Consider the following 57,047-nt stretch of genomic DNA (forward strand, 5'->3'; position numbering starts at 1 on the left):
GCACCGGGACGGGCTCCGACATATCGTGATTGGGCGGCGATGGGTGTCAGAAGGCTCTGGACGTCCTCCCACACGTCCTCGTCTCCGGAATAGTTGATCCCTGAACTTTCGGTTCCGATGTCCTCCGGGTATGCAGCTATGGCTCCGTCGAGGTACCGAGCGCCTCGCCCTGCGATCCACTCGGCGAACTGGTTCGCTTCCTCCGGCGTACCGGTTGCGGTGTTGACGATGATTTTTCCGGCAATCGAATCTGCTTCTGTAACGACATCTTTGGCGATCTCGTAGTTCAGGAGACTGATGACGATTAGCGGGCTGGCCGCAATCGCAGATTGTGGAGATTCGGCGACTGTGGCTCCAGCCGCAGCGAGGGGTAACGCTCTGTCGGCGGTTCGATTCCACACCGTCACCTTTGTCCCGCTGCGTATGAGCGCCTGAGCGAGAGCTGTTCCCATCAAGCCGGTGCCGAGTATTGATACGTCCATGTTGTTCATCCTTTGCCTGTCGTCAGTGCACGGAAGTCGGACTTGCGGAATAGCCTGGTGCGCAACCAGTATTCGATTGTGCTGGCCGGCCACAGGGTGTCGATTCGACCGTCAGCGGATTGATACCAGCTGTCGCAGCCACCCGATGCCCATACAGTTCGGCGCATGCGTTCTTGGGTGGCGGCGTAGCTGCCTGTCTGGACGGTGCGATCGAGTTCGAGGGCAGAGATACTTTTTCGGCGCATGTACTGCACTGCCGAAGCGATGTATCTGGCTTGTGCTTCGATCATGAAGATGATCGAGTTGTGACCGAGACCGGTATTCGGGCCGTTGAGGAACCACAGGTTCGGGAACGCGGCGGATGCAAGCCCGAGCTTTGTTGCGGCGCCCTCGCGCCAACTGTCGGAGAGTTCGACTCCTTCGCGGCCGAATACTTTCATCGGTGCCAGGAAGCTGGTTGCCTGGAATCCGGTCGCGAAGATCAGGGTGTCGACTTCGTGTTCCGCTCCCTCTGAGTCAATGATCGAATGCGGGCGGATCTCGGAAACCCCCGAGGTGTTCAAGTGCACATTTTCCCGTTGCAGCGCGGGGTACCAGTCGTCGGATATCAAGCGACGTTTACAGCCGGGATCGTAATCTGGGGTGACCTTCTGCCTCAAGTCCGAATCCGGCACTTGCTGTTGAAGATTGGCGAGCGCCTGGGATCGGTACTGTTCGACGAGTTTGCGATTTCCGAGGAAGGCGCTGGCGAGCTTTTCGAATGCCCAGTAGGTCCGCCATCGCAGCCACCGTTGACGATAAGGACGCCGTGAGAATCTTTCGCGGGTGGCGGGCGACAGCGCGGCATCACCACGTGGCATGACCCAGTTGGGTGATCGCTGAAACACATGCAGGGTCTCGGTGTGCGGGGCGATTTCGGGGACGAACTGGATCGCACTGGCGCCGGAACCTATCACCGCGACACGCCTTCCCGACATGTCGAGGTCATGTCGCCACTTGGCGGAGTGGAATGCGGCACCCTCGAATGATTCCAGTCCGGGTAGCTGCGGGATGTACGGATTACTCAAGCCCCCTGAGCCGTTGACGACAACGGCCGCCGTCACTGATTCGCCGGATGCGAACTGGATGTTCCACCGGAGCCGGTCCTCGTCGAACCGCATTTCGGAGACCTCGACACCGAAGCGAATGTGCGGCAGCAAATCATACTGCGCAGCAACAGATCTGAGATAGTCGAGCAGTTCCGACCATGGCGGGAAGATACGGGTCCAGTTCGGGTTCTGAGCGAAGGAGTAGGAATACAACACGCTGGGCACATCGCAGGCTGCCCCTGGGTATGTGTTGTCGCGCCAGGTTCCGCCGACATCGTCGGCGCGTTCGTACAGGACGAAGTCGTCGATGCCCTTCTTCTTCAGTTCGATCGCCATGCACAGCCCGGAAAACCCGGTTCCGATGATCGCGATGTGGCCGTCGTTGACCCGTGATGACATGTGCTGTGCCTTTGTTCAGAGATGGATCCACGTCGACTTCGTCGACGTGAATTTGTCGAGTGCATGGATGCTCTTGTCCACACTGTGGCCTGAGAGTTTGCGACCGCCGAAGGGGACGGAGAGATCCCCTTCCTCGTAGCAGTTCACCCAGACAAGACCTGCGTCGATTTCGCGCGTGAGCCGGTGGGCTCGTGTGAGATTCGACGTCCACACCCCCGCTCCGAGACCGAACGGTGTGGCGTTAGCCAACCTGACGGCGTCAGCGTCGTCAGTGAAACGGGTGACTGCGAGGATCGGTCCGAAAACTTCTTCGATGAACAGGCGGTGCTCGGCCTGAACATCGGTGAACACGATCGGATCCAGGTACGCCCCCGAACCTGCTCGTTCCTGCAGCGAACCGTGGGCGAGCGTTGCGCCTTCTGTGTGAGCAGTTCTCGCGTGTTCGAGGACGTCCGCGCGATGCGCCCGACTCGCGACGGGCCCGATGTGGGTATCGGGATCGAAAGGGTCACCGACAGTGCAGCGCTTGATTTCCGAAACCACCTCGGCGACGAATTGATCCGCGATCGTTTCCTCGACCAACAAGCGAGCACCTGCAGTGCACATCTGTCCGGCGTTGAAGGTAATTGCCCACGCCACGGTGCGCGCTGCAACGGCGAGGTCCGGAGCATCGGCGAATACCAACTGTGGGCTCTTGCCGCCGAGTTCGAGATGAACGGGTTTCGCATTCGACTCACCCGCGTAGATCAGCAGCTGTTTGCCGACATCCGGTGATCCGGTGAAGGTGAGACAGTCGACGCCGTTGTGGCGAGCAAGGGCAGCTCCGGCCTGTCCACCGCTACCTGTGACAACTTGCAGCACGCCGTCGGGAAGTCCTGCAGCCGAACCCAGCTGAGCCAAGCGAAGCAAGGACAACGGTGACTGTGTAGCGGGCTTGATGACCATGCTGTTGCCTGCAAGCAACGCAGGGGCGATCTTCCAACTACTGAGAGTGAGTGGGAAGTTCCATGGGGTGATCGCCGCGACCACCCCCACCGGCTCACGGCTCACCAACGCGACCGCATCGATCAGGCCGCGTGGCGACTCGTCGTAGAGTTTGTCAGCCAGTTCTCCATACCAGCGGAAGGTGTTCTCGACGGCGCGCAGCTCGATATCACGTGCCACCTGGATCGGCTTACCCATCTCGAGTGTGATGAGCGCAGCGAGTTCGTCGCGGTGCTCGTAGACGAGCTCTGCCCACCGCTGCAGTACCGCACCACGCTCGTGCGCACTGATCCTCGCCCACCGGCCATCGAGAAACGCCGCGCGAGCACCTTCGACGGCTCTGTCGACGTCGGCGTGAGTGGCCAGCGGGACGCTGGTTACGACGGTGTCGTTATGCGGGGACAAGACATAGTGGCGCTCACTCCCGTCACCGTTGAACCATTGACCGTTCAGCCACATAGCCGATGGTGCTTCGATTGACGTCGCGAATCGTGTCCATTCCTCGCGGGTGTTCATGTGCGTTCCGTTTCCGAGTAGAGGGTCGGCATTTTTTCCGTTTCTGGGAGGAGCGGCTTGCCGGCATGAATCGGTGGGACGCGGCCTGCCCATGGGACGGCTTCCTCGAGTTGCGCGGCCACGGCAAGCAACAGATCGTCACGGCCGGGAGCTGCGGCGAGCTGCACTCCGATCGGCAGTCCGTCACACATTCCTGTGGGGATGGAGATAGCCGGTTGGCCCGTGACGTTGTAGATGGCAGTAAAGGGCGAGTACTTCGCCAAGGTGTCCACCCACTCGCCGGCGGTGATACCCCGCCGGTTGGAGTCGAGTTCGCCGACGTGCCAGGCGGTCGTCGGTGTGGTGGGCGTGAGAGTGAGGTCGAAGAATTCGAAGAAGCTCGCCGTGCCACGGGTCAGGTGATTCTGGTAGCGGCGGGCGCGGGCGATGTCCGCCCATTCCACGGTGAATCCGTGACGAACCATGGCGGCAGTCGAGCTCTCCAGCGAGGAGTACATGTCCTCGATGGCGCGTACTCCGGTCAGTGCGCGCATGGACTCTGCGATCGACGCAGACCAGAAAGTGAGATTGAGATCCCGAAACAGTTCGGGGTCAACATCTGGTGCCGCATTCTCGACGTGGCCGCCGAACTGTTCGAGCAAGCGCGCGATGCGCATCACCTCGGCTGTCACGGCGGGGTCCGCAGCGTGACGACTGCCGGGTGATTCGGTCGACACAGCGATCCGGAGGCCTTTCGGTCGCCGGCCGACTGCTCGGCTGTAGTGGCCGGGGCTTCGACGCGGCTGAAAGTACCGGTCCCCCGGTGCGCTGCCGTGCACTACGTCCATCAACGCGGCGGCGTCGCGAACTGTCCGGGTGACCGCGAACTCAGTCGTGAGGCCGAAGAGCGGTTCATCCGAATCCGGGCCGGGTGGAACGAGCCCGCGGGTCGGTTTGAGTCCCACCACCCCGCACAGTGCGGCAGGGATTCTTATGGATCCGCCGGCGTCGTTGGCGTGCGCCCACGGCAAGGCCCCGGCGGCAACGAGCGCCGCGGAGCCACCGCTGGATCCACCGGCGACCCGCTGTGGGTTCCAGGGGTTGCGGGTAGGACCGTTCACTGCCGATTCCGTCGTTGCGCTGAATCCGAATTCTGGTGTGGCAGTGCGACAGGTCACGGACAGTCCGGCAGCGCGCCACCTAGCCATCAGATCGGAGTCACGTGTGGCGATATAGCCTGCGGTTGCTGCGCTACCGTTCTCGTTCGCTATCCCCGCCGCAGTGCACAGGAGATCTTTGAGCGCGAACGGAACTCCGCTGAAAGGACCGGATGTGGAATACGTCGGTGGTGGGTCGAGTGGAGGACCGACGGTGGCACCGAGGTGCGTGTCGACGTGGGAGATTGCAGCTAGTGCGGCTTCGCGCACTTCAGCAGGGGTTACTTCTTTCCGGTCGAGTCGACATTTCAGATCCGTGGCGTCCATGTCCGAGTATTCATGCAACTCCATCGAGCACTTCCTTTCGCGCGAGAGCGACCTGGACCAACCATGCGAAGACGGGGTCCTTCCGGCGCCATTCCGGATGCCATTGGACGCCGACGATCGGTCTCCCGCGCATCTCCACCGCTTCGACGACACCGTCCGGAGCCCACCCGCTGGGAGTGAGGCCCGGGCCGAGCCGGTCCACTGCTTGGTGGTGCAAGGAGTTGACCTCTACGTGTGCGCCGTATATCTCGAACACCGTCGAATCAGTGGCGATCCGTACGGGGTGGGTCTCCTCGGCTATGCCCAGTCCTGGTGACTTGTGGTTGATGTCTATGGTCGGAAGATCAGGCACGAGCGTGCCTCCCAATGCCACATTCAGCATCTGCATCCCGCGACAGACACCCAGCAGTGGAGTACCGAGTTCTACTGCACCCGATATTAATTCGATCTCATACGCATCTCGACGCGGGTCACTGTCCGGGTCGGTGGGCGCGGCGTCGATACCCAGTGTTTCGGGGTGAACATCCTGCCCACCAGAGATGACTATTCCGTCGAGCCGCTCAATCAGGTCGATTCCGCTTGCCTCATAGGGAATTTGGACGACCAGGGCGCCTTCGGACGACAGCCGGGTGGGAAAATCGGAGTAGTGCATGTCGAACTCGAGAGGGCGGTACCGAGGTTCGACGGCCAGGCGTTCCGCGCTCGAGCGCCGACCGGTCACTCCGATCAATGGGCGACGCGCACGCTCAGGCGAATTCGACGACGACACGATTCACCCCTCCTTCACGAAGCGCTGCGATTCCTGTGTTGATCTCGCCGAAGGGGACTCGCAACGAGATCATCTCGTCGAGTTCGAGTCGGCCCTGGACGTACAGCTCGGCCAATCGCGGAATATCGGTCGGGAATTGGTTCGACCCGAGGAGGGAGCCTTGCAATCGCTTCTCCTGGAAAAACAATTCCGACGCTGTGATCCGCAGCGGCTCGTCATCAGGAACCATGCCGAGGACCGTGGCCACTCCGCCGGGAGCGAGCATCGAGAATGCCTGCTCGACAGTGACTCTGCGGCCGATCGCCTCGAATGAGTAGTCCACCCCACCCGGACACAACGCGCGTACGGCGTCGACTGGTTCGATCTCAGCCGCGTTCACTGACGCAGTCGCCCCGACTCGAAGAGCCTGATCGATACTTCGCTGGTCCACATCGATCGCGATGATCCGGGCCGCGCCGGCTAGCCGGGCGCCCTGAATTACCGAAAGCCCCACGCCTCCACAACCGATGACGGCAACCGACGACCCTGGTTCGATGCGAGCACTGTGCCAGACCGCCCCGACGCCAGTGATGGTGGCGCACCCGAGCAAACTCGCGCGATCGAGAGGTACCGAATCGTCGACGCGGACGACGCTGTTCTCGTGCACGAGCATCTGTTCGGCGAATCCACCGATGCCACCCATTCGTCCCACTGCGCGCCCGGCCTTGGTCGTCAACGCCGGCTGGGGCCGCGAGCGGAGGCGGGAATGATTGGAGCAGAGGGTGAGTCGACCTGCAATGCAGTATCGGCATCGGCCACAAAAAGCTGTCATGCACGTCACGACGTGGTCGCCAGGCGCTACAGCCGTGACGTCTGACCCAACCGATTCGACGATGCCCGATGCCTCGTGACCGAGCACCTCCGGAAGTTCTGTTCGCCAGAGCGCGTCCACGTAGTGCAGATCGGTATGACACAGCCCGACGGCTGCTGTACGTATGCGAACTTCTCGAGGTCCGGCCACGTCGATGTCGAGTTCTTCGAACTCGAGCCGACCAGGGGCAGCGTTCAGTATTGCTGCTTTCATCTTCAGACCTGTCCTCGTTGTCAGACGTGCTCGAAGTAGCGTTCGAGCTCCCAGTCGGAGACTCCTGCGGCCGGGTCTCCCCCAGTGGTGAAGAACTGCAACCATTCCCACCGGCGCGTGCCGATCCAGTACTCCACCAGCTCTCGCCCCAAAACCTCCGTCAGGTTTACATCGCCACTCAATTCCGCGATCGCTCGAGAGAGGCTGGCTGGCAACTTCGGGGTTCCCGGCGGCAATCCCCAGGCCATGACGGTGCATTCGAGGCCAGGATCGCTGTGATCGCGCAGACCGATCAGACCGCCGGCAAGGAACGATGCCATCGACAGATAGATGTTCACGTCCGCCGACGGGACGCGATACTCGACACGAGAGAGCTTCTCGGTCGTGCAGACGGCTCGAACGGCCGCACTCTTGTTGTCAACACCCCACGTGACGGTGGTGGGAGGTCCGTCGAATTCTGCGATTCTGCGGTATGAGTTCACGGTCGGATACTGGAAAGAACTGGCCGCCGCCATTGTGTCGAGGACGCCACCGATGAAGTTCCGCATCGTCTCCGACGGGCGCGAGGGCTCAACTTCATCGAAGAAGGCGTTCCGTCCGTCCTGTTGAAGCGAAAGGTTGATGTGAGCGCCCTGCCCGAACTGGTCCGGCGACCACCGAGCCATGAAGGTGATGGTGCGACCGTGCTCGTAGGCGACTTCCCGCATGATCTGCTTCGTTCGTACGTACCAGTCCGCTGCGGTGAGAATGTCGGTCGGTGGGAGATTTACTTCGATTTGGCCATGCGCGGACTCGTCTGCCCAGCCTTCCCAAGGGATTCCGGCCCGTTCGATGCGGTCAGCTATTGCGTCCATGAGCGTCGTGTAGTCCCGTGATCTGCTCAACAGGTAGATCGCGCCCTGGGTACCGCCGAGTGGATGCAGGTTCGTGAAACGCTGTTCGCGGGCCTGCTCGATCGACTCTTCGAACACAGTGGCCTCGATCTCCACGGCCGCCTTACCTGTAAATCCAAGCTCGGCAAGCTCTTTGACCACACGTGCGAGCGTGGATCGCGAACACACCGGAAGCGGTGCCCCGTGTTGATCGACCAGATCACACATCACCGTGGCGAGACCTGGTAGTGATGCGTCGGTTGACAGAGTCGTAAGGTCGGGACGAAGGAAGACGTCGTGCATCTCACCGCGCCAATCACCGAAATCGAATCCGAGCTGAGCGGTGTTCCCGAGATCGACTGCGAGGGCGATATCAGCGAATCCCCAGCCCGATTGCGCTCCGGACTCAAACTTTTTGGGTGACAGATGTTTTCCGACCAAGGCACCATCCAACGTCACGGTTTGTGCGCGAATCGTGCGAACGGAATTGTTGCCGATCCATTCACCGAGGTTCGTCGTGTCAGACATGGAGGACCGCCTTCATTGATGCTCCCGCGACGACCGACAATTGTCGGTTCGTGCCTTTGATGTAGAACTTCCCTGCGCGCAGGGAATAGACGAACAACTCGAAACCCGCTAGCAGTCGACGTAGATCCATCTCGAGGCCGTGAATTTCATACGCATCCGTTGTCGGCCCCACGTGCACGGCTGCGCCCGTGTCGAGAGCAGCCAATGACAATCCGGGCATTCCAGGCAGGCCCGAAGCTTTCTCCCAGAATTCACACGCTGCGATGTCCAGCGTCGGTGGCTCTGGTTCGATAAGAGGGGTTAACGGGGCAACATTCGCAGTGCCCGCCAGGGGCTGGTCCTCGGATATCGCCAGTTCGTCGACGCTGATTCCGACAACCGGAACTGTCGACCCCTCGGGGCTACTGACGTGCACGCCGGTTGCTGTTCGAGTCAATCGCGCGCTTTGCGGATCACTGGTCGACTGCAGGTCGACCTCGGGGGGCATTGCCTCGAGAGCTTTCCTGCCTGAGTCGGAATCGAGAGCAACGCGCAGGCGGGTCACGACAGCTCGTACCAACGGGGGTGGGTCGAACTCCATCGTGACGGCGACGTCGGGCGCACACCGGGTATGGGATTCATCGGGTCGCGGTGGATCTGTATCCACCCGCTCTCGGATGTCGGTCATGGGGTGGTCCCTCCAGTTTCGGGGCATGGGGCAAGCGATTTGGTTGCGCGTCAGAGAGGCGCGGTTTTGTGCGATGTCGCAGCTCTCGCCCTGGTGTGATCTGCCAAGCGCTATAGTCGAGCAATGAAGTCAGTCACATGACTAACTCATGTGACTGAGATTATGGCGGATCGGAGCTAGCGTCAATAGGCAAACTGCAAGAGATCCCGAAGAGCGGCAACGACGCACCCGGAACGCACCGGGCAGATATAAGGAACGACCAGGGTGTCACGCACGCTGAGTGACATCGATACGCTCGACCCCTGGAGGCCCACGACAACGAGAAGGTGAACGGTAAAGCGAATGGCGTATCTGACAGCATCCGAGCGGCGGACTGCGATCGTCAAGGCCGCCGCCCGAGTCATCATTCGCGACGGACTGGCCGCGGCGACCACCCGCCGCATCGCCGACGAAGCCGGAGTCAACCTCGCTGCGTTGCACTACAGTTTCGACGGCAAAGGAGAGATCTATACCGCCGTGGACGACATGTTTCGTGCCACCACGGTGGGATCACGCCTGGTACCGACAACTGGCTGGACACGTCAAGAGATCATCCGTTCATTGCTCGAACGCTTCCAAGATCTTCTCCACACCGATCGAGACGTCCCGATCGCCCAATACGAGCTGCTGCTGTGGGCGCTGCGCAATCCGGACAAGGCCGAACTCGCCAGAGCCAGCTACACGACGTACATATCCGCCTTCGCCGATGAGCTTCGGCACGCAACCGACATCGCCGGCAGCGACGCCACACTGCTCGCCCGCTACACGATCGGCGCAATCGACGGAATCTACATGCAAAATCTCGCAACTGGCGCGACCGGAGTGAGCGCACCCGAACTCGACGCCATCTCGTCCGCAATCGTCGGCATCATCGATTCGATCCACCCGCCCCGCTAGAGTTTTCCCGTTTCCCACCCGGCGTTGCAATCGACAGCGCCGGGCCACAGTCGTGCCCGTAATCATCCGAATCCCGCAGCTGCATCCAAGGAATTTTCCGGAACTCATTGACGAACAGCAAGGGCGAAGCTAATCTCAGTCGATCGACTCAGTCATGTGACTGACATCACCATCTCCTGAGGGCTATCCCGATCCTCACACGCGCGATCGCGGCCGATCCCGGCATATAGCCCCTGCCCGCACTCGACAGTGCACAAATTCAAGGACGCACATATGAATCACTCGTCGAATAATGCTGTAGCACAGACTGATACGGATTCCATCAACCTTGAATCCGGCCATCTCAGCCGCCTTCAACTGACCTCGCTGGCCATCTCGTCAATGATCCCTGCCGTCGGCATGGCGTCGTTTCCAATGCTGCTGGTACTCAACGCAGGACTCGGTGGTTGGGTCGCTGCTCTGCTCGCAGCGCTGACAGTCATCTGCGTCGGCAGAGCAGTAACCGTCTTCGCTAGCCGGTATGTCGCCTCCGGATCGCTCTACTCCTACGCCGGCGAAGTATTCGGGCGATGGGCACAGTCACTGATCGCAGCCTCGTTGTTCCTCGGGTATCTGGCGATGGTCGCAAGCATTTTGCTGGTCATCGGCGCGTACAGCGGTAGCTTTCTGCAATCTATCGGCATCGACGGCGGCCTCGATCGCCCTGCACAAATCGCGATCTACCTCGCCTCCGCAGCAATTGTCGCGGCGATCACCTGTCGCGGCCTAGATGTTTCGATCGTAATCGCGGTCCTACTCACCGCGATTTGTCTTCCAATGTTGCTGGCCATTACCGGGGCGAGTGCGATTCACACTGGTCTACATCTGCAGGAACAACTGACTCTTCAGGGCGCGTCCGTCAGCGGGATCGTGGCCGGCATCGCATCCGGAACTGCGTTCCTGGTCGGTTTCGAGGGGAGCGCGGCCCTGGCCGCGGAGACCCGCGACCCGAAGAAGAATGTGCCGGCCGCCGTGATGCGTGTTCCCATCGTGCTTGGAACCTTGTACGTGATCGCAACCTTCCTACAGGCACCAGGAATCACGGAGACGTCCGACCAAATCCTTTCCGGCACATCATCCCCCGCCGCCCTGGCCGAGAATGCGGGCTTACCGACCGCAATGGGACAAATGACGGACCTCGTTGTCGCCGTAGCGACCTTCGCCGCACTGATCGGATTCGTCAACTACGGATCCCGCTTCGTCGCCACTCTGTCAGCCGAAAAGCTTCTACCACAAAGGTTCACACGCATACACTCCCGATTTCACAGCCCTGTTTCCGCAATCCTGCTGATCATTCTCGGTGGCCTCTTCGGCATTTGCACTTTGGTGATCGGCGCCACGGGCCCACTTCCTTCCATCTATAACGCAGTGTCAACTCTGGTCGTCTATTTCTGGGTGAGCCCATACGTCGTCATCAGCATCGGCGCCGTGATGCTCCTCTTCCGCGAGCGCGCAGCCACCGCCGTGACAATCGCAGCACTGATCGCCGGTGCCGTCGCAACCTCATGGATCTATCTCAACGGAATCTTCTTCCCCGCACCGTCTCCAGTCAGTGCGATGTCCTACGTTGCGCTCGCAACCATCACGCCGGCCACTATCGCCTTTTACCTGATGGGGCGTCGAAGCCACGCTGACGCCTCCCAGCCGCCACCTCACCTGAACTCGGAACGAGCGACGGCCCGAGAGCAGTAGACGAACCTCAAATTCAAGCACCAAACCGGCTTCCCCGTCGCGAGGCACGGGCCCACCGGTGCATGAAGACCACGCCGCCTAACCTGCACTGGAACTAAAAGCGGAAGCGCCGTCGGCGCCAATTTGCTCGAGTTGGATCAGTGGGCCAAAGACATGGTCCTTGAAGCCGTCGCTACGTCGCGTACGCGTCATCCTTCGGGCACAACCCTTCGGCTACAACGCGTGCGCGGCAGCCAACAACGCTGTGGCGCATGGAATGCCCTTCGACCATGCACTCACTGACGGAGACCTTCGGATTGATACTGAGCGTTCCGGATTCCTGATCAACACCGAATTCGGAGTCCTCGGTATCAGTCCGACATCAGGACCCACATACTCGAACACCGGCCGACCTGGGCGGAAATACACACTATGCCCAGGCCTGCTGCCAGCCCTGGAATCCTGGGTCATGACTGACGCCGACGGCCATGATCCAATGTCGAGGCGTTCGACGCGGCTGATTCCGTACGCGGCAAAAGAATCGCAGGCATGTTCTCAACCGCTCAATATCGGAACGCCCTTTCTGGGAACTCGTGTTCGGGGTCATCGGCTCGCGAATGCTCGAGCGCGGTGCCCACGCCCGACATGCGAACATTCGCATACTCGACTTTGACAATCATTTACATTAAGCAGTAGATCTATACCCATGCACCTCAACACCCGCATGTCGCGGCGCCTCACCCTTGCCACATCAGTAGGCCTCTCACTCGCCCTCGTTACGGGTTGCTCGTCCGACAACAAGGACTCCGCCCAGTCCGAAACCACGACCACGACGTCGGCCGCACCAACCGAACAGGCCTCGGCAACACCACGTCTCGCCGTGTCGTACGACGGCGGCGTCCTGGTGCTGGATGCAACTTCCCTCGACGTGGTCGGCGAGACCGAGATCGCTGGCTTCACCCGACTCAACCCGGCCGGCGACGGTCGCCACGTCATGATCTCTGCCGGCGAAGCATTCAAGGTGCTCGACACCGGCACGTGGTCTTCGGCTCACGGTGATCATTCTCATTACTACACAGCCGATCCCGCGATGTCCGAGGTCGAGTTCGCAGCCAACGAACCCGGACACGTTGTACGCCATGCCGGAAAAACCGTTCTCTTCAACGACGGCTCGGGACTGGTCGAGATCTTCGACCCGGTTCAGTTGGCAAAACGTCAGCCCCGCGTCGAGACGTACACCACGCCAGAACCCCATCACGGCGTTGCGGTCGCACTTGCCGATGGCAGCCTGTTGACGACCATCGGAAATTCGGAGTCCCGCAACGGCATAGCTGTCCTCGATGCCGACCGCAAGGAAATCCTGCGCAACGAACAGTGCCCCGGTGTCCACGGCGAAGCAGTCGCTGCCGGCGAAGCCATCGTGCTGGGCTGCCAGGACGGGTTGCTCGTGTACAAGAACGGAGCGATCACCAAGGTCCAGAGTCCGGATGCATACGGCCGCATCGGAAATCAGGCAGGCTCGGAGGAGTCGGACATCGTGCTGGGTGATTACAAGACCGACAAGGACGCCGAACTCGAACGTCCGCAACGGGTCTCGCTGACCAACACGACGACGTCCGAACTCAAGCTCGTCGACCTCGGCACCAGCTACACCTTCCGCTCACTCGGCCGCGGACCACACGGAGAGGCACTGGTGCTCGGCACCGACGGCGCCATCCACGTCATCGACCCGAACACCGGCGTCGTCACCAAGAAGATCGCCGTCATAGACGCATGGACCGAGCCCACCAAATGGCAAGAGCCCAGGCCCGCGCTCTTCGTAGAAGATCACACCGCTTACGTCACCGACCCAGCGTCGAAGAAGCTGATCGCAGTCGACCTCGAGGACGGCAGCATCCTGACCGAGACCACTCTCGATCACGCCCCCAACGAATTGACCGGTGTCACCGGCTGATTCAGATCCTCACCTCAGGCCCCCATCTCACACCGAGATGAGGGCCTGAGCCGTTCTCGTGCTTCGCCTACTGACCAGGGAATCTCATACCCAGGCAATCCTCGAGGTGCTACGACGCGCACCTCAGAGAATCGAAGCCGTTGTCGCCAGCTCTGCTGGAGCTGAGCGATGAGCAGGACCACGATTGACCGCGGCACAAGTCAGCATGGAATAACTCCGTGTGGAGGTTCGTTGGAGATGGTGTCGGTGTTCGGTTCTTTGCCCCGGGTACCACCCCAGAATTGCCACTTCGAGTGGCCACTTGCCGAGAGGCGCAAGACGGGCACCGACGCGCTGGAGCCGCTGGACACCTTTTGGTGCCAGCGGCTTTGTCGTCTGAATGATCAGGCCGGGTTTTCGCCGGCAGCGACGTCGAGGATCCACGTCACCCCGAACGCATCGGTGAGCATGCCGAAACCGTGGCTCCACGCCGCGGCGGCAAGACCCTCGATGATCGATGCACCAGCAGAGAGTTTGGCCCAGTAGTTCTGCACCTCTTCGAGGGTTTCACCGCGAACCGAGACGAAGAACGGTTGGTCGGTGATCGTGGTGCCGTTCTCGCGGTGTGTCGAGCCTGCGTTGCCGGCCGAGCCGCCCGACTGTCCAGGGATGTCGTATGCCATCACACAGAAGCCGTCCTCTGTCTCCACCTGGCCGAACACGACGTTCTCAGCGCCGGGCACCTCCTTGGGCATCCCGAAGTCGCCGTAGGTTGCGATCGTGACCTGGCCACCGAAGACGGACTGGTAGAACTCCAGAGCCGCGCGGGCGTCTCCGCGGAAGTTGAGGTGGGTCGTTGTCTTGATGCTCATGTCTGCTCCTGGTACGAACGTCGCTCGGGTTTTCCCTGACAACGTCGACTCTCACAGCCGTATAGGACTGTTTTCGTCCTAGACTCGTCGTAGTCTCACCGCATGGCGACCACCACTCGACTCTTGAATCTGCTGTCCCTCTTGCAGACGAGACGCGACTGGCCGGGCGCTCTACTCGCCGAGCGGCTCGACATCAGCCATCGCACGGTCCGCCGCGACATCGACCGGCTCCGGGAGATGGGGTACAGCATTGCGGCGACCATGGGCCCGGACGGCGGATACCGACTCGACGCCGGCAGCGAGCTGCCACCCCTGCTGTTCGACGACGATCAGGTCATCGCACTGGCAGTTGCGCTGCAGGCGGCGACGCTGACCGGCGTCGGTATCGAAGAGGATGCGGTTCGAGCGTTGACCACTGTGCGGCAAGTGATGCCGTCGCGTCTGCGCCATCGCCTCGACGCGCTCACGTTCACCACGATTTCGGCCGGTTCCGGCGACGCAGACTCCGTGTCCCCAGAGGTGCTCGTAGCGATTTCCGCTGCAGTCCGCGCTCGCGAGGTGTTCCGCTTCGATTACTCGAACGACCACTCAACCGACAACAGCGAAATAACACCCCCGCGCCGAGTGGAGCCGCATCATCTGGTGACCTCCAAGCGTCGCTGGTACCTCGTCGCGTGGGATCTCGCGCGAGACGACTGGCGAATCTTCCGCGCCGATCGCATCACCCCACGCACCCCGAACGGTCCCCGGTTCACGCCGAAGGAAATCCCCGGCGGCGACGTCAGCGAATACGTGTCCGCGCGCTTCAAAGGATCGGAACATATCAACAATTGGCCGTGCCACGGCAAGGTCGTTCTCCATCGACCAGCCAGTTATGTTCTTCCCTTTGTCGGGGACGGCATCGTCGAAGATCTTGGCCCCGAGCAGTGCAGTCTCGAAGCCGGATCATGGTCTTGGACGGCGCTGGCAGCCTCCTTCAACCGATTCGACACCGACATCGATGTCGTCGGCCCGCCAGAACTTACCCACGCTTTCGCGCAACTCGCCGCCCGCAACGCCGCGACTGCTGAGAGTTAGTCAGTCTTCTCGAATGAGATCCAGGTCTCCAACACAACCGTGCGCCCGCGGGTTCGTGATAGCTTTCAAGTCCTCAGAGGACCTGAGGACTTGAAGACCTGAACGAAGGGATGCCCAAGGAGATGAAGAAGGGGCAAGTTGCATTTCTCACCGGCACACACGTCGTGAACGATCTGTACCAGGGGGCTGTGCCTGCACTGTTGCCGTTCATGATGCTCGAACGCGGATATTCCTATTCCGCGGTCGCCGGAATCACGCTCGCCGCGACCGGACTATCCAGTGTCGTGCAACCTGCATTCGGCATGCTGGTCGATCGAAAGAGCCGAAACTGGCTGGTACCCACAGGTTTTGTGACGGCCGCAGCAGGCATTGTCGTGGCAGCGATGAGCACCACCTACATCGTCACTTGGCTGGCAATTGCCGTGGCCGGCATCGGCATCGCCGCATACCATCCTCCCGCCACAAATTTGGCACGCGCGGCTGGAGGTCATTCACAGAAAGCCATGAGCGTGTTCTCCGTGGGCGGTACGTTGGGCGCCTCGCTGGCGCCACCGTTTGTCACGCTCGTGGTTGGCTCACTCGGTTTGTCCGGCGGCTATCTGCTCGCAGTTCCTGCAGTGGTGGCGGCTATTTGGTGGATGGTCGCCCAGTCGCGATCGGCCAACACGGGTGCGGCCGAATCAGCCCAGTCGTTGAGTGCGCAACTGGCAGCGAACGGTCCCGTGTCAGACGATTGGCGCTCGTTCACACGACTCGTGCTGGTAACGGTCTGTTGGTCAATTCCGTACGTGACCACACTGTCGTTGGTCTCACCGTTCGTGCTCAACGCACTGAACGGATCGTCCTCGAGCGCTGCAATCGTGTTGTCCTCCTTCACATTGGCAGGAGCGGCCGGAACGCTACTGGGAGGAGTCCTCGCGGACCGTCGTGGTCGACGCGCATCCATCCGACTCGGCTACCTGCTTGCGGTACCTTCACTGGCACTGCTCGCTGCCGCCCCGCACGTCGCAGTTGCCGAATTGGGAATCGTCTGTCTCGGATTTGCTATGTTCCTGCCCTTCGCGCCACAGGTGACATTGGCGCAGGACTACCTACCGAATCGCCCCGGCACAGCAAGTGGGGTGACGCTCGGACTCGCGATGTCCGTGGGGGGCATCGCATCTCCGCTGTTCGGCTACCTGGCAGATCACTTCGGACCGCGCATGGCGATCGGGGCGACAACTGCAGTGCTGTTCGTCGGCGCCGTCATCGCATTCACCTTGCGCGATCGACGACTCGACCCGGAAGACGAGACGGAGCGCGAACTGGACGTCATCGCCCTTCGATAAACCGAAAGACGGCCCCGTAGTCTGAAGATTCATCGGAGGACATGAAGTATTACTCGGTGAGCCGCTCCATTGCGGTTCACCGAGTCAGTCAGGAGCAGTCACATGGCAGTGCGCCAGATCAAGCAGCAGTCGCTGGTACAGAAAGCCGCGGACGAACTTGCGCGCCTCATCGGCGACGGCGAGTGGCCGGTCGGGACCAAAATCCCGAACGAGCAGGATCTGAGCACACTCCTCGGAGTCGGGCGTTCGACCGGCAGAGAGGCAGTTCGCGCACTGATTGCGTCGGGCCAGCTCTACTCGCATCAAGGGTCCGGCACCTACGTCATGTCCTCGACTCCGGTCACAGAACTCGAGCGAGAACTCAAACGCTCGGACCGCCGCGAAGTCTACGAAGTACGCCGACTTCTGGAAGTGGAAGCGGGCCGCCTGGCTGCCATGCGTCGGACCTCTGCCGACGTCGACCTGTTACGGGCAGCACTCGCAGCCCGTGAAAATGCTTCGACACCAACAGAATTTGTCGACGCTGACATGGAACTACATCGCGCCGTGGTGAATGCTGCGCACAACAGCGTGTTGTCGATGGTGTTCGATTCATTCATCGAAACGCTCCGCAACTCGGCCCTGGACGTGATCACCGACGTCACGGCACGAAACCCCCAATCCATCGACGACGAAGCCGCTGCCCACCGAGATCTAGTGGAAGCCATCGTCGCGGGTGATGCCGACGCTGCCAGCGCGGCAACGCGCAGGAACATGGACGGGCTCGACTGACCCTCTCTATCGTTGTCAGGCATGACGTCCACATCGCTCCCTCCACGGGGTCTCCGGATCGGTCTGTCCGCCATCGCGTGGCTAAACCTGCTCTCTGCGCTCGTAGGAATGGCGGGCCTGACGATCGGCGGCGGGATGGGCCTGCCTCCTGAGTGGATCGAGGGAACCGTCTTCCCTTCATATTTCTGGCCCGGAATCCTCCTCGGCGTTGTCGTCGGAGGCATCCAGGCCGCCGCGCTCTTCGCTCAGCACAACAGGTTCCGTCTGACGTGGGGCCTGCACGCCGCCGCCGGCCTGACGATGATGACCTGGATCTTCGTCGAGATAGCCATGATCCTGGCCTGGTCGCCGCTGCAGGGCATCTTCTTCACCACCGGACTCGTCCAGACAACCCTCGCCGTCCTTGCACTCGGCGCCTGGCCCCGCCCCTTCCTTCAACGAACCGACAGCCATCACGGTCAGTGACGAATTATATTGGGATAGAAGGTCACTAGGACCGACCTCGATGCTCTCCATCACCCAATCCAGCTCGACCCACGACCAACAACTGAAATCTGTTCAGCCGATGAGGTCTTTCGAGAAGTTCAGCGAGTCGAAAGACCTGTTCGCTACAAGTTCCAATTGCCTCTGTGTTGCACCGTCTCGGGCGCGCTGAGACATGCCTTGGATGACTACGCCGATGAACTCGGCAAGGTCCTCGGGATCGGAGTCAGCGGGCAAGAGTCCGTTGGCGATATCGGCTGCGATCCTCTGCGACAGCAATACCACGTTGGCATTTCGCATGTCGCGCAATCGGTTTGCTATGTGACTGTTGGCGTCGGTCACGCTGACCGCCGCGCTGATGATCAGACAACCACCCGGACAAGACTCGTCGGTGTAATGGGACGCCGCGTCGTTCAAGAGGCGGCGAATCAATTCGGATGCCTCGCGCTCTTCGGCGAACGCCCGGTCCATGAAGTCGCCGCGAGTCGCGTTGTAGTGATCGACGGCGGCAAAGAACACTCCTTCCTTGCCGCCGAAAGCGCTGTAGAGACTCGGTGGATTGATCTGCATCGCAGCAGTCAACATGGCAACGGATGTCCCCTCGTAGCCGTGCTCCCAGAAGGCATACATCGCCTTGTCCAAGGCCGCGTCTACGTCGAACTTCCGCCCTTGTCCCGGCACCCCGGCCATGCAACCTCCCAATTCCGCAGCATCTACCGATCCAAATGTGATCTATTCTACTCTTGTAGCGATCACTATGCGAATGTCCTACTGTTCTCCTCGAAAGTTCATTTCGTTCACTGAAGTACCGCCGTACTGCTGACACAGCTCGCGAACGCTCTTTCACACCGTCTAGGGGGATCGACATGCGTAGTGCCGCTTCATTCAAACTGGGTCTCAGCCACAGCGCGGCCACCGATTCGACATGGAAGGTCGAAGCGGTCAAACAGGTCGAGTATCACGTGATCGCCGCACGAAATCTGTTCGCCAAGGACAGCACTCGACTACTCGACGGGTGCAGCGCAGCGTCGCTACACCGCGGAGACCGACGCTTGATCATCATCGACGCGAACGTCGACCGAATTCACGGGGATCGAATTCGAGGCTACTTCGAACACCACGGAATACGAGCATCCTTCGTACCGATGCGAGCCGACGAGACGGTCAAAGAGTGGGGTTCTGCGGTGCGGGTGGTCGACGCGATGAACGGGTTCGGCATCGACCGACGCAGGGAGCCGGTAATCGCGATCGGCGGGGGTGTTCTACTCGACATCGTCGGTTTCGCCGCGAGCGTCTACCGCCGCGGAACGCCGTACATCCGGGTCCCCACCACACTGATCGGCCTCGTCGACGCCGGGGTCGGCGTCAAGACCGGAGTCAACTACGGCATGGGCAAGAATCGACTAGGGACGTATGCACCGGCCCTGGCAACTTTTGTCGACCGAGCATTCCTGCGTACCCTCGACAACCGACACTTGTCCAACGGCCTTGCCGAGATACTCAAGATGGCCTTGATCAAATCCCTCGACCTCTTCGAACTGCTGGAAATCTTCGGGGAACGATTGATCGATGACAGGTTTCAGGGCTCTTCCGACGAACTCGACACAGCAGCAACACAAGTCATCGCCGAGTCGATCCACCTGATGCTCGAGGAACTGCAGCCCAATCTGTGGGAATCCTGCCTCGAACGCTGCGTCGACTACGGCCACACATTCTCGCCCACGCTCGAGATGGAAGCACTACCGGAACTTCTGCACGGTGAAGCCGTAGCTGTCGACATGGCATTGACGTCTGCACTGGGTTATTTGCGGGGAAGTGTCAGTGAAGCTGAACTTGATCGCGTCCTGACTGTAATGAGGCGTCTCGGCCTTCCCACCTGGAACGACGTCTTGTCCACACCGGGCGTCCTCGGCGCCGCATTGGCCGACACAGTGCGTCATCGGGACGGGCGGCAACGGCTGCCTTTGCCGGTCGGGATCGGTGGGCACCACTTCGTCAATGATGTCACGATCGACGGAATCAACTCTGCCTCCGCCCTTTTGAACAGGAAGAGCGACGAGCTACGCGTCCGTGAGACGTCGGTGACGAAGGTCGCGTCATGAGGTGGGGCGGCCTCTACATCGAAGGCTTCGGCTCATACCTACCGGACAGGCGGGAACAAGCCTCCGACATGGTGACCGAAGGACGGTTCGATCCCGTCGAACATCAGAAGACCGGACAGACTTCGGTTGCAGTGTCGGACCCTGATATCGGCGAATCCGCGCCGGAGATGGCAGTCTTCGCAGGCAGAGCTGCGTTGACCGACAGCGGAATCAGCAGCAACGAAATCGACCTACTCGTGCATGCAGTGGTTCTGCACAACGGCCTGGAGGCGTGGAACTGCGGCGCCTACATTCAGAACGAACTTGGCATCGACGACTGCCTGCCGATCGAGATCCGAACAGCCTGCGCCGGAGCAATCGTCGGAATCGAACTGATCGGCCGCTGGTTCGACGGACACGGCAAAGGCCTGGTAACTGCATCCGACGCTTGGCGTCTCCCCTTGTTCGACCGGTGGAATTCCGACAGCGGTCTCGCCTACGGAGACGGCGCGGCCGCTGCTGTCATCGGCCCGGATCCGAGTCCCTTTCGTATTCTTTCGACTTCCGTAGTCACTGATGCACACCTCGAGCAGATGCACCGCGGGCACGAGCGCACAAGCATGCCTGTCTACGGCACCGCCGACCCGATCGATCTCCGAGCACGGGTGGGGGGCTTCACCGAGACTCACTCCATCGACGAGTTCTGGTCACGCAACGCGGCCGCCCTGTCTCGGTGCGCTGAAACAGCTTTGGGTGATGCCGCCACTCATCACGGTGACATCGCCACCTGGATCGTACCGAATTTCGGCAACGTCCTACTTCGCAAACAATGTTTCGAACCGCTGAAGATCCGCGCCGAGCAGACCTTGGTCGAACTCGGCAGAACCATCGGCCACACCGGTGCTGCCGACCCACTACTGGGCCTCGACCTGCTCCGCCGCAGCAAGGCCCTGCACCCCGGAGACCGGATCATGCTCACCGGCATCGGCGTCGGGTTCACATGGGGATGCGCAGTCGTCGAATACACCGGATACGAGAAGGGATAGGCCATGGTGGTCGAAACTCCGCACGAATTGACGACAACGGCTCGCTCTACCAACGCGAATGCCGCAATAATCTGGATGCTCCTGGCAGTGTTCGGCGTCGGCACTGTCGAATACCTTGTGGCCGGCGTACTTCCGGACATCTCCACCGACCTCGGGGTCAGCACCTCCACAGCAGGACTGCTCGTCACCATCTATGCCGTCACAGTGGTCATCGGTGGCCCTCTACTGACGATCGCTACCACCAGGGTGCCGCGGACACCTCTCATCGCGGCTCTGATGGCTCTCTTCGTCATCGGCAACATTGGAACTGCGCTGGCACCGAACTTCGCAACCATGGTGATATTTCGGATCATCACTGCTCTGCCACACGCGACGTTCTTCGCTTTGTGCCTGGTGCTGGCGACGTCGTTGGTGGCGCCTGAATTCCAAGGGCGTGTGATCGCCCGCGTCACCCTCGGACTGAACCTGGCGACGGTCCTCGGCGTCCCCTTGGGAACTCTCATCGGTACACAACTGGGTTGGCGCTGGTCTTTTGCGATCATCGCCGTTTTCCAACTGCTGGTCACCGCTGCGCTGATCGCCTCGACGCGCAACGCCGCTCCCTCGCACCAGACCGGGAACGTCAGCTCAGAGCTACGGGTGTTCACCCGTGGCCCAGTTCTGTGGGCGATCGGGCTGACCGCTCTCAGTCAGGCAGCGCTTTTCGTGGTGTTCACCTACATCTCGCCGTATCTCACCGAGCATGCCGGCATCTCGGTGTCGACGGTGACGGTGGTGTTGTTCGTATTCGGCGTCGGGTCTGTTGTCGGCAATCAACTCGGTGGTTACTACGCGGACAAGGACCTGGACAAAACGCTGTACATCGCGTTGACCGCGCTCGCGTTGGCACTTCTCGCTCTCTTCGTCTTCGGCGGAACGTCTTGGTTTGCCTTCGCCTGGATGTTCGTGCTCGGTGCTACCGGTTTTTCCATTATTCCGCCGCTCGCCTCGAAACTCATCGGTGCCGCAAGCGAAGCCCCGCACCTTGCTGCCACGGTCAACATTGCAGGATTCCAACTGGCGAATGCTGCCGGCGCGTGGATCGGCTCGATCGCTCTGTCCGGCGGCAACAGTGTTGCAGTCCTGCCTGCTATCGGGGCAGTCCTCGCGGCGGGCGCAGTACTGCTGCTGTTCGTCAGTCGGCGCACTGCTCGGAGCGTGACGTGAAAGCCATGAGAGCTGCGATGATCGACGCTCCCCGTTCCGTGTCGATCGTGACGATCGACCGTCCCAACTGCGGGCCTGACGATGTCGTCGTCAAGGTTGCCTATGTCGGTCTGTGCGGTACGGATCTGGAGTTGTTGCACGGCACGTCGTCATACCTCACTGATGGCCTTACGTCGTTTCCGCATCACTTCGGGCACGAATGGGTGGGCACCGTAGAGCAGACCGGCCCGAATATTCACGATCTGTCGGCGGGTGACGTAGTCACCGGGAGCACGATGATTTTCTGCCAGGCGTGTTCGGCCTGCGGGGCCGGACGACGCAACCAATGCTCCGATCTGCGTGAGGTCGGGCTATACGAACATCCTGGTGCCGCAGCCGAATTCCTCCGCATGCCGCGGCGCACGGTCGTTTCACTCGGTCGCGTCACAGTCGAACCGGAGCACGTTCTCATCGAGCCGCTCGTAACGGTGCTCGAGGCGCTCGACGCTGCTTCGGTGTCGCCGGGTGATCGGGTTCTCGTCGTCGGCGCGGGCACGATCGGCAGCTTGTCCATCGCCATGCTGAGTCGATACCCGATCACCGTCGACGTTCTCGAACCCCGGTCGATCGAACACCTCGACTCCGGCACCGTCACACACAGTTTCACCGATGCCACACACCTGACCGGGCAGTACGACGTGGTCGTGGAGGCGTCTGGCGGCGCCGGTGCGCTGGGTACCGCCGTAGGCGTTCTCCGTCCGGGAGGCAAGTGCATCCTCGTAGGCGTCGCGGCGCACACGGAATCGATCGATCCCGGAGCGGTTGCGCTGGCCGGCATTTCGATCATCGGAGTACGTCACGGGGTAGATCACTACCGCCGAGCCGCGGAACTGTTCCCGCTGATTCGCCCGGCATTGACCGCATTGATCGACAGTGTGGTTCCTCTGACCGAAGCACAGTCCGCGTTCGATCGCCTCGAAGGCCACAGGACACGGCCGAAGGTGGTGATCTCTGTTGAGTGAGCTCGAATACACAGTGATAACCGGAGCGAGTAGTGGTATCGGCCGGGCAATCGCGCTCGCGCTTGCGAAAGAGGGTCACAACCTCGTCCTCGGATACGGCAATGGTCTCGATCGCATCGCACGGTTGGTGAGCGAAATAAATGCGCAGTTCCGCATCGACGTCGTTCCCCTGCAACTGGACCTGCGCAATGCCGAATCGACAGTCGACGCCGTTCTGCGATGCACAGATGAACTGGGTGAGATCCACTGCCTGGTAAACAATGCCGGGATCAACGATCGATCACCCGCAGATGCACTCGCCATCGATCGAATGCGCGAGGTCATGGCCGTCAATTCGATCACCCCACTTGCGTTGGCCTCGTCGGTGGGGCGCCGGATGATCGCGCGAGGTATCGCAGGATCGATCGTCAACATCACATCGATCCATGACACGGTCCCCATCACCGGCGGTGCAATCTACTGCGCCAGCAAGGCCGCATTGGCGGCGTCGAGTCGTGTCCTCGCCCTCGAATTCGCGCCCCACGGAGTGCGCGTCAATTCCGTCGCACCGGGAGAAACCGCCACCGCGATGAACGGCATCGATGACGAATCCTCGTATGCGGACATCGATCGCCCCGCTATCCCGTTGGGGCGTCCGGCCGGTGTGCACGAGGTCGCAGCAGCCGCGGCGTTCCTCGCCGGGTCCGGTTCGAGCTATCTCACGGGGACCACCGTTACCGTCGACGGCGGACTGGTTCTGACTGCAGCCGAAGCGAATGCCCGCTACGCCGTCGATCATTCTCCAACGCAAGGTCTCATGAAAGGAATCGCATGAAAGCCATCGCAATCGAAGCCACCGGCGACCCAAGCGTTCTCACTCTCACCGAGGTTGACGAGCCGACATCCGGCCCCGGAGACGTCACTGTTTCCGTTGCAGCCGCTGCCGTCAACCCTGTCGATCTGAAGACCCGTTCGGGGTTCTTGCCCATCGAGTTGCACTTCCCAGCGGTATTGGGATGGGACGTCTCCGGAACTGTTATCGCAGTCGGATCCGCGGTAACACGCTTCACGCCAGGAGACCGCGTCATCGGAATGATCGCGCAACCGGCACACCGCTACGGAACCTATGCCGAACGCGTCACCGCCGACCAGTCCTTGTTCGCACCCGCTCCGTCGAACGTCACCCTCGAGCACGCTGCTGCGATCCCACTCGCGGCGCTCACCGCTGTGCAATGCCTCGAGAAACTCGACCTTGCATCAGAATCCACGGTGTTGGTGACCGGTGCTGCCGGCGCGGTGGGCCGAATAGCGTCGGCGCTGCTGATCTCGCGGGGACACCGCGTCGAAGCCCTCGCTCGCGAGAGCGACACTGACGAACTCTTGGCCCTCAGCCTCAGCCGGGTCATAGCGAGTCCCGTCGACCTGCCGCAGAAGGAGTACGACGCCATCGTCGACACGGCGGGTGTTGCCGAATCCGTCGACAGTGTGCGAGACGACGGCGCCTTCATCTCCATCGACGACAACGAGCAACCCGCACCGCAACGTGGAATCACACCGGCGAAAAGCTATGTCGACGAGGACGGCTCGGGCCTCGAATCATTCGCCGAACTGGTATCGACCGGTTCGGTCACCGTCCCTGTCGCCCGAACATTCCGGTTCGACGAAGCACCCCGAGCCCACGCTCTGCTGGCCGCGGGCGGAACCCGAGGAAAGGTACTGCTGATCCCATGACCGTGACCGCGAATGTCGAAAATGCCTTGTCCACAGTCGGTGTCACCGTTCCCGATGCGGACGCCGCCGCCAACTTCTTCGCTTCACTCCTGGGTGCGAACCGCGTCGTAAGATCCCCCGGACGTGCCTCCGTACCGATCGGATTGTCGGGGGTCGTGGATTTCGTATCAGCGGATTGGCCCCATCAACCCCCGCCGCGGTTGGTCGACATCGGCACCAACCATCTGTGCTTCACTGTCGGCGATATCGAACTCGCTGTGAGCTACCTTGATTCGCGAAGCGACGTGACAGTCCTCGGCGACGTGATCGAGGTACCCGAGGGTCCGATTGCGGGCAACAAGTGGGTGTACTTCCGGTCGCCGTGGGGCGATCTCTTCGAACTTCAGCAGTGGCCCGAGGAGCCGGGATACTTCCACGAGACCCAGGCCCGACTCCACCACAGACGAGAGGACATCGCGTCGGCCCTTCTCCCGACCTGCCGCGGTTTGGATCACACGGGCTACAGCGTCCCGGACCTCGACGCCGCGATAGCGCGTCTGGTGACCGCCCATTCGGGAACCGAGGTGCTCCGCACCGACATCGCAGCGGATCGCGGGTTCATGACGGCACAGTTCGATCTCGACGTCGAAGGAACGTCCCGGATGGCGATGGTATCCGTCGGCGACTTGAACATCGAGTTGTTCGAGCACCACATCGGCCGGCAGGAGGCCCCTCGCCCTTTGACCGCCAACGGGGGAAACTTCCTGACGTTCCGCTACGGGGGCGCCGCACGACTGATTCCGAGTTCGCTGTGAAGTACGGAATCAATCTCCCCAACTTCGGGCCGCAGATCGACCCCGAGGGGATTCTCGCGTGGGCCCGGACAGCGGAAGCTGCCGGATTCGACAATGTCCTGCTCTCGGATCACGTGGTGTTGACCGACGACGCGAATCGCCGCTCTCCCGCTCCGTTTTACGAGTGCCTGGCCACGCTGTCCTGGCTCGCAGCGAGTACCGAGTCGATTCGCCTGGGCAGCGGCGTGCTGATCGGCAGTCACCGACACCCGGCCCACCTCGCCCACGCGACCGCGACGATTGATCGACTCAGCGGCGGACGGTTGATCGTGGGCATCGGGGTCGGCTGGACTGCACAGGCTTTCGACGTCCTCGGCGTTCCGTTCACACGTCGAGGCCGACTGACGGATACCACTCTCGAAACCCTGATCGCAGCGTGGACGTCGGAGACATACGACGCACCGGGCTCGGCCGGAACACATCGCGTGCACAACGGACCTCTACCGCTGCAGCAACCACACCCTCCGTTGTGGATCGGCGGCAACGGACCCGCTGCGATCGACCGAACCAACAGATTAGGCACTGCATGGCACCCATTGCACCCTACCCGGGGCCTATGCATCGCTGGAGTCGCTTCACTCGCCCCCGGGCGTGAGTTCGTCCCCCGCATCTACTTTCTCCCCACCGAAAAATCTGTCGAATCACCAGACCGTCCACTCGGGTACGGAACCATCAACCAGATACGTGCCGACATCGATTTTCTGTCTGAGATCGGTGCACAGACGATTGTGCTCGATACCGATCCTGGCGACCAGCGACTGCGCCGCTCAACCGACCACGATCTCGATCTGATTCGCATTGCCGGCGAAAGTTTGGGAATGAGTCGGGTGGCCGTCTTATGACTCTGCGGCCCAGCTCGATTCGACAATCCATTTCGACCTCGGCGCTGCTGTTCGACATGGACGGAACCCTCGTCGATTCGCAGGCGTCGATCGAGGCCGTCTGGTTCGAATTCGCGGACCGGCACGGCGTTGATCGGGCGGTGGTAGCGCAGGCACTTCCAGGCCGCATCGCTTCCGACATCATCGTTCGGGTTCTCGGTAATCGAGCAAACGTCGAATCCGAACTGAACTGGATCAGGCAAAGCGAAGAGCAGAACTCGCATCCAGTTCGCGCCATCGCCGGCGCCAAGGACTTTCTGGCGTCTGTGCCCCCGGAGCGGTGGGCGATTGTCACGTCGGCCCCTCGATCGATGATGGTGCGAAGGCTCACTGAAGCCGGCCTCCCGCTTCCACACGCGTCGGTATGCGCTGAGGACGTGCGCGTCGGCAAGCCAGATCCCGAGGGCTTTCTTGCAGCGGCGGCGCGCTTGAAGGTTCCCGCCGCCTCCTCCACCGTATTCGAAGACTCCTCGGCCGGCATGGCTGCTGCGGCCGATTCCGGCGCATCATGCGTTGCAATCGGAGCCGAGCCCGGACGAAACCTTTTGAGAGTGAATAACTTTACTTCACTACGACTCTCCCGAGAGAGATCGGAGCTCGTAATCGACGTGGTACCGGAAATATGACGGATACCGTATCGGTCGATCTGGGAGGTACGTGGCTACGCATCCGCAGCGGTGAGCGAACCGAACGGCTGCCATCGCCCAGCGTGCTCCGACAACCGTCTGCCACTCCCGATCAACTCCTGCGCGAGCTGATCGAGACACTGGATCGATATCTACCGCCGGGTGCCGCAGTGAACATGGCGTGCGGGGCCGCGCTCGACGAACAGAAGGGCGTCGCCTATGGATCCGGCCCATTGTGGGGCGGCGCTCCTGCCGGTGAGATTCCGTTGCTGCGTCTCCTCGAATCCCACCGCCCGGACGTTCGATGGACACTCGTGAACGACGTGACGGCAGGGTTGGCGTCGTTCGCTCGTGGATTTACACGTCCCACCGATAGGCGCATCGCCTACCTCACCATCAGCAGCGGGATCGCACTGCGGATAGCTGATGCAAAAGAGGGAGTGATTCCCGTGGACGCATTGGGGTTGCAAGGGGAGGTCGGCCACCTTCGTGCAGTGACGTCGGGGCCGGATACGGTGCGACAGTTACCCTGCGCATGTGGAGGCGTCGGACATGTCGCGGCGATCTCGTCCGGCTCGGCGTTGACTGCTGTCGCCTCGGCTCTCGAATTGCCCTATGACAGAGATTCGTTCGGTCCAGCACTCGAGTCAGGCGCCCCTGGTGCATCACTTCTGTTGCGCGTGGTCGTCGAGCCGATCGCCGAGCTGGTCAGAACGATGATCGCCCTCGATCCACGACTGGATCGCATCGGGATCGGTGGCGGGCTCGCCGAAGGTCTGTCCGAGATGTACGAGAGGGAACTGTGTTCCCAACTCGCCTCGGTGCGATCGTACGCGGACACGTCACTGACTCCCGAGAGAATCCGTAAGACGATATACCTGTGCCGTCCTCACGATATCGACACCCTGTCCGGTGCCGACGATATTGCCGCCGGTCGCCTCCGCGTAAGCAAGCTGTGAAAGAGGATTCATGACAACGCAACTCACCCATCGCGCAATCGTGAGAAGGGGCAGTCGGTCGAGCGTCGAAAAGCGGCCGACTCCAACTCCCGGGCCCGGCGAACTTCTCGTCGCCCCCGAGAAAGTCAGCCTGTGCGGGACTGACATTCAGATTGTGCGCGGAGACAGGGACGACCCCTCGCCCATTGTCGGCCACGAAGGCGCTACCCGCGTCGTCGAAGTGGGCGACGGCGTCACCGACTTCGAGGTAGGTGATCGAGTCGTGGTCAACCCGACGCATCCGCATGATTCATCGTTTCTTCTCGGCCACAACGTCGAGGGGTTGTTTCAACAACGCGTCATCATCGGCGTGCCCGCGGTCAGTGGAGGGTTGGTCACGCCGTTGCCACTGAAACTTTCCAGCGCACGCGCTACTCTCGTCGAACCGTACGCCGTCGTCAGGTATGCGCTCTCCTGCCTCTCACGCGAGTCACCGGAGACGCTGCTCATTTTCGGCGACGGTCTCATCGGAAATCTGGCTGCGGCCCTCGCACCCTCCGTTCTCTTCCCAACCGTCCGAGTAGTAATGGTCCACCGCACCGAACTCGGCATGGAGTGGACGACGAATCACTTTCCATCCGTGGTCAACTCGCTCGCTACCGAGAACTGGGTACGCAAAACCACAGGCTCGGTCGCTGTGCTGGTCGCGACTCACCGCGCCGGCACAGTAACGTCGATCGACACCGCTCTGGAACGCCTCGGCGATCGAGTTGTCGCCATGCATCCGATTGGTGGAGTGCCGGCCAAGGCCACGTCCGATTTGTTACCCGGGGTGGACATCGCCGGGGTGCGACAAGCCAACACGGGCGGACCGACACCACCCGCGATCACCACGTTCACCAGGGGCGCTCTGCGCGTTGCCTTGACTGGCAACAGAGGAGTCACGAACGACCAACTCGCCTCCGCTGCAGCTGCATTGACGAGCGTCGACGACACGATCGACACGCTACTCACACACCAACTCGGCATCGATGAGGGCACCGCATTGATGAACGTGATCTGCGAGAAACGGACCCGAGAGGTGGACGGCGAGTTGGTGATTCGATTGGTGGTGAATCTTGCGGGCCATTGAAGGTATTTGATCCGACGAACTCGGGGAACAACCAGCCAAGACCTCCCGCCCGAGATCCTTCACGAACTCGCATTGCTAGTGTTGAGGACGTGTTTGCACAGGGACCCAACGCGCTGACGGTAGAAGGCCAGTCGACGCTTCAACACATAGATTTCACTGTTTTGGATTCTTTTCGATTTCCCGACCGGCAGGGCTTCCCCGATTCATATCGCGCATTCATCAGGCACGCAGGTTGGGCGCGGACCTTCGGACTCTGGCTCATCTATCCGCCCGTCCTTCCCGGATTTGCGGACGGCTGGCAAGGGCGCGCCCGCAACCTCACCGCCCATCTTCATTCGGTCTACAGAGAAGGACAGGATGACGAGTTCGATTGGATGATCGAACCCGACGGCGATTGGTCACTCCCCGACTCGCTGCAGGTTTTCGGATGGAGCGAAAACGGTGACGCCCTCCTGTGGGACACAGCATCACGCGACACCGACGGAGAGTTTCCGGTTTGGGAATCACGCTCGTTCAACTCTCTCCACCGCCTCGGCGGGAGCATCCACGAAGCACTACCGTCCATTCGCACCCGGGCTATGGGCCTGTTCGGACCTCGCACCTCCGACATCGAGCCACTCCAGCCCACCCAACTCTGACGCGCGACCCAAATTATCGATAGGCCGCGGACACAGCCACGAATACGACACCTACGACGACGACCAGGGACAGATAGCCGAGAACGAGTCCGGCCACTGCCAATCCGCGCCCACTTTCGCCGGAACGGCGAATCTGGTTCAACGACACATGCCCCACTGGAATAGCAAGAACTCCACCGAAGATTCCAAGTACAAGTGCGACGATGGCCAAGGCATTCGTGCCGCCGACCACCCCAGGGAGCGGCGCCGCCACCTGCCTGACAGGCCCGAACGTCGAACGAAGGCTCCTCCCTAACAGCAGCGCCGCGGCCATATACAGCAACAGCCCCGCCACAGATCCGGCTATCCAGGCTCCACGAAACGCCGGCCCGTCGACGTCGAGGATCCTCCCCGCCGCCCTCACACCGGATCCTGCTGCACCGACCGCGATACTCAAATTCACTGCGCCAGGAATAACGGCAAGCATGGCAATGGCACCGACACCAAGCGACAATGCCGGGCCACCTCGGCGCCGCCACGCCAACGAACTCATCAGCGCTGCAAACAAAGTCACAGCGGTGCCCAGAAGCCCAGTCACAAATCCGACAACGACTCCCGTCTCGAAGTCCCCACCTAGATGACGAGCAACCCACTGTGCCCAGGCCCGCGCGAATGGCGGCCCGAGCGTCAGCGAGACAACGACCGTTGCAACCGCAGCGCACGCCACGACACTGATGACCCGCAGAATCCACCCCAGATAACCGGAATGCGAATTATTTTGCGCAACAGTAGTTTCCGAGTCGATCACCAGGATTCCTTCGTTCAGAGTGTGAGAACAGGTTGGCTCTAGCTGTCACTCCACACAGAACCGTGGCCGGACCGGCTCACTCATCTGATCAAGTTCTGGCGCCTGTGTCTGTAGTTCGTTCGCACGACCAAACCGGCGATAGCAACGATTACATATTTGTGTTAGCGTTGTTTCCATGGGTTCGAGAGCAAAGATTCTGGCCGCGGCAACCGAGCTGCTCAACACCTCCCCCAACGGCGACATATCCACCCGCGCCGTGTGCGAGATGGCCGGCGTCGGCGCCCCCGCGCTCTACCGTCAGTTCGGCGACAAGGACGGACTGCTCGCAGCCGTCGTCGAGGCGGGCTTCTTCGAATACCTCGAAGGCAAACGGGCTGCGACACCTTCCGATGACCCCGTTGCCGATCTACGGGCCGGCTGGGATGCGCACACCGCCTTCGCGCTCGCGCATCCCGCTCACTACCGCTTGATGCACTCACCTTCCGCCCAGAGCGCCGACACCGCTCTGCAGGCCCAGGCGCTACTTCGATCCGTTCTCGAACGATGCGCTGCGGCAGGTGTTCTGACCGTATCGGTCGACGTGGCTACGCAGATGGTGATGTCCGCCAATGCGGGCGTCGCTCTGATGCTCGTCGTCAGGCCGGAACAGTACCCCGATCCGACGCTGTCACAGCGAGTTCGCGACGGAATCTTCGCGTCCATCATCGACGAATCCGACGCCCACCCGGAAACCTCACTCAACAGAGTTGCATCTACTCTCGACGCCCAACTGGCCGCCGCAGATTCAACTTCTCTCTCCGCCAACGAAGTCGGCCTACTACGAGAGTGGCTTCGCAAGCTGTCCGATGCAACTGAAACCAGTTCAGGAGTTACATCATGACTGACACCACCACCCGCGTCGCCATCGTCACCGGAGCTTCCGGCGGCATCGGGCGAGCGACTGCAGAGAAGCTCGCCGCCGACGGAATGGCTGTCGCCGTGCACTATTCAGGAAACATTCAACGCGCCCAGGAAACAGCTGACGCCATCGTCGCTGCGGGCGGTCGCGCCATAGCGGTGCATGCGGACGTCGCCGACGAAGGTGAAGTCGCCACACTGTTCGATACGGTCGAGGAGGAGTTCGGGGGCATCGACGTCGTCGTCCATGCAGCCGGAATCATGATTCTCTCCACCGTCGCAGAACTGAACTTCGACGATTTCGATCGGATGCATCGGACCAACGTCCGAGGGACCTTCGTGGTCGACCAGCAGGCAGCCAGACGTGTCCGGCGCGGTGGTGCGATCATCAATTTCTCCACCTCCGTGAAGAAGCTGGCTTTTCCGACTTATGCCGCGTACGCCGCCACCAAAGGTGCTGTCGACGCGATCACTCTGGTTCTCGCGAAAGAGCTACGGGGACGCGATATCACGGTCAACGCCGTAGCCCCAGGCCCCACGGCCACCGATCTGTTCCTTGACGGGAAAGACGAAGCTACAGTGGAGAACCTGTCCAAGCTGGCTCCCCTGGAACGCCTCGGCACACCGATGGACATCGCGGAGGCTGTCGCATTTCTCGCCGGCCCAGCTCGTTGGGTCAATGGCCAGGTCATCTACGTCAACGGCGGCGTGATCTAGCGAAACCATCGCCTAAGGACCACACCTTGGCAATTCCGACAAAACAGTCAAACCAGTCGACTTTGGTTGTAATGTGCAAACAATGGATAACCAGGATCGAGGGTCCGCCCGGACGTCACGACGACAGTTCATCAGCGTTGCAGGGCTGGCGGCAACCGCGGTCATAACCCTCGCGACCTCCTCGACCGCCGGCGCCGCCGGCCCCACGGCACCCAATCCAGGTTCGCGGGTCGGCGATCCTGCTGAAGCCCAAGCGGTACAGCGCGTCGCAGAGACACTGCTGAACAGCGGAGTCCCCGGCCTTGCCTTCGCCATCGTCAAACCGGATGAGAAGAACCGCAAGGCGAGTGTCACCACTACGTACCACTACGGCCAGGCCGACGTCGAAAACGGCGTGAGAGTCACTCCACGAACGCAATTCGAGATCGCCTCGGAGACCAAGACCTTCACCGCTGCACTACTGGCGAAACTGATCTCTCGGGGAGAAGTCGGATTGGACGACCTGGCGAGCAAGTATTCGGATGGCAACCCGCTGCCGAAAGGCATCGGCGGCGAGGAGATCACGCTTCGCCAACTGGTCACCCACCGTTCCGGCCTGAGCGACGACCCGCCCAATCTTTCGGCGGGGTGTGCCGATCCCACACGATCGTGCACGGACGAGAAGGCGAAGTACACCAGAAATATGCTCTGGAAAGGACTCCAAGACGCCGGCGCCTTGGAGTTCGCCCCCGGTAGCCACTGACTGTACTCGGACTTCGGGTTCGGACTGCTCGGCACACTCATGGCCGACAAAATCATTCCGGGACAAGAGAAGCCACCATTCGCGGCGGCAGTCGCCCGCGAAATCACCGACCCGCTCGGGATGATGGGTACCGTGATCGAGACCAAAGCAACCGACCTTGCCGTTCCGTACCACCTCGACGGCACACGAGCGCCTCTGTGGAACAACACGGGTGCGATCGCAGGCGGGGGTGGGCTGGTCAGCACCGCCGAGGACATGTCGATCTGGGCTGCAACAACTCTCGGCTACGGAAACAACCCGCTCAAACCAGTCCTGACCTCGATGCTCGAGCAGATCGACACGCAAGCTCCGGAGAATCCTGCATTCGGAATGGGAATGGCGTGGCAGCTCCAACCCCCGACGCCGAACTTCCCACAACGGTTCGCCAAGAAAAACGGAGACAGCTCGGGATCCAACTGCATCACCCTGCTGGTTCCCGACAGCGGCTGGTCGATCACGATTCTGGCGAACGGTGGAAATGCGGCGATGATCGACCCTGCAGCCGTGAACCTGATGCATGATCTGGTTCCGAGACGACCCATATTCGGTAGCTCGACGGGAAGTTCGTCGGGCAGCGACGTCGGCTTCCAGACCGGGTCATTCGGATAGGCCCACTTGCCTACAGGCGCTACATCTTCGTCGAGCGCGCCATCACGAAGCAGTAGAGCCCGTAGGTGATGATGCCCAATCCGGCAAGGATCAGCAGCGCCACTCCGTACGGCTGCGCGCCCAGCGTCTTGAACGCTCCGTCGAGTCCGGAGGACTTGCCGGGTTCGGAACTGTTGACCGCAAGAAGAACCAGAATGCCGACTGCAGCGATGGCCAAGCCCTTGGCGACGTACCCGACGGTTCCGAGTCGGCGCACGAAGTTGCTGGGTGTGCCTTTCAGATCATCGAGGAAGTTCTGGCTCGCGCCCTTGTACACGTGGTACACACCAACGGCGATGATCGCGATCCCGCCGATCACCAATGCGATAGTTCCAAGCGCGTTCTCCATCAAACGCGCCGTGATCCCCGCACTCTGACCGCTGCTGGACTTCCCGCTACCGCGGGCGAATCCGAATGCAGTGAAAGCAAAACCGAAATAGACGAGCGAAATGCCCAGAGCCTTTGCGCGGTTGAAGAACTCTTTCTTCTTGTCGTCAGAGGACGGCGACGACGAGCTTCCCAACGCAGCTTCGGCCAATCTCCACAACGCCATGGCAAGGAAGGCCACGACGCCGACCCACAGAGCGAAGACACCCCCTGGCTTTCCTGCCAACTCGGCCATCGCACCCGATTGGTCCGCAGACCCGGATCCACCGAGAGCAAGGCGGATCGCGATATATCCGATCAGCAGATGAACCACACCGCTGACGACGAATCCGGCACGGGCAAAGCGCTCGAAGACATTGTTCTGTGCGACGTCAGCCGCCGTGGACGCGACGCTCTTCTGGTCGTGCGGTGACGATTCTTTATTCATCATGATCGTCGAACCATATACGGGCAGACGCTTCCCTCGAACGCCTGCATCAAGTGTTTCGAGATCAAGGGTTTCGAGGGTTCTGATCCGGCGTCGACCGCGGTTCTTCGGGGTTGGGAACCTTGGGGTCGATCGTGTCTGCATGATCTCGTTGCTGGTTCAGTTCCTCGCGAGAACTCGTCGCCTCTTTCCGATGCTGCGCTGCATGATGTTGCAGCGCAGACGCTTCCGCCGCTTTGGCGTCGGCCTCTGCCTGCACCATGCGCGCTTTGGCTGCTGTCTCTTCTGCCCGCGCCTCGCGCTCGCCTACTTGCAGTGACTTGTCTGCGACGTCTTCGCGGATCTGTTCTGCCTCGATGTGACGACGCTCGTCACGCCTGTTTCGCGCCACCCACAGGAGTGCGGCCACGATCGCTATCACCACGACCACGGCAACAATTATCCAGATAATGCTGCTGGTACTCATACTGCGAGAGGTACCCACCTGCGACTTTCTCACACGCAGGCAAACAAATACGCTGAAATTACAGGTCGGTCGGATGTGTGTTGGCTCCGCATAAAACCACGCACAGTTCACCGTCGGACGGCGGCGACACCGTTCCGTTCAGAACCGGAGCCAATGCTGCTGCGGTTCCCAACTCCACCAGAATCCGGAACTCCCGCCACATGAATGCCCGCGCCTGTCGGATCGAATCATCTTCGACCACAACACTGTCTACCGAACTCTCATGCAGTGTCTCCCAGGCGATGGCACCAATTCGTGTAGCCCCCAACGAGTCTCCGGCGATACTGTTTACTTCGATATCCACCGGACGCCCCGCATCGAGCGAGGTGCGCAAGGTGGCAGCCCCGGTCGGCTCGACGGCTACCACGTGATCTTCGGGACGAGCCGCCGCGACGATTCCAGAGACCAATCCGCCGCCGCCGACTGCAACGCAATACGTGATCGGTCCGGATGCGTCGTCTTCGATCTCGAGAGCGATGGTGCCGGCCCCACTGACGATGTCGGGCAGGTCGTAGGCGTGCAGTTCGAGCGCACCGCTGGTGCGTGCGATGTCCGCCGCAGCGGCAGCAGCGAGTGCATACCGGTCGCCTACCTTGTGAACGGTTGCACCCAACTCTCCGAGAGCCTTCACCTTGGCATCAGGCGCTGTCTCCGGCACCACCACTGTGCAGGTGAGTCCTCGTCGCCGCGCTGCCCACGCGGCCCCGATTGCAGCGTTGCCGCCAGACGCGATCACCACGCCGGCATCGGGCATGGTGCCGTCGGCGACCGCTCGTTCCACTGCATTGAGACTGCCGCGCACTTTGAAGGAACCGCCGTGCTGGAGGTACTCGAGCTTGAACAGAACCGGTACCTCACCCTGTGGCGTCGGTAGCGCAGTGCGAAAGATCGGAGTACGCCGCGCCAGTCCTGCGATACGAGTCCGCGCAGCTTCGACGTCCGAGCGCTCGATTGCCACTGGACCTGCATTGTTGTCGGCGGTGAGAGTCATGTACCAACCCTACGGTTCGCAACTTCGACCCGAAGCAGTCGGCCCATCGTCATCATGATGTCTGTTTTTCACCAAGGAATGCCCGCATCTGACCGAGACAATGCACCTCGGGGTGAATAAATTTACTACTACAAGCACAACGACGACATCAAGGAAAGGCACACCCCATGTCGAAGATCGCAGTATTCGGTGGAAACGGTTTTGCAGGAAGCGCAATCGCGAAAGAAGCCGCTTCACGCGGCCACGAGGTAACCGTCGTCGCTCGCAGCGCGCAGTCCGGAACCGACACGAATGTCGTGCAGGGTTCTGTTCACGACAACACGATCGTGGAGCAGATCACGGCAGACAACGACGTCGTTGTCGTTGCCATCCCCGCTCGCGAGATCGACGGCAAGCGCCTGCTCGACGCCGTCACTCCCCTCGCAGATGCCGCCACACGCAACGGTGCTCGCATTGCCGTAGTCGGTGGCGCCGGCAGCCTGTTGGTCTCCGAGGGTGGGCCGCGCGTCGTCGACACCCCCGACTTCCCGGACGCATACAAGGGTGAGGCACTCGCTCACGCCGACGTCCCCGATGCGCTCCGCGCGACCGACAGCAATGTCGACTGGTTCTACGTGAGCCCAGCCGCAGCATTCGGCGCCCATGCCGGCGTCGCTCCGAAGGGATCCTTCCAGGTGGGTGGCGACATCCTTCTGACGGACACCGAGGGCAACTCCGCCATCGCGGGCGAAGACTACGCACACGCTTTTGTCGACGAGATCGAGACTCCGGCACACCGTCGCCAGCGTTTCACCGTCGCACACTGAATATGAGCAACCTTCGTAGGCGCGCAGCCTGGATGACTGTTCCCGCTGCCGCCGCACTCCTGCTCACTGCGTGCTCCAACGACGCGGAATCCGCAACGCCCAGCAGTTCTACGACGTCCACGAGCGTTGTTGCCGAACAGGGCGATCAACTCGAATCCAACAGGACCGTCGTCACGGACTTCTACGAACTGGCGTTCAACGGCCGTCAGGTACAGCAAGCCGCCGACCGGTACCTTGGCGACGTCTACATCCAGCACAACCCCACCGCCGCCGATGGGGCAGCCGGATTTGTCAGCGGCATAGGCGGTTACGTCGAGGCCACACCCGGATTGCATGCCGAGATCACTCGCGTTTTCGCCGAGGGCGATCTGGTTGCCCTCCAGTCCCACACCACGTCTGCACCCGGCGACCGCGGCCAGGCGGTATTCGACATCTTCCGCGTCGACAACGGCAAGATCGTCGAACACTGGGATGCCATTCAAGACGTGCCGGAAACGTCCGCGAATCCGAACACGATGTTCGACGGACCCACCTCGTCGCCGTCCAAGTCGTCAGAAGTCTTGGAGCGCAACACGGCCAACGCGTTGACGTTCCTGCAGCTCGCCTTCAACGAAGGCAAAGCCGCCGAGGCTGCCGACCAGCTAGTCGGTCCGACCTACACGCAGCACAACCCCTCGTTCGCTGACGGCAAGGACGCATTTGTCACCGCACTGGCCGGGATCGAACCCGTTACCGAAGACAAGGCCACCAAGTTTCCACGGACGGTAGCCGAGGGCGACTTCGTCTTTGTTCAGACCTTCGCTTCGTCCGGTGAGGGAACGGCCGGCAGCGGCTCGATGGACATCTTCCGATTCGACGAGAACGGCAAAATCGTCGAGCATTGGGACGCCGTCCAGGACTACCCGTCGACGACTGCAAGCGGCAACACCGTGTGGGACGACGGTCGCTGAGACCTCGCAACACAAGTCAATGGAGCATAGGCACGATGGCGGGAGCTGATTCCCGCCATCGTGCCGTCTGCGCAGCCACATTCGACGGTACCGTTCACCCATGCCCCTGCGACGTTCGATCGCAATCGCACTCCTGCTGTGCGTTTCCAGCGGATGCGCACATGCCCTCGAGCCTGCGATCGCACGACCCCATGCCGAAATAGGCGAATCCGCAGTCTGCAATCTCCCTGACGAAGGTCGGTTTCTGGGTATCGAACCGCCGCCTGAGATCGCACAAGCGCATTGGTTGCGCAGCGGAACGGTGCCACCGGATTTCGAGCCCGCGGCGGCAGTCACCTGCGACGAATCGTTCGGCCCCTCGATCACCGCGAATCTCACGACCAACTTCTACGAGCACCGGTGGGAGGGAGATTTCACCGCTGCCGTCGCAAAGCTCAATGCACCGTCAGAGGGTCGACGTCGGGACCAGGGCAGCTGCCCAGTTGCGAGCACGGTACCGCTCGAGGATTTGTGGTTGATCGACGCACGGGGACGTATCGTCCGCCCGTCGTATCCGGTCGACGAATGTGGCTTCCAACAGCTGGGAGGACTGGTCGAGATCGAGAAGCTCGACGAAGTCAGGCGGACCGAGCACATCGTTTCGCTTACCTCAGATGCAGTCCTCCAACGGATCGGGTGCGGCACGGTTCGGTTGACGCCCACGATCGGTGAAGAACATCTGGTCGCCGAGCCCTACTGGGTGAGCGACGGCATCTGTCGGTACACCGCGGCCGCAGGCGGCGAAGTCATCTTCGCGGGCGCGACACAACTGAGTGAGAGCTTCGGCGAATCGTTCGAGCACCTACGCCGGGCGGACGCATGCTCGGAAGTCGCTCGAACCACTGTCGGTACCACCCTGACGCGTGCAGCGCCGGGCTATACCGAACCGATTCCGGTACTCATCGAATTAGACGGTTGCCAACGAATCTTGATCGAGGGACACGTGCCATTGCAGGCGTCACCCGAGATCATTGCGCGCGTGGCCTAGCCGACTGCAATTGCGAATCAGCCGACGTTGATTCGTTCTGTGTCGCCGTCGTAGTAGTCCAACAATCTCTGATCCATCACCCGGCGCCACAGCGGTGGAATCCACGCGATCACGATCATCACTGCGTAGCCGGCCGGAAGTTGCGGCGCTTCGGCCGCGCTACGCAGACTTTGGTACCGCAGCTTCGGGTTGGCGTGGTGATCGCTGTGCCGCTGCAGTTGGTAGAGAAACAGATTGCTCACGACGTGATCGCTGTTCCAACTGTCAGCGGGGCTGCAGCGAACGTACGAGCCGTCGGCACGCTTGCCACGCAGCAGGCCGTAATGCTCGAGGTAGTTCGCGGCTTCGAGGAAGGTGAATCCGGCAACTGCCTGCAGCAGGAGCCAGGGCGCGACCTCCCAACCGAAGATACCGATCAGCGTCGCGAAGAGGACAACACTCATCGCCCAAGCGTTGAGAATATTGTTCTCGAAGCTCCAGGTTCGTTTGCCTTTCCTCTGGAGTCGAGCGCTCTCGATGCGCAATGCCGAACGCAGCCCGCCGAACACACTTCGCGGCAAGAACCTCCAGAAGCTCTCACCGAACCGTGAGCTGGCCGGGTCCTGCGGAGTAGCTACACGCACATGGTGGCCGAAATTGTGTTCCACGTAGAAGTGCCCGTAGAGAGATTGCGCAAGCGCCACTTTCGCGAGCCACTGTTCGATCTTCTCGCTCTTGTGGCCGAGCTCGTGGGCCGCGTTGATACCGACGCCGGCGACGACGCCCACCGTGAACGACATCGCGATCTTCTCCGCGATTCCCATCGGAGCGTTGATCCAGCACCAGCAGGCGAAGACCAGACCGGCGTATTGCAAGGGGAGGAACGCGTAAGTGCACCAGCGGTAGTAGCGGTCCTTCTGCAGTCGTGGGATCGCATCGTCCGGCGGACTTTCGCCGTCTTCACCGGCCAGCATGTCGATGATCGGGATGACGATGACCAGTAGCCACGCGCCGGTCGCCCAGAACAATCCGAGACGAAGGTTGTCGACGAGAATCCAGGAGAGGAACGGGCTGAGTGGAATCAGCAATCCGAGCGGCCACAGGTACCTCTTGCGGTCGCGCCAGCGCGGATTTTCGCCGGACGGCGAGTCGGTGTTCTGGACAGCGTTCGATTCGGTACGCCGTGCGTCGGAAGTCGCTGTCATTCGCCGATCTCGCCTTTCGTCCCCTCGAACGATTCGCCCCACGCACCGTTCACGCTCAGCAAACCAGAACTAATGTCCGGACGGGTATGGTCCCGAAATCCAGAGCGCCCTGCTCGAAAGACGGCACGAGCGCTTGTACTCACCAAAAAACTCCCCCGCACATCACTGCTCACCCCGACAGTAGATACGGACAAAATACCCCACGGATCTGCGGGGATGGCGACCACCTCCGCACGTCGCCGAGGATCGATGATCCCTGCCAAGGCAAGGTTGAACCGCGTCGCCCTCGTCGAAGTAACGGTAACCGGCAGTGACAGAAATCATAAGCAGAGGACAGGATTTCCGCTCGTAGTGGCGACCAAAAAGACTGCGCGCCCTCAACTGGTCAGTTGCGGGCACGCAGTGAAAAGGTGAGCAAGCGTCAGAGCGTTGCAAACACCTTCGTTTTCACTTCGTTCAGCCAACCGTTCGCGGTCACGAAGTCTGTGACGCTCGACTGCAATCCGAAGACGTGCCCGGCCTGCGCCGCCGGCAGCCTCGTGAAGAGGTTGTCGTCGAGGACCGCCTGAACCGCCGCACTGGTCGACCCGTCCGCGTTCAGCGGATACAGCACGACCGTTACGCCGTTCAGGATGTCGGCCAACTGCTCCATCGGATAGGACGCGTATCCGGCATCGGTGTAATTGGTCGGAACACCGGGCCCGTACGCCAATCCGAGTTCGTTGACCACCAAATTGCCGATCGCACCGGTGGGCTGCTGAACCGAGAAAGCGCCGGGCGCGTCTCCGAGTGAAATGTGAATCCACTTGTTGGTCGCGATCACGTCGGCGTACTCGCCACGGACACGTTCGAGATTCTCTTCGTAAGCAGTCCGCGTCGACTCGAGCACGTCGGTCTTGCCAATTGCCTCAGCAAGCTCGGTGGTGATCTTCTTCCAGTCGCCTCGGCTCTCTCCCTTGACGATGACGGTGGGTGCAATGCCGGACAGACGGTCGAACGCCGCTTGGTCCACCTCGTCGGCGTCGCCGACAATGATGTCGGGATCCGCCGCAGCGATCGCTTCGAAGTTCATTTCCCCGAAAGGCCCGATGGTCGGGAGCCCGTCGACGAAGGCCTGCTGCTCCGGCGTGAATTCACTGATCCACTTGCCGTAGTCCTGCACAGCAGCCGGTTTCACTCCGAGGGACATGAGCTGCCAAGGAGTGTCGTACGACGCGGCGACGACGCGCTCAGGTGAAACCGGCACCTCAATGTCCCCGTACGCCGACGCGACGGTCCGGACGTCCGTCTGCTCGGAGTCGGCCGACGACGAGGAACAGCCGGTCACCACCATCGCACCTACGACGGCAACCGCCGCCGCTGCGATGACTCTGGAACCGAAAGAAAATGATCGAATTGCGCGCACGCAGAACTCCTACAGGGTGATTGTTTAGCCAACCCTAATTTCATTCTGCGGCACGGCACAAGTCCGATCGAGGCGCTTAGAGTCGCTGTTCGGACTAGTCCTGTAGCCAATCGGTCATTGGCGCGCGCGGATGATCGATCAGGCTTGCAAACTCCCCCGGTGTCACGCCCATCGTTCGACGAAAAGCCGCACCGAACGCGCTTTCGGAACGAAAACCCGTCTTCCGCGCCACAAACGAGATGCTTCGACCGAGTGCCAGAAGTTGCATCGCGTGATGAGCCCGCAATCGCATACGCCATTCCGAGAAGGTCAATCCGGTCTCGGCCGGAAACCTTCGTGTGAGAGTCCTCGTACTGACCTTCGCGTCGGTGGCCCACTCCTCGACCGATCGGGTGTCGGCCGGGCTGGCGACCAACTGATCTGCGATCTGCCGAAGCCACGGCGTCGTCGGCAGCGGTACATCGAAAATCAGTCGCGGAACGGGTTCGACGAGGTCGATGGCAAACGCCTCGGCTCGTCGACGAGCCGCGTCGGTCAGGTCGTCTCGGGTGAGGTGATCGAGTACTTGTTCGAGCAGCGGAGGAGTGGACAAGGCCACCACACGATCCAACCCGGTCACATCGGATGCCACCAACCACGTGCACGACAATTCTGTGCCGCTGCGCGCCGTCACCTCGTGGGGAACAAAGGACGGGATCCACAGACTGACTCCGCTCGGCACCGTGTACACAGTCTCCGGAGTACGGACCTCGAGAACACCGTCGATCGCCCACAGCAATTCGTGATCGCTGTGGCGGTGCATCTCCCACGTGAAGTCGGAATCGACGGCCAGCCGATTGGTCGCCAACCGCAAGTACCCGTCGGCACTGACGCGCAGCGGTCGAACGACGCGTTGCCACTCGGACAGTTCGTCGAGCGGACTGCTGATCGGGTAGTCGATCTGCTCGCTCACCGCAGCGTCGACAGTTCGGGATGTCCGAACAGGCCAGGCAACCCACCGGTGTGCAGGAAGACCGTTTTTGATCCCGCCGTGATGGCTTCGTCCTTCATGAGTTGGATCAATCCCGCAAAGGCTCGGCCGGTGTACGTCGGGTCGAGGAAGATGCCCTCAGTACGAGCCAAACATCGGATCGCGCCGGCTGATGCTTCCGTGAGCGTCGAATATCCTTGTCCAACTTGGTTTCGCAGGATCTGAAGATCTGCGGCTCGCGCGGTCGGACCAGGCATATCGTCCAACAACCCAGCGACAGTCGACACCGGGTCGGCAACAGCCCCGACGTCGACGCCCACAACTCTGTCGACGCCCAGATGCGCGACAAGGCCTGCCATCGTTCCACCCGATCCGAGTGCAACCACGACGCGATCGACGCCGGCGAGTTGCTGTTCGATCTCGCGTGCGCAGTCCACGTATCCCTGCGCAGCCACCGCGCTGGTACCACCGAAGGGAATGACAAAAGGTACACCGCCCGAGTCCGCGACGGCCTGCACCGCGGCGTCGAGCGCGGATGCCGTGTCCGCACCGGCCCAGACGATCTCAGCGCCCGCGAGTGCATCCAGAACGAGATTTCCCTGCGCGGATTCCGGCTCGGCACCACCGAGCACCAGCACACAACGCAATCCCAAACGGGCTGCTGCCGACGCAGTCAAGCGAGCGTGATTGCTTTGCGGTGCACCGGTAGTGATCAGAGTCGTCGCGCCGACGGCCAAAGCCTGAGCGCAGGTGTACTGCAGCTTTCGGATCTTGTTGCCGCCGCCGCCCAGGCCAGTGACGTCGTCACGTTTGATCCACAGATCTTCCGGCCCCAATCCGAGTGCCTGCGCGCAACGCGCCAGAGGTTCGACGGGCGTCGGCCAACTGCCCAAGCTGATCGGCGGAACGGCGGAACTCAACATTTGACGAGTCTAGTTCGACCGTGCACCTACAGGCTGGGCTCGCATACAGTCGGGACATGGGAACTTTCACGACGACCACACGTGATGTACCGCTGACCGTCAGCCGACCGGATTCGCCGAGTGAACCGAGACATGCGGTAGTAGTTCTCCAAGAAGCGTGGGGCGTGAACCAACACATCGAGAGCATCCTCGAACGCCTCGCCGATGCCGGCTACCTTGCCGTCGCCCCGCATCTCTACCACCGCGGCGCACAGACCTCCTTCACCGACTTCCCGTCCGCGAAGGATGCGCTCATGGCACTCGACAGCACAAGCATCGGCCACGACGTACGTGCCGCCGTCGACTACAGCCGATCCGAGGGAGCAGACAAAGTCGGCTCCCTCGGATTCTGCATGGGCGGCACCGCATCCCTGTGGTGTGCCGCCGTACCCCTCGTCGATTCCGCTGTCACGTACTACGGTGGCGGCGTTGCAGAAGCCCGATGGGATGGGATTGCCGCAGGCACCGAACTTGCAGCGCAACTGCAGGTCCCGTGGCTCGGTCACTACGGCGACCTCGATCCGAGTATCCCGCCGGAGAGCGTCGAGCAATTGCGCGCAACCGCGTCCGATCTCGCCCGGGTGTACCGCTATGCCGACGCCGGCCACGCGTTCAACAACGACACTTCGACCAGCCACTACGCCCCGGATTCTGCTGCCCTCGCCTGGACCCGCACTATGGAGTTTTTCGCCGAAACCCTGTGATTGCCAATGTAAGTCAGGGAACCCGCTTGACCACCGTGCCGGTGATCTCGTCCTGAACCTGTTCAGCCGTTACCGCTCGACTCTGCGCCCGACGTGATCGGGTGAAGTAGTAGATGCCGATCACGGCAAGAACAAACGGCACCCCGAACACCAAGGTCATCTTGAAATCCTCGACCCACAATGTCGTGACGAGGATCGCGACCATGAGGACACCACCCAGTATCGTCCCCACCGGGAAGAACGGAATCGTGAACGAGAGGGTTCGTCCTTCGCTTGCCATCCGCTTGCGAAAGAACCAGTGCGTCACGAAGATCAGCAGCCACGTCGCCATCGCCCCGAACATCGACAGCGAGATCATCAAGGTGAATGCCTGCTCGGGAAAGAGCACGTAGACGATGGTTGCGACGGCGATACCCGACGTCGACAGCAGCAAGGCATTGACCGGTGAGCCGTTGGCCCTGACCTTGCCGAGAATGGCCGGCGCGTCACCAGCACGGGAGAGCGAGAACATCATTCGCGAAGACACGTACAGCTGACTGTTCATCGCGGACAGCGCGGCGATGATCACCACGAAGTTCAGCACACTGTCTGCGCCCGGAATCTTCACAACCTGCATCACCGTGACGAAGGGACTTCCGCCGCTCAAGATCTTGTCCATCGGAGCGATTGCCAGAATCAGGGCAAGCGTTGCGATGTAGAAGACGAACAGTCGGACGATCGTCACACGGAACGCCTTCTTCACCGCCACCGCGGGGTTTTCCGCCTCACCGGCTGCAATGGCGATCATCTCGATGCTCAAGTAGCTGAAGATCGATACGATCACGGCAAACCACATGCCGGACAAACCATTCGGGAAGAATCCGCCACCGGCCGTGTAGTTGTGAAATCCGTAGTCCGGGTTCCCGCTACCGAACACTACGTACGCTGCCATCACGATGAACGCCACGATCGCGAAGACCTTGATCGTCGAGAACCAGTACTCCATCGTTCCGAAGGCCTTGACGTTGAACATGTTCACGCCGATCAGCACTCCGGAGAACAACACGATCCACAGCCATGACGGTACGTCGGCGAACCAGAACTGCATATATTCACCGATTGCGGTGACCTCGGTACCGACCGCGAGGACGATGCACGACCAGTAGAGATAGCGAACGAGGAAGCCGATCAACGGTCCGACGTAGAACTCTGCGTACGCACCGAACGAACCTGATGTCGCATGTGCAACAGTCATTTCGGCGAGGGCACCCATCAGCAGGAGGGCGATCAACCCGCCGATCGCGTAACTGATGATGACGCTCGGGCCGGCAAATCCGATGGCGAACTTACTGCCGAGGAAGAGTCCGGTGCCGATTGCACCGCCGAGCGCGATCATGCTCATCTGCTTGGGGCCGAGTTCGCGTTTGAGACCTGATTCTCGCTGCTGAATGTTTTTGAAATCACTCATGAAAGCTCCTTGCGAAAGGCGGTACCTCCCGGTCCGCGGAAACTTGGAAGAATCAGGTGACTGCGTCGCGCTCGCGGAATTCGGGGCGATCCCAGGACTTGTTCTCGAGGATGCCTCGCAACACGTCGACGGCGTTCCACACGTCGGCGTATCCGAGATAGAGCGGAGTGATACCGAACCTCAGCACTCCTGGTTCGCGGTAGTCGCCGATGACGCCCCGCGCGATGAGAGCCTTCATGATGGAATAGCCCTCGGGATGAACAAAACTCACGTGCGAGCCACGACGCTCGTGCTCGCGCGGCGTGATCAACTCCAAACCGTAGGCAGCGCAACGCTCCTCGACGAGGCTGATGAAGAGATCGGCCAGCGCGAGCGACTTGCTGCGGATGTCGGCCATGTCAGCTTTGAGCATGATGTCGAGACCACATTCGACGAGAGACAACGACGTGATGGGTTGAGTACCACTCAGAAACCGTCGTATTCCTGCGCCCGGTTCGTAGGCCGACTCCATCGCGAACGGTCGCGCGTGCCCCCACCACCCGGACAGCGGCTGGATTCCGGTGTTCTGATGGCGACGGTTGACCCAGATGAATGCAGGTGAACCCGGACCGCCATTGAGGTACTTGTACGTACACCCGACCGCGAAGTCGGCGTCGGCACCGCTCAGATCGACAGTGACGGCGCCGGCCGAGTGTGCGAGATCCCAGATCATGAGGGCGCCACGTTCCTGCACTGCTGCAGTGACTTCCGTCATCGCATACAGGTTTCCGGTGCGGTAGTTGACGTGCGACAACATCACTACGGCGGTGTCCGGTCCTACTGCTTCGGTGAGGTCGCCCGGTTGGTCGATCAGGCGTAGTTCGTATCCCTGATCGAGCAGCGAGATGATGCCCTCCGCAATGTAGAGGTCAGTGGGGAAATTGTCGCGCTCGGAGACGATCACCTTCCGGCTGGGATCCTGTGCAGCCGCGATGGACAGCGCGGAGGCCAATGCCTTGAACAGGTTGATCGACGTCGAATCCGTTACTACCACTTCGCCTTCACCTGCTCCCAGCAACGGGGCAAGTTTGTCACCGAGGCGGACCGGGAGGTCGAACCATCCAGCCTCGTTCCAACTGCGAACCAAGCCGTTGCCCCACTCGTCGCCGATCACTCTCGCGGCGCATTCCTGCGCGGCAATGGGACGCGCGCCGAGCGAGTTTCCGTCGAAGTAGAGAACGCCCTCCGGAATCGCGAACTCGCGGCGGAACTCCCTCAGGGGATCCACTGCGTCGGCCTTGACGCAGTCTTCCAACGAAAGTGTGGTTGTCGATGTCATGACGATTCTTCTCCTGCATGTGTCGGCGTTGAGGGTGATGAAGGCAGAGTCCGGAGCACGGCCCGTACCGGGCTGGCATCGAGGTCGAGGAACTTCAGCGGCAGTGCGATCAACTCGTAGTAGCCTTCGTCGACGTCGTCGAGGCAAAGTCCTTCGAGGATCGCGACGCTACGATCGCTTGCCGCGTGGTGCCCGTCCATGGTCTTGCTGTCCATCGGATCGAACGAGGCGCCGTCGATTCCGATCAGAACTCCACCGCGGTCGGCGAACCAGTGGGTCAGCTCCGGAGATACACCGGCGAAGTCGTTGTCCCACTCGCGTGGGTACTTCGGGTACGTCCTCAGAATCAGCCGTTGCGGCAGATGGCCGCCGAGTCGCTCCACCGTCTCTTCGACGGGCCTGATGCAGGCGGCACCGTCGACCCCCGTCATGTCGACCACCAGTGCTTCGCCGAGATAGGGCTCGAGGGGAACGGAACCAATGGTCGCGCCGTCGATGCGAGTGTGCGCCGGCGCATCGGCATGAGCACCGATATGAGGAGTGGTGGTGATTCGGTTGATGGTGACGGCGTCACTGCCGCCGAGGTCGGACGTGACAGCCCGGTTGAAGGCGGTATCACCTGGCCACACGGGCGTCGATTCGGAGATCGGCGGGCTGATGTCGATCAACCGCGCCCTCCAGTCGCCCGTGTGTCCGTCGCCCGCGTGTCGGCCGATCCTCGGAAGCATCCAGACCCCTTCGTCGCAACAGTCGACTGTGTAGATCTCGACCGTTTGATAATTCGATGTGTTTGGCAAAAGCTAGAATCATCGACGGGCGCGGTCAATAGTTGCTGAATATTTTCGCGACGGCAGGGAGAAATCGGATGATTAATGCGATCGAACGGGCGGCAGCCGCGGCTCGGCCGAATCATGTTCGGCTCGACGACGTCGATACAGCGATTCTCCGCGAACTCGTCCGGGATGCACGCATCCCCAACAACGCACTCGCCGAGAAGGTCGGGATAGCGCCGTCGACCGCTCTGGCGCGGATGCGCGCTCTACGCGAATCGGGCGTCATCAAGGGGTTTCACGCAGACATAGACCTCGAGCTACTCGGCCTCGAGATCTCGGCGATGGTGTCGATTCTGATTCACTCCCACGCCAGAAGTCGAATGACGGAAATTGCCGAGCACCTGAGCGGATTGGATTCCGTTCAGCGAGTGTTCCTGATGAGTGGGGACCGTGATCTCCTGGTACACGTGTCGTGTGAATCCCCCACTCGGCTTCGCGATTTCGTCAGCGCGCACCTCAACGATCCGGCCATCGCCAATACCCAGACCAACCTGATCTTCAGCGAACTGAGTCAAGGCGGCTGAACTGCAGCTGTCGCCAAGGCGTCTTCGAGTGCTTCCGAGATCGGCACCTCGATTCGAACTTCTCCCCACTAGAGTCGAACGGCATGTTGCCACTCGGGTTGTCCATGCTCTGGGAATCGGTGGAGCCGGAAGCCGCATTGAAGCAGCGATTCGGATTCAACAGCTTCCGCGCAGCCACCCATTGGGTCTCGGCGGTACTCGAGCAGACTTGGGGATTGACGGCCCTCGAATGCTCGCGAATGGCGATCAGTGACCAGAACGCGATCGTGTGGGTTGCGAGCGACCGCGGTGGGCTGGTGGTGAAGTGGTCGCGCGCCACAGAGCGCTTCGCGAACCTGGAGGCGTCGACGCGCCTGCTGAGCGCACTCGCCGCGCAGGGCGTGCCCGTTCCGTCACCAATCACGTCCCTGAACGGATTGGACCGGGAAACACTGTTGGACCGGGAAACACTGGAAGGGCCTTCGTGCGCAGTGTCGTTCACCGTACTGCCGGAGTTGGCGGGAGATTGGTTGGACGTGCAGGACCGCGCGGCGGTCCGTTCGGCAGGAGCATGTCTGGCAGAAATACACCGAACGCTCGGCGCCACCCATGTCGACGGATCGGTGTTCTCGTCGCGCAGCACCGGGTTGAAGGAGCGCATCGGTGGTTGGCTGGAGAATTTCGACCGCGGGTTCGCGCCTGAGGCAACGCGTAGGCTCACGAATCTCTTGGCGCGGGCGTCCGAGCTCGATGACCGAACTCAACTGGTACACAACGACTTCCGTGCAGCCAACATCTTGACTCGAAACTCTCGGACCACCGGAGTACTCGACTTCGACGACGTGGTGATCGACCACCGGGTGAGCGACCTGGCCAAGGCAAGCGTCTATCTGGGCACCCTGTTCACCGATTGGCGACCGACACCGATCGCGGTACGGCAGAGCCTGCGCGCCGGCTACGAATCCGTCCGTCCCCTCAGCCGATCCGAGACAGAATGGTTCGAGATCCTCGAACTGTGGCACGGCCTGATGTCGATCCCGGGTGAGAACGACACCGCCGGTTGGGCATCAGCGTTGTGACAAAAGTGGGGACGCCGGTACCGGCGTCCCCACTTCGCTTCTGACCACATCAGGATCCGGCGCGGATCCATTCTTCGAGATGCGGCGCCTCGGTACCGATCGTCGTGCCGTCGCCGTGACCGGTGTGAACCTTGGTCTCGGCGGGGAGCGCGAACAGCTTGTCGCGAATGGACCCGATGATGGTCGGGAAGTCTGAGTACGACCGCCCCGTTGCGCCGGGTCCACCGGAGAACAAGGTGTCGCCGCTGAACAGTTCCCCCGCCTCGGGCAGGTAGAGGCAGGTCGACCCCGGGGAATGGCCCGGTGTGTGGATGGCCAGAATGTCCGTACCCGCCACAGCAATACGCTGATCATCTTCCAAGCTCAGATGCTTCACCCCGGGGTGAGTCATCTCCCAGAGGACATCGTCGGCCGGGTTCAGGTAGATCGGAGCGTCGAGTTTCTCGGCCAGCTCCGGTGCAACGGTGACGTGGTCGTTGTGGCCGTGGGTGCAGACGATTCCGATCACCTTGCGTCCACCGACAGCGTCGATGATCGGCTGCGCGGTGTGAGCTGCGTCGACGATCACCACTTCGTTGTCGTCACCGATCAGCCAGATGTTGTTGTCGACGTCCCATGTTCCGCCGTCGAGGCTGAACGTGCCCGAGGTGACGACGCGATCGACTCGCAATGTCACAGGACCACCACCGAACGGAGAACCTCGCCGCGGTGCATCGTCTCGAATGCCTTCTCCACCTCGTCGAGCTTGATGCGCTCGCTGACGAACTTCTCGAGCGGCAGACGCCCCTGCTGGTACAGGTCGACCAGAACGGGGAAGTCACGCTCGGGCAGGCAGTCGCCGTACCACGACGACTTGAGGGCTCCGCCGCGCGAGAAGAAGTCCACCAGCGGCATTTCCAGCTTCATGTCCGGCGTCGGAACTCCCACCAGCACTACGGTTCCCGCGAGGTCGCGGGCGTAGAACGCCTGCTTCCAGGTCTCGGGACGGCCGACTGCGTCGACAACCACGTCGGCGCCGAAACCTCCGGTCAGCTCCTGGACCGCTTCGACGACGTCGTCGACCTCGGTGGCATTGATCGTGTGCGTGGCACCAAGTTCCGTGGCCCACTCCAGCTTTCGAGGATCCCGGTCGATGGCGATGATGGTATTGGCACCGGCCAGGCGTGAACCCATGATCGCTGCGTCGCCGACGCCGCCACACCCGATCACGGCCACTGAATCACCGCGTCCGACGTTGCCGGTGTTCATCGCGGCACCCATGCCGGCCATGACGCCGCAACCGAGCAGTCCGACGACAGCCGGATCGGCCGAGGCGTCGACCTTGGTGCACTGGCCTTCGTGAACCAGCGTCTTGTCTGCGAATGCGCCGATGCCGAGTGCCGGCGTCAGTTCGGTGCCGTCTTCGAGCGTCATCTTCTGCTCGGCGTTGAACGTGTCGAAGCAGTACTGCGGGCGGCCACGCTTACACGCACGACACTGCCCGCATACTGCACGCCAGTTGAGGACGACGAAGTCGCCCACCTCGACGTGAGTGACACCGGGGCCGACGCTCTCGACGATGCCCGACGCCTCGTGCCCGAGCAGGAACGGGTACTCGTCGTTGATTCCGCCGTCGCGGTAGGTCAGGTCGGTGTGGCACACACCGCACGCTGCAATGGCGACCACTACCTCGTTGGCGCCGGGATCGGGAATCGTGATGGGGACGATTTCGACGGGGGCACCCTTGGATCGGGCGATGACGCCGCGTACCTGCTGTGGCATGGCTTTGCTCCTGGCTTCGTGCGATTGAGGACGTGTCGTCACATGGCGCCGTGTTTTCACATTGCGATATGTGCACTCGTTGAAAGGTTAGCCCGAAGTAGGTGCCCGCAACCCTGGTCGAACTGACTGACCGACCTGGCCGAATGGACTAGGGTGCAGGCTTCACGCCGGCCTCGGCGCCCGCGGCGGCCGCCGCACCCCGACTCTCGACGCCCAATTTCCGCAGGACCCCGGCAACATGAAACTTGACTGTGCTCTCACTGACGCCGAGTCGCTCCGAGATTGCCTTGTTGCGCCGTCCGGCCACCAGATGCTCGAGTACCTCGAACTCCCGCGGAGCCAGTTCCGTCAGGACGTCGCGGTTCGGTAGGGCGACGGGCGCGTCGAGCGGGATGGTTGCGCTGATCCGGTTCCCCCACCCGGGCGTCGACTCGGATTCGACGGTTCCACCCAAAGTCTCTACCCTCGAACGTAATTGGCGTTCCACGTCGATCACGTCGGCTTCACCACCACCGTCGTCGCGGATGTCGATCGAGAGCGAAGCCGCGTCGAGGGTCCAGGCCACCCGGATTCGCGAGAGCGTCTGCTGATCCGACAAGGCCAAGACCGCGCCGCGGACGACCGCGCGGGCGCCGTGCGCCACTTCACCGGGTAACCCACGCCCGTCGACGGGTGGCTCCACCAACTCCAACGCGATTTCCCGATGCTTGAGCAGCGAACGCAATTCCCCACGCATCCGCGCAAAAGCGGTGGTGGTCGACTCTTCGGCCAACTCGCGGTGCACGTCGACGGCCGAACGCAGGCCGATCAGGGCCGAAGCCGCAGTCTCCCTGGCCGAGGTTCGAGCACGCGTGTCGTCGAGATCCGCCGAGCGCAGCGTCGCCAGCATCGTCTCGAGGGTGGCCGCATGCACCTCCGTCATCTCTGCCACGGTGCGTGCACGCTCGGACGACGCTGCCCGCGACTCGGCGAGATATGCCGGACTCGCGTTCCGCACCTGGAGCTGAATTCCGGTTGCAGTCACCGCGAACAGTGCCTGGATCAATTCGAGGGATGCCGCCTTCACCGGTCCGGGGTGTGGCGTCAGCACGAGGAGGGTGTCTGTTCGATCGAGCATCGCGAGCACTTCACGATCCCGGCCGGCGATAGCGCATTTTCCCCGAAATATCTGTCCGACAGTGAGATCCGTACGGATACGGTCGAGTTCGGCGATGGTCACACGATCGACGACGGCTGGATCCCCAGCGACCTTGCGCGGCCTACCGGTGCATTCACGGGTGAAGATCACCAGGGAAGTGTGCGGCGCCATGTCCGCGATCAACGTCGAAAATCGTCGGCCGATTTCGGGAAGTGGTCCCACCAACACGTCTCGAAGGGCGGTGATCAGTAGCGCATTGTCGGTGGTGCTCACCGTTCAACGATAACCATCCGGTTCACTGGTGCAGCGTGGTCTTCATGAGCATCACGTTGTAGTCGGACCACGTGGTGGCGAGAAAGTAGAGGTCCTGCCCCTGCGACCAGGGGTGCATGTACGCGCCGTAGAGTCCCGGAACCGCGTCGGTGCCGATCACGACGTCCGGTGCGCTCCACGGGCCGGTCAGGTCCGAGGCCGTCCGCAGCACCAGCGCTCCCCACTCGTTGGAGTACATCGCGACGAACTTTCCGAGATAGTTGTTGTACTGCACCGACAGTTCGCTGACATCCCCGTCGAGAACTACTGCAGCGGCAGCAGGATTGTTGGGGACCCATGCCTTTCCGTCCCAGTATTCGTACGCCGCGACGTCCGCGATGGAGGCTTCCTTGACTCGCGAGAGACGCCCCTCGCCAAAGCGTCCGGCGGGGGTGCCGAAGTTGTAGACGTAACCACCGTCTTTGACGAAGGACCCCATCTGGAAGTTGTCGTTACCTGTCAACGGCAGATTGGGCCGGGACGAGGCCGGTTCGATCTGCCAGGTCTCACCGTTGTCGTGCGAGGACGCGATCTGCGAGAAGTTGGTGACCCACTCGCCCGACCCTCCCCACGAACGTATCGACATGTAGTTGACGTACTGAACGCCGCCCACGGAGATACCCGTCGTCGGAATACTGCTGGTTTCGACGCCGGTGACTTTCAGACTTCCGATGATCTCGCGCGAGTGATTCGGTCGGTCGGTCGGTGAGGAGTCGATGTTCATGCCGTCGGACAGATTTCCGTCCGAGCTACGGAACAGGACGTTGCTGCGCCAGTCGCCGACCACCCCGGAGCACAGAGGGTCAGATCCGATACCGACGGTGTCACCGAAAGCTGTCAGGACCTGACCTGCGCCGTTGTCCCACATGATGCCCAGATCCGTGCCGAGAACGTTGAACCGCTCGACGGTTTGGTTGGGGCTCAGCGCGCCCGTGATGTACTCGACCGCCGAGGTGCGGCCTTGCAATTCCGGCAGTTTGCCATCCGTGCCGTTGAGCCAGGGAATCGGATTGGTCGGCCCACCTGATTGATCCAAGCTCCCGGTGACATTGCAATCCCACGGGGATGCATTGGCCTGGGTCGCCCCCAAGACCGCGGTCGACGCGAGTACACACGTCACTGCTGCTGTCGATATCTTCCGCATCCGGCGCATCGCTCCCCTTTCGCGGGGGGAGATCCGGACTCTACGAGGTGTGTTGCTCGACCGGATCGGTTCATCCACCCACGAGAACACAAGGTAGCAGGTAAATCGGTCAATCAGGACAAAACGGGCTTATTCGGTGGAGATGGATTTCAACCATTTCTCCATCACGGCTGCGGCAATCTCGAGCCCCTGCGACTCGGCTGCACTCAACTGCTGCATGAAGATGCGCGGACCGTCCGCTCCCAGCGAAGCATGCAGCGAATCGCGGTACTCGGCCAGTTCCATCCACTCGCGCGCTACCGCGGAGGACGCTTCGAGGTGAAACTGGACGGCGTAACTCTGCTTGTATCGGAAGAGTTGATTCGGATACTTGGCTGAACCAGCGAGCCGCACCGCGCCGTTCGGAATGTCGAAGGTATCCGAATGCCATTGCATTGCAGGAAATGTGGAGGGCAGATCTCCCCACACGGGATCTTGCCGGCCCTCGACAGTCAAGGTGATCTCCTCAACTCCGACTTCAGGCACAGCGCCCGTGTAGACGCGAGCACCCAGCGCCGCGGCGAGCAACTGCGAACCCAGACACACTCCCCACACCGGGACGTCGCTCTCGACCAGATCGCGAATGTATTCGATCTCGGATGCCAACCACTCGACCTCGCCCTGATCGCCGACGCCCATCGGCCCGCCCATCACGATCACGGCGTCGAACCGTCGATCGGCAGGAAGCGGGTCGGTGCCCAGAAGAACAGTCTGCACGTCTCCGTAGCTCTCCAGGACAGGCGAATACGCCGCTGGGGGTTCACACTGCGCGTGTCGTAGTTCCAGAAAATGCATGTAGGCAATTCCTCTCGAATCCGGTGCCGAAAGCCTATGGTTCTATTCGACATAAGGCACATCGACGGCGTCGGATGTGCTCTGCGCTCGAATCTCCGCTTTCATCGCCCCTTTACCGACAAGGAACGTCTGTGCGCGCACCACACCTCTTTTCGACATCGATTCGCCCGCCCTCAACTGCCGTTCGCATCGGACTCAGCGCATTCGCCTTGGCGTCACTTGCCGCGTGCTCAGGAACAAGCACCGACAGCGAGGCCGAATCAACATCCACCGCGACCACCACTGCAACCTCGACAACTCAACCCACGACGACTCGGGCTCCATTGACCACCTCGGTGATCGGTACGACGAATTCTCCACTGGCCACGACCCCAGTCGCCGCGGAAGTGACGCCCGCTGCAGCTCCCGCGATCATGCCCAACGTCGTGTGCATGAATCTTCAAGACGCGCAGGACACCATTCAGTCGTCCGGAGTGTTCTTCTCCAGAAGTGCTGACGCAACTGGCGCGGGTCGACGCCAACTGGTCGATTCCAACTGGATTGTCGTCGATCAGACACCCTCTGCCGGAAGTCCTTTCGGGGAAATCGAAGCCGTGCTCTCGGCCGTGAAAATCGGCGAACCGAACCCCTGCTGATCGGCTGAGTTCTCGAACTTCGCAATTCCGGGAACACTGCGCCTTACTTGACAACTACCTCCGACCTCCTTCACTGTAGTCAACATTACGAGTATCCAATATATTGGATGCGAAAGGTTGGATTGCAACATGAAGGTGCAACGAATACGGCAGAGCGCCAGCTCTCCGGCGTCCATGAGCGACCCCGTCATCGGAATACTCGGAGGCATGGGGCCCGCCGCTACTGCCGACTTTTACTCCAAACTCGTTGCGCTGACACCAGGTTCGACGGATCAGGAGCACCCCAAAGTTGTCATCTGGGCCGATCCCACCGTTCCCGACCGGACATTGGCACTCACCGAGAACGGCCCTGACCCCACTCCGTGGCTGATCCGCGGTGCGCGCGTTCTCCGAGAGTCGGGCGCGACGACGCTCGCCATCCCATGCAATACCGCCCACGCCTTCCTGCCCGCAATCTCGTCCCAACTGGGACTTCCCGTCGTCCACATGATCGACGAAGTCGCTCGGCACATCCGGACGCTCTCACCCGCCGTCACATCCGTCGGACTATTGGCCACCACGGGGACGGTCCGCACCGGGTTGTATCAACAATGGCTGTCGGAATACTCGATCGACGTCCTGGTGCCCGGACCTGCGATCCAGGACGAACTGGTGATGCCGGCGATCCGAGCAATCAAGAGCGGCAACGTCGGAGACGAGACCACCGACAAGCTCGTCAGGGCCGCTGATCTTCTCGTCGAATCGGGCGCGCAGGTCGTCGTGGCCGGGTGCACCGAGATTCCGCTCGGACTGCCCGCCGACGCCACAACCTGTCAGATCATCGATCCGGCAACAATTCTCGCCCGCGCTCTGCTCCGGCGGGTTGCGGATGCCCGGAGACACCCTTCGATGGTCGTTTCGGGCTGACCTGCAGCAGGGAGGCTGCAGAGTACGATATCCAGTATGTTGCGTGGCGGTAAACCGGTTGAGCGAGCACGAATGAGCGACATCGCTCTCGAACGCATTCGCGAAGCGATCGTCACCGGTGAACTGGCGCCGGGCTCGAAGATCAAGGACAGCGAACTCGCCGAGTATCTGGGACTGAGCAGAACTCCAGTCCGCGAAGCGCTCGCAAGGCTGGTCGACACCGGACTCGTGGAAGCGAAACCTGGTGCGTACACGCGCATCACCACCCTCGACCGCGGCGACGTCGAGGCAACACTCGCAGTCATCGAAGCTCTCGACCAACTGGCCGTCGTCACCGCTGTACCGAATCTCACCGACGAGATGATCGGGGCGATGCGTTCGGCCAACAAGGACTTCGCTGCCGCCGTCAAACGAAACGACATAGGCCGAGCCCTGACCGCAGACGATCGCCTACACAGCGTCATCATCGACGCTGCGGCAAATCCGCTGTTGAAGAAGCTGATTCACCAGGTTCACCCACAAATTCACCGCATCTACTACCGCAAGTTCTCGAGCCTTCTCGGCAGCCAGGACTCCGTCGACCATCACAACAAGCTGATCGAGCTGTGCGCAGACCACGATGCCGAGGCGGCAGCGACACTGTCGGCCGAACATCGACGCCATCTCGGCGGGCTGATCGGTGAACTCTTCGACGCCGACGAGTTCGCGCTCTCGGACTGACCGACGCCCGAATACAAGTTTCGGCGCTTGCCTATATTGGCCATTGCCGATATAAATGACTGGTGCATGCGTTCGACGTTCTCGGAGACCCAGTTCGGCGAAGAATCATGGAACTCCTGTCCAGCGGCGAGCGCTCGGCGGGTCAGATCGCCGAAGTCGTGGCAGCGGAGTTCGGAATCTCGCAACCGACCGCGTCCGGGCACCTGCGAGTGCTCCGAGAAAACGGATTCGCCACC

57 protein-coding genes and 1 pseudogene (1 of these 58 running past the window's edge) are annotated in these 57,047 nt (G+C 61.4%); 32 read left to right on the forward strand and 26 right to left on the reverse strand.

Annotation, left to right across the window (positions count from 1 at the left end):
* The 8 genes from G9U53_RS04650 to G9U53_RS04685 all read right to left on the reverse strand — a co-directional run.
* A partial coding sequence (locus G9U53_RS04650; protein WP_242692426.1) for an NAD(P)-binding domain-containing protein occupies nt 1-482 on the reverse strand: 482 nt, incomplete at its 3' end.
* 5 nt (nt 483-487) lie between these two features.
* Nucleotides 488-1,969, reverse strand: coding sequence for an NAD(P)/FAD-dependent oxidoreductase (locus G9U53_RS04655; RefSeq protein ID WP_029256439.1), 1,482 nt, complete (start codon nt 1,967-1,969; stop codon nt 488-490).
* Between the two features lie 15 nt (nt 1,970-1,984).
* Nucleotides 1,985-3,469, reverse strand: a complete 1,485-nt coding sequence (locus tag G9U53_RS04660) for an aldehyde dehydrogenase family protein (protein WP_030536461.1) — start codon at nt 3,467-3,469, stop codon at nt 1,985-1,987.
* A complete protein-coding gene (locus G9U53_RS04665) occupies nt 3,466-4,956 on the reverse strand; it encodes an amidase family protein (protein ID WP_064688363.1) in 1,491 nt (496 codons plus the stop codon). The genes G9U53_RS04660 and G9U53_RS04665 overlap by 4 nt, the downstream gene beginning before the upstream one ends.
* On the reverse strand, nt 4,943-5,701 hold the full coding sequence (locus G9U53_RS04670) for a gamma-glutamyl-gamma-aminobutyrate hydrolase family protein (RefSeq protein ID WP_244993401.1): 759 nt from the start codon (nt 5,699-5,701) through the stop codon (nt 4,943-4,945). The genes G9U53_RS04665 and G9U53_RS04670 overlap by 14 nt, the downstream gene beginning before the upstream one ends.
* Nucleotides 5,679-6,764, reverse strand: coding sequence for a Zn-dependent alcohol dehydrogenase (locus G9U53_RS04675; RefSeq protein WP_019745639.1), 1,086 nt, complete (start codon nt 6,762-6,764; stop codon nt 5,679-5,681). The genes G9U53_RS04670 and G9U53_RS04675 overlap by 23 nt, the downstream gene beginning before the upstream one ends.
* 20 nt (nt 6,765-6,784) lie before the next feature.
* Nucleotides 6,785-8,164 (reverse strand): glutamine synthetase family protein, encoded by a 1,380-nt coding sequence (locus tag G9U53_RS04680; RefSeq protein ID WP_019745640.1) that lies wholly within the window; start codon nt 8,162-8,164, stop codon nt 6,785-6,787.
* Nucleotides 8,157-8,831 (reverse strand): hypothetical protein, encoded by a 675-nt coding sequence (locus G9U53_RS04685; protein ID WP_064688361.1) that lies wholly within the window; start codon nt 8,829-8,831, stop codon nt 8,157-8,159. The genes G9U53_RS04680 and G9U53_RS04685 overlap by 8 nt, the downstream gene beginning before the upstream one ends.
* Nucleotides 8,832-9,173: 342 nt before the next feature.
* Here G9U53_RS04685 and G9U53_RS04690 point away from each other — a divergent pair, with 342 nt between their 5' ends.
* From G9U53_RS04690 to aztD, 3 genes are all read left to right on the forward strand, one after another.
* Nucleotides 9,174-9,767: a TetR family transcriptional regulator gene (locus G9U53_RS04690; RefSeq protein ID WP_165638380.1), complete on the forward strand. Its 594-nt coding sequence runs from the start codon at nt 9,174-9,176 to the stop codon at nt 9,765-9,767.
* A 273-nt stretch (nt 9,768-10,040) separates the two neighbouring features.
* Nucleotides 10,041-11,498 (forward strand): APC family permease, encoded by a 1,458-nt coding sequence (locus tag G9U53_RS04695; protein ID WP_207624029.1) that lies wholly within the window; start codon nt 10,041-10,043, stop codon nt 11,496-11,498.
* Between the two features lie 685 nt (nt 11,499-12,183).
* Complete coding sequence (gene aztD, locus G9U53_RS04700; protein ID WP_165638382.1) at nt 12,184-13,431, forward strand: zinc metallochaperone AztD; 1,248 nt, start codon at nt 12,184-12,186, stop codon at nt 13,429-13,431.
* 383 nt (nt 13,432-13,814) lie between these two features.
* Here the strand turns inward: aztD and G9U53_RS04705 are convergent, their stop codons facing one another.
* Nucleotides 13,815-14,282: a VOC family protein gene (locus G9U53_RS04705; RefSeq protein WP_065351510.1), complete on the reverse strand. Its 468-nt coding sequence runs from the start codon at nt 14,280-14,282 to the stop codon at nt 13,815-13,817.
* A gap of 102 nt (nt 14,283-14,384) precedes the next feature.
* On the opposite strand from G9U53_RS04705, the gene G9U53_RS04710 reads away from it, so the two are divergent.
* From G9U53_RS04710 to G9U53_RS04725, 4 genes are all read left to right on the forward strand, one after another.
* Entirely contained in the window at nt 14,385-15,359 is a 975-nt protein-coding gene (locus G9U53_RS04710) for a WYL domain-containing protein (protein ID WP_165638383.1), read from the forward strand.
* A gap of 110 nt (nt 15,360-15,469) precedes the next feature.
* A complete protein-coding gene (locus tag G9U53_RS04715) occupies nt 15,470-16,687 on the forward strand; it encodes an MFS transporter (protein ID WP_007729796.1) in 1,218 nt (405 codons plus the stop codon).
* A gap of 102 nt (nt 16,688-16,789) precedes the next feature.
* The gene (locus G9U53_RS04720; RefSeq protein ID WP_042447187.1) at nt 16,790-17,458 is read left to right on the forward strand and encodes an FCD domain-containing protein; all 669 of its coding nucleotides are present in this window, start codon (nt 16,790-16,792) and stop codon (nt 17,456-17,458) included.
* Nucleotides 17,459-17,479: 21 nt separating this feature from the next.
* Nucleotides 17,480-17,923 (forward strand): hypothetical protein, encoded by a 444-nt coding sequence (locus tag G9U53_RS04725; protein ID WP_232329933.1) that lies wholly within the window; start codon nt 17,480-17,482, stop codon nt 17,921-17,923.
* 93 nt (nt 17,924-18,016) lie between these two features.
* On the opposite strand, the gene G9U53_RS04730 is transcribed toward G9U53_RS04725, so the two are convergent.
* Nucleotides 18,017-18,631 carry a TetR/AcrR family transcriptional regulator gene (locus tag G9U53_RS04730; protein ID WP_063315585.1) on the reverse strand — a complete coding sequence of 205 codons (615 nt, stop codon included), beginning with the start codon at nt 18,629-18,631 and terminating at the stop codon, nt 18,017-18,019.
* Between the two features lie 176 nt (nt 18,632-18,807).
* Here G9U53_RS04730 and G9U53_RS04735 point away from each other — a divergent pair, with 176 nt between their 5' ends.
* From G9U53_RS04735 to G9U53_RS04790, 12 genes are all read left to right on the forward strand, one after another.
* Complete coding sequence (locus G9U53_RS04735) at nt 18,808-20,043, forward strand: sedoheptulose 7-phosphate cyclase (protein WP_099697118.1); 1,236 nt, start codon at nt 18,808-18,810, stop codon at nt 20,041-20,043.
* The gene (locus G9U53_RS04740; protein ID WP_165638384.1) at nt 20,040-21,068 is read left to right on the forward strand and encodes a ketoacyl-ACP synthase III family protein; all 1,029 of its coding nucleotides are present in this window, start codon (nt 20,040-20,042) and stop codon (nt 21,066-21,068) included. The genes G9U53_RS04735 and G9U53_RS04740 overlap by 4 nt, the downstream gene beginning before the upstream one ends.
* A gap of 3 nt (nt 21,069-21,071) precedes the next feature.
* Nucleotides 21,072-22,274, forward strand: coding sequence for an MFS transporter (locus tag G9U53_RS04745; protein ID WP_020971053.1), 1,203 nt, complete (start codon nt 21,072-21,074; stop codon nt 22,272-22,274).
* Between the two features lie 5 nt (nt 22,275-22,279).
* Entirely contained in the window at nt 22,280-23,275 is a 996-nt protein-coding gene (locus tag G9U53_RS04750) for an alcohol dehydrogenase catalytic domain-containing protein (protein ID WP_020909399.1), read from the forward strand.
* Nucleotides 23,268-24,089 (forward strand): SDR family oxidoreductase, encoded by an 822-nt coding sequence (locus tag G9U53_RS04755; protein ID WP_083056432.1) that lies wholly within the window; start codon nt 23,268-23,270, stop codon nt 24,087-24,089. Before G9U53_RS04750 ends, G9U53_RS04755 begins: the two co-directional genes overlap by 8 nt.
* The gene (locus G9U53_RS04760; protein ID WP_075834602.1) at nt 24,086-24,985 is read left to right on the forward strand and encodes an NADP-dependent oxidoreductase; all 900 of its coding nucleotides are present in this window, start codon (nt 24,086-24,088) and stop codon (nt 24,983-24,985) included. Before G9U53_RS04755 ends, G9U53_RS04760 begins: the two co-directional genes overlap by 4 nt.
* Entirely contained in the window at nt 24,982-25,779 is a 798-nt protein-coding gene (locus G9U53_RS04765; protein ID WP_075834604.1) for a VOC family protein, read from the forward strand. Before G9U53_RS04760 ends, G9U53_RS04765 begins: the two co-directional genes overlap by 4 nt.
* Nucleotides 25,776-26,660 carry a TIGR03619 family F420-dependent LLM class oxidoreductase gene (locus G9U53_RS04770; protein WP_075834606.1) on the forward strand — a complete coding sequence of 295 codons (885 nt, stop codon included), beginning with the start codon at nt 25,776-25,778 and terminating at the stop codon, nt 26,658-26,660. Before G9U53_RS04765 ends, G9U53_RS04770 begins: the two co-directional genes overlap by 4 nt.
* Nucleotides 26,657-27,325 (forward strand): HAD-IA family hydrolase, encoded by a 669-nt coding sequence (locus tag G9U53_RS04775; RefSeq protein ID WP_075834608.1) that lies wholly within the window; start codon nt 26,657-26,659, stop codon nt 27,323-27,325. The genes G9U53_RS04770 and G9U53_RS04775 overlap by 4 nt, the downstream gene beginning before the upstream one ends.
* Nucleotides 27,322-28,284, forward strand: coding sequence for an ROK family protein (locus G9U53_RS04780; protein ID WP_083056426.1), 963 nt, complete (start codon nt 27,322-27,324; stop codon nt 28,282-28,284). Before G9U53_RS04775 ends, G9U53_RS04780 begins: the two co-directional genes overlap by 4 nt.
* A 10-nt stretch (nt 28,285-28,294) precedes the next feature.
* Nucleotides 28,295-29,395 carry an alcohol dehydrogenase catalytic domain-containing protein gene (locus G9U53_RS04785; protein ID WP_083056424.1) on the forward strand — a complete coding sequence of 367 codons (1,101 nt, stop codon included), beginning with the start codon at nt 28,295-28,297 and terminating at the stop codon, nt 29,393-29,395.
* A gap of 89 nt (nt 29,396-29,484) precedes the next feature.
* Entirely contained in the window at nt 29,485-30,033 is a 549-nt protein-coding gene (locus G9U53_RS04790; protein WP_223304592.1) for an SMI1/KNR4 family protein, read from the forward strand.
* 13 nt (nt 30,034-30,046) lie between these two features.
* Here the strand turns inward: G9U53_RS04790 and G9U53_RS33270 are convergent, their stop codons facing one another.
* On the reverse strand, nt 30,047-30,820 hold the full coding sequence (locus tag G9U53_RS33270) for a DUF4190 domain-containing protein (RefSeq protein WP_083056420.1): 774 nt from the start codon (nt 30,818-30,820) through the stop codon (nt 30,047-30,049).
* Between the two features lie 175 nt (nt 30,821-30,995).
* Between G9U53_RS33270 and G9U53_RS04800 the strand changes: the two genes are divergently transcribed.
* The 3 genes and pseudogenes from G9U53_RS04800 (at nt 30,996) to G9U53_RS04810 (ending at nt 33,824) form a co-directional block, all read left to right on the forward strand.
* On the forward strand, nt 30,996-31,700 hold the full coding sequence (locus G9U53_RS04800; RefSeq protein ID WP_064074976.1) for a TetR/AcrR family transcriptional regulator: 705 nt from the start codon (nt 30,996-30,998) through the stop codon (nt 31,698-31,700).
* Nucleotides 31,697-32,434, forward strand: a complete 738-nt coding sequence (locus G9U53_RS04805) for an SDR family oxidoreductase (RefSeq protein WP_050655985.1) — start codon at nt 31,697-31,699, stop codon at nt 32,432-32,434. The genes G9U53_RS04800 and G9U53_RS04805 overlap by 4 nt, the downstream gene beginning before the upstream one ends.
* Before the next feature lie 82 nt (nt 32,435-32,516).
* Nucleotides 32,517-33,824, forward strand: a pseudogene (locus tag G9U53_RS04810) (serine hydrolase domain-containing protein).
* 19 nt (nt 33,825-33,843) lie between these two features.
* On the opposite strand, the gene G9U53_RS04815 reads toward G9U53_RS04810, so the two are convergent.
* The 3 genes from G9U53_RS04815 to G9U53_RS04825 form a co-directional block, all read right to left on the reverse strand.
* A complete protein-coding gene (locus G9U53_RS04815; protein WP_165638385.1) occupies nt 33,844-34,680 on the reverse strand; it encodes a DUF1206 domain-containing protein in 837 nt (278 codons plus the stop codon).
* A 61-nt stretch (nt 34,681-34,741) separates the two neighbouring features.
* Complete coding sequence (locus G9U53_RS04820; protein WP_020971062.1) at nt 34,742-35,143, reverse strand: hypothetical protein; 402 nt, start codon at nt 35,141-35,143, stop codon at nt 34,742-34,744.
* Nucleotides 35,144-35,201: 58 nt separating this feature from the next.
* The gene (locus G9U53_RS04825) at nt 35,202-36,173 is read right to left on the reverse strand and encodes a serine/threonine dehydratase (protein ID WP_007730885.1); all 972 of its coding nucleotides are present in this window, start codon (nt 36,171-36,173) and stop codon (nt 35,202-35,204) included.
* A 167-nt stretch (nt 36,174-36,340) separates the two neighbouring features.
* On the opposite strand from G9U53_RS04825, the gene G9U53_RS04830 reads away from it, so the two are divergent.
* From G9U53_RS04830 to G9U53_RS04840, 3 genes are all read left to right on the forward strand, one after another.
* Nucleotides 36,341-36,979 carry an NAD(P)H-binding protein gene (locus G9U53_RS04830; RefSeq protein WP_165638386.1) on the forward strand — a complete coding sequence of 213 codons (639 nt, stop codon included), beginning with the start codon at nt 36,341-36,343 and terminating at the stop codon, nt 36,977-36,979.
* 32 nt (nt 36,980-37,011) lie between these two features.
* Complete coding sequence (locus G9U53_RS04835) at nt 37,012-37,929, forward strand: nuclear transport factor 2 family protein (RefSeq protein ID WP_242692427.1); 918 nt, start codon at nt 37,012-37,014, stop codon at nt 37,927-37,929.
* Between the two features lie 100 nt (nt 37,930-38,029).
* On the forward strand, nt 38,030-38,956 hold the full coding sequence (locus tag G9U53_RS04840; RefSeq protein ID WP_165638388.1) for a hypothetical protein: 927 nt from the start codon (nt 38,030-38,032) through the stop codon (nt 38,954-38,956).
* 17 nt (nt 38,957-38,973) lie between these two features.
* On the opposite strand, the gene G9U53_RS04845 is transcribed toward G9U53_RS04840, so the two are convergent.
* The 4 genes from G9U53_RS04845 to G9U53_RS04860 form a co-directional block, all read right to left on the reverse strand.
* Nucleotides 38,974-40,140 carry an alkane 1-monooxygenase gene (locus tag G9U53_RS04845; RefSeq protein WP_165638389.1) on the reverse strand — a complete coding sequence of 389 codons (1,167 nt, stop codon included), beginning with the start codon at nt 40,138-40,140 and terminating at the stop codon, nt 38,974-38,976.
* 421 nt (nt 40,141-40,561) lie between these two features.
* Nucleotides 40,562-41,545 carry an ABC transporter substrate-binding protein gene (locus tag G9U53_RS04850; RefSeq protein ID WP_030536016.1) on the reverse strand — a complete coding sequence of 328 codons (984 nt, stop codon included), beginning with the start codon at nt 41,543-41,545 and terminating at the stop codon, nt 40,562-40,564.
* Nucleotides 41,546-41,639: 94 nt separating this feature from the next.
* Nucleotides 41,640-42,497, reverse strand: coding sequence for an AraC family transcriptional regulator (locus G9U53_RS04855; RefSeq protein WP_054782041.1), 858 nt, complete (start codon nt 42,495-42,497; stop codon nt 41,640-41,642).
* Entirely contained in the window at nt 42,494-43,438 is a 945-nt protein-coding gene (locus G9U53_RS04860) for a D-cysteine desulfhydrase family protein (RefSeq protein ID WP_081558530.1), read from the reverse strand. Before G9U53_RS04860 ends, G9U53_RS04855 begins: the two co-directional genes overlap by 4 nt.
* Nucleotides 43,439-43,494: 56 nt before the next feature.
* On the opposite strand from G9U53_RS04860, the gene G9U53_RS04865 reads away from it, so the two are divergent.
* Nucleotides 43,495-44,181, forward strand: coding sequence for a dienelactone hydrolase family protein (locus tag G9U53_RS04865; RefSeq protein WP_019745675.1), 687 nt, complete (start codon nt 43,495-43,497; stop codon nt 44,179-44,181).
* 13 nt (nt 44,182-44,194) lie between these two features.
* Here the strand turns inward: G9U53_RS04865 and G9U53_RS04870 are convergent, their stop codons facing one another.
* Genes G9U53_RS04870 through kynB form a run of 3 tightly spaced genes read right to left on the reverse strand, consistent with a single transcriptional unit; the run spans nt 44,195 to nt 47,674 of the window.
* The gene (locus G9U53_RS04870; RefSeq protein WP_003943087.1) at nt 44,195-45,628 is read right to left on the reverse strand and encodes an amino acid permease; all 1,434 of its coding nucleotides are present in this window, start codon (nt 45,626-45,628) and stop codon (nt 44,195-44,197) included.
* A gap of 52 nt (nt 45,629-45,680) precedes the next feature.
* A complete protein-coding gene (gene kynU, locus G9U53_RS04875; RefSeq protein ID WP_063315571.1) occupies nt 45,681-46,946 on the reverse strand; it encodes a kynureninase in 1,266 nt (421 codons plus the stop codon).
* The gene (gene kynB, locus G9U53_RS04880) at nt 46,943-47,674 is read right to left on the reverse strand and encodes an arylformamidase (RefSeq protein WP_063315570.1); all 732 of its coding nucleotides are present in this window, start codon (nt 47,672-47,674) and stop codon (nt 46,943-46,945) included. Before kynB ends, kynU begins: the two co-directional genes overlap by 4 nt.
* A gap of 137 nt (nt 47,675-47,811) precedes the next feature.
* Between kynB and G9U53_RS04885 the strand changes: the two genes are divergently transcribed.
* Both G9U53_RS04885 and G9U53_RS04890 read left to right on the forward strand, forming a co-directional pair.
* Nucleotides 47,812-48,303: an Lrp/AsnC family transcriptional regulator gene (locus G9U53_RS04885; protein WP_007730865.1), complete on the forward strand. Its 492-nt coding sequence runs from the start codon at nt 47,812-47,814 to the stop codon at nt 48,301-48,303.
* Nucleotides 48,304-48,386: 83 nt separating this feature from the next.
* A complete protein-coding gene (locus tag G9U53_RS04890) occupies nt 48,387-49,361 on the forward strand; it encodes a phosphotransferase (RefSeq protein ID WP_165638390.1) in 975 nt (324 codons plus the stop codon).
* A gap of 49 nt (nt 49,362-49,410) precedes the next feature.
* Here G9U53_RS04890 and G9U53_RS04895 read toward each other — a convergent pair whose 3' ends face one another.
* From G9U53_RS04895 to G9U53_RS04915, 5 genes are all read right to left on the reverse strand, one after another.
* Nucleotides 49,411-50,037: an MBL fold metallo-hydrolase gene (locus G9U53_RS04895; RefSeq protein WP_007730862.1), complete on the reverse strand. Its 627-nt coding sequence runs from the start codon at nt 50,035-50,037 to the stop codon at nt 49,411-49,413.
* Nucleotides 50,034-51,122: an S-(hydroxymethyl)mycothiol dehydrogenase gene (locus G9U53_RS04900; protein WP_007730860.1), complete on the reverse strand. Its 1,089-nt coding sequence runs from the start codon at nt 51,120-51,122 to the stop codon at nt 50,034-50,036. Before G9U53_RS04900 ends, G9U53_RS04895 begins: the two co-directional genes overlap by 4 nt.
* A gap of 148 nt (nt 51,123-51,270) precedes the next feature.
* Nucleotides 51,271-52,533, reverse strand: a complete 1,263-nt coding sequence (locus tag G9U53_RS04905; RefSeq protein ID WP_003943037.1) for a LuxR C-terminal-related transcriptional regulator — start codon at nt 52,531-52,533, stop codon at nt 51,271-51,273.
* A gap of 22 nt (nt 52,534-52,555) precedes the next feature.
* Complete coding sequence (locus tag G9U53_RS04910; protein WP_050655976.1) at nt 52,556-53,725, reverse strand: DUF4185 domain-containing protein; 1,170 nt, start codon at nt 53,723-53,725, stop codon at nt 52,556-52,558.
* A gap of 120 nt (nt 53,726-53,845) precedes the next feature.
* A complete protein-coding gene (locus G9U53_RS04915; RefSeq protein ID WP_235867756.1) occupies nt 53,846-54,550 on the reverse strand; it encodes a type 1 glutamine amidotransferase in 705 nt (234 codons plus the stop codon).
* A gap of 131 nt (nt 54,551-54,681) precedes the next feature.
* Between G9U53_RS04915 and G9U53_RS04920 the strand changes: the two genes are divergently transcribed.
* The 4 genes from G9U53_RS04920 to G9U53_RS04935 form a co-directional block, all read left to right on the forward strand.
* On the forward strand, nt 54,682-55,185 hold the full coding sequence (locus tag G9U53_RS04920) for a PASTA domain-containing protein (protein ID WP_165638391.1): 504 nt from the start codon (nt 54,682-54,684) through the stop codon (nt 55,183-55,185).
* A 129-nt stretch (nt 55,186-55,314) separates the two neighbouring features.
* The gene (locus tag G9U53_RS04925; RefSeq protein WP_231915060.1) at nt 55,315-56,091 is read left to right on the forward strand and encodes an amino acid racemase; all 777 of its coding nucleotides are present in this window, start codon (nt 55,315-55,317) and stop codon (nt 56,089-56,091) included.
* Between the two features lie 36 nt (nt 56,092-56,127).
* Nucleotides 56,128-56,811 carry a GntR family transcriptional regulator gene (locus G9U53_RS04930; RefSeq protein ID WP_019745689.1) on the forward strand — a complete coding sequence of 228 codons (684 nt, stop codon included), beginning with the start codon at nt 56,128-56,130 and terminating at the stop codon, nt 56,809-56,811.
* 62 nt (nt 56,812-56,873) lie between these two features.
* On the forward strand, nt 56,874-57,047 hold the 5' portion of the coding sequence (locus G9U53_RS04935) for a metalloregulator ArsR/SmtB family transcription factor (protein WP_050655974.1). Its footprint extends 204 nt past the window's final position; the window shows 174 of its 378 coding nt (coding positions 1-174); its start codon is at nt 56,874-56,876; the stop codon falls past the right edge of the window.

It is taken from the genome of Rhodococcus sp. D-46, assembly GCF_011290655.1.
In the GTDB taxonomy this organism is placed as follows: domain Bacteria; phylum Actinomycetota; class Actinomycetes; order Mycobacteriales; family Mycobacteriaceae; genus Rhodococcus_F; species Rhodococcus_F qingshengii.

Excerpts from the sequence above, each read along its gene's own strand:
- G9U53_RS04655 (WP_029256439.1), bottom strand. The coding sequence starts at position 1,969 with ATGTCATCACGGGTCAACGACGGCCACATCGCGATCATCGGAACCGGG.
- G9U53_RS04660 (WP_030536461.1), bottom strand. The coding sequence starts at position 3,469 with ATGAACACCCGCGAGGAATGGACACGATTCGCGACGTCAATCGAAGCA.
- G9U53_RS04665 (WP_064688363.1), bottom strand. The coding sequence starts at position 4,956 with ATGGAGTTGCATGAATACTCGGACATGGACGCCACGGATCTGAAATGT.
- G9U53_RS04675 (WP_019745639.1), bottom strand. The coding sequence starts at position 6,764 with ATGAAAGCAGCAATACTGAACGCTGCCCCTGGTCGGCTCGAGTTCGAA.
- G9U53_RS04680 (WP_019745640.1), bottom strand. The coding sequence starts at position 8,164 with ATGTCTGACACGACGAACCTCGGTGAATGGATCGGCAACAATTCCGTT.
- G9U53_RS04685 (WP_064688361.1), bottom strand. The coding sequence starts at position 8,831 with ATGACCGACATCCGAGAGCGGGTGGATACAGATCCACCGCGACCCGAT.
- G9U53_RS04690 (WP_165638380.1), top strand. The coding sequence starts at position 9,174 with ATGGCGTATCTGACAGCATCCGAGCGGCGGACTGCGATCGTCAAGGCC.
- G9U53_RS04695 (WP_207624029.1), top strand. The coding sequence starts at position 10,041 with ATGAATCACTCGTCGAATAATGCTGTAGCACAGACTGATACGGATTCC.
- aztD (WP_165638382.1), top strand. The coding sequence starts at position 12,184 with ATGCACCTCAACACCCGCATGTCGCGGCGCCTCACCCTTGCCACATCA.
- G9U53_RS04705 (WP_065351510.1), bottom strand. The coding sequence starts at position 14,282 with ATGAGCATCAAGACAACGACCCACCTCAACTTCCGCGGAGACGCCCGC.
- G9U53_RS04710 (WP_165638383.1), top strand. The coding sequence starts at position 14,385 with ATGGCGACCACCACTCGACTCTTGAATCTGCTGTCCCTCTTGCAGACG.
- G9U53_RS04715 (WP_007729796.1), top strand. The coding sequence starts at position 15,470 with ATGCCCAAGGAGATGAAGAAGGGGCAAGTTGCATTTCTCACCGGCACA.
- G9U53_RS04720 (WP_042447187.1), top strand. The coding sequence starts at position 16,790 with ATGGCAGTGCGCCAGATCAAGCAGCAGTCGCTGGTACAGAAAGCCGCG.
- G9U53_RS04725 (WP_232329933.1), top strand. The coding sequence starts at position 17,480 with ATGACGTCCACATCGCTCCCTCCACGGGGTCTCCGGATCGGTCTGTCC.
- G9U53_RS04730 (WP_063315585.1), bottom strand. The coding sequence starts at position 18,631 with ATGGCCGGGGTGCCGGGACAAGGGCGGAAGTTCGACGTAGACGCGGCC.
- G9U53_RS04735 (WP_099697118.1), top strand. The coding sequence starts at position 18,808 with ATGCGTAGTGCCGCTTCATTCAAACTGGGTCTCAGCCACAGCGCGGCC.
- G9U53_RS04740 (WP_165638384.1), top strand. The coding sequence starts at position 20,040 with ATGAGGTGGGGCGGCCTCTACATCGAAGGCTTCGGCTCATACCTACCG.
- G9U53_RS04745 (WP_020971053.1), top strand. The coding sequence starts at position 21,072 with ATGGTGGTCGAAACTCCGCACGAATTGACGACAACGGCTCGCTCTACC.
- G9U53_RS04750 (WP_020909399.1), top strand. The coding sequence starts at position 22,280 with ATGAGAGCTGCGATGATCGACGCTCCCCGTTCCGTGTCGATCGTGACG.
- G9U53_RS04760 (WP_075834602.1), top strand. The coding sequence starts at position 24,086 with ATGAAAGCCATCGCAATCGAAGCCACCGGCGACCCAAGCGTTCTCACT.
- G9U53_RS04765 (WP_075834604.1), top strand. The coding sequence starts at position 24,982 with ATGACCGTGACCGCGAATGTCGAAAATGCCTTGTCCACAGTCGGTGTC.
- G9U53_RS04775 (WP_075834608.1), top strand. The coding sequence starts at position 26,657 with ATGACTCTGCGGCCCAGCTCGATTCGACAATCCATTTCGACCTCGGCG.
- G9U53_RS04780 (WP_083056426.1), top strand. The coding sequence starts at position 27,322 with ATGACGGATACCGTATCGGTCGATCTGGGAGGTACGTGGCTACGCATC.
- G9U53_RS04785 (WP_083056424.1), top strand. The coding sequence starts at position 28,295 with ATGACAACGCAACTCACCCATCGCGCAATCGTGAGAAGGGGCAGTCGG.
- G9U53_RS04800 (WP_064074976.1), top strand. The coding sequence starts at position 30,996 with ATGGGTTCGAGAGCAAAGATTCTGGCCGCGGCAACCGAGCTGCTCAAC.
- G9U53_RS04805 (WP_050655985.1), top strand. The coding sequence starts at position 31,697 with ATGACTGACACCACCACCCGCGTCGCCATCGTCACCGGAGCTTCCGGC.
- G9U53_RS04815 (WP_165638385.1), bottom strand. The coding sequence starts at position 34,680 with ATGATGAATAAAGAATCGTCACCGCACGACCAGAAGAGCGTCGCGTCC.
- G9U53_RS04820 (WP_020971062.1), bottom strand. The coding sequence starts at position 35,143 with ATGAGTACCAGCAGCATTATCTGGATAATTGTTGCCGTGGTCGTGGTG.
- G9U53_RS04825 (WP_007730885.1), bottom strand. The coding sequence starts at position 36,173 with ATGACTCTCACCGCCGACAACAATGCAGGTCCAGTGGCAATCGAGCGC.
- G9U53_RS04830 (WP_165638386.1), top strand. The coding sequence starts at position 36,341 with ATGTCGAAGATCGCAGTATTCGGTGGAAACGGTTTTGCAGGAAGCGCA.
- G9U53_RS04835 (WP_242692427.1), top strand. The coding sequence starts at position 37,012 with ATGACTGTTCCCGCTGCCGCCGCACTCCTGCTCACTGCGTGCTCCAAC.
- G9U53_RS04840 (WP_165638388.1), top strand. The coding sequence starts at position 38,030 with ATGCCCCTGCGACGTTCGATCGCAATCGCACTCCTGCTGTGCGTTTCC.
- G9U53_RS04845 (WP_165638389.1), bottom strand. The coding sequence starts at position 40,140 with ATGACAGCGACTTCCGACGCACGGCGTACCGAATCGAACGCTGTCCAG.
- G9U53_RS04860 (WP_081558530.1), bottom strand. The coding sequence starts at position 43,438 with ATGTTGAGTTCCGCCGTTCCGCCGATCAGCTTGGGCAGTTGGCCGACG.
- G9U53_RS04865 (WP_019745675.1), top strand. The coding sequence starts at position 43,495 with ATGGGAACTTTCACGACGACCACACGTGATGTACCGCTGACCGTCAGC.
- G9U53_RS04870 (WP_003943087.1), bottom strand. The coding sequence starts at position 45,628 with ATGAGTGATTTCAAAAACATTCAGCAGCGAGAATCAGGTCTCAAACGC.
- kynU (WP_063315571.1), bottom strand. The coding sequence starts at position 46,946 with ATGACATCGACAACCACACTTTCGTTGGAAGACTGCGTCAAGGCCGAC.
- kynB (WP_063315570.1), bottom strand. The coding sequence starts at position 47,674 with ATGCTTCCGAGGATCGGCCGACACGCGGGCGACGGACACACGGGCGAC.
- G9U53_RS04885 (WP_007730865.1), top strand. The coding sequence starts at position 47,812 with ATGATTAATGCGATCGAACGGGCGGCAGCCGCGGCTCGGCCGAATCAT.
- G9U53_RS04890 (WP_165638390.1), top strand. The coding sequence starts at position 48,387 with ATGTTGCCACTCGGGTTGTCCATGCTCTGGGAATCGGTGGAGCCGGAA.
- G9U53_RS04900 (WP_007730860.1), bottom strand. The coding sequence starts at position 51,122 with ATGCCACAGCAGGTACGCGGCGTCATCGCCCGATCCAAGGGTGCCCCC.
- G9U53_RS04910 (WP_050655976.1), bottom strand. The coding sequence starts at position 53,725 with ATGCGCCGGATGCGGAAGATATCGACAGCAGCAGTGACGTGTGTACTC.
- G9U53_RS04915 (WP_235867756.1), bottom strand. The coding sequence starts at position 54,550 with ATGCATTTTCTGGAACTACGACACGCGCAGTGTGAACCCCCAGCGGCG.
- G9U53_RS04925 (WP_231915060.1), top strand. The coding sequence starts at position 55,315 with ATGAAGGTGCAACGAATACGGCAGAGCGCCAGCTCTCCGGCGTCCATG.
- G9U53_RS04930 (WP_019745689.1), top strand. The coding sequence starts at position 56,128 with ATGTTGCGTGGCGGTAAACCGGTTGAGCGAGCACGAATGAGCGACATC.